At 71.5% G+C, this 56,274-nt stretch carries 52 protein-coding genes and 1 tRNA gene (3 of these 53 running past the window's edge); 33 read left to right on the forward strand and 20 right to left on the reverse strand.

Annotated elements, in window-relative coordinates; genetic code table 11:
• A tRNA-Gly gene (locus tag H5965_RS22990) sits at positions 1-8 on the forward strand; it begins 66 nt to the left of the window's first position.
• On the opposite strand, the gene H5965_RS22995 is transcribed toward H5965_RS22990, so the two are convergent.
• A protein-coding gene (locus tag H5965_RS22995; protein ID WP_310972668.1) for a HAMP domain-containing protein crosses the window boundary here: on the reverse strand, positions 1-4,645 show its 5' portion. 41 nt of this gene lie to the left of the window's left edge; 4,645 of the gene's 4,686 nt are visible here — the first part of the coding sequence; the start codon lies at positions 4,643-4,645; its stop codon lies off the left edge, out of view. The genes H5965_RS22990 and H5965_RS22995 overlap by 49 nt on opposite strands.
• Positions 4,646-4,784: 139 nt before the next feature.
• On the opposite strand from H5965_RS22995, the gene H5965_RS23000 reads away from it, so the two are divergent.
• Both H5965_RS23000 and H5965_RS23005 read left to right on the forward strand, forming a co-directional pair.
• Entirely contained in the window at positions 4,785-6,338 is a 1,554-nt protein-coding gene (locus tag H5965_RS23000; protein WP_310972195.1) for a SpoIIE family protein phosphatase, read from the forward strand.
• A gap of 86 nt (positions 6,339-6,424) precedes the next feature.
• Positions 6,425-6,967: a type 1 glutamine amidotransferase domain-containing protein gene (locus H5965_RS23005; protein WP_310972196.1), complete on the forward strand. Its 543-nt coding sequence runs from the start codon at positions 6,425-6,427 to the stop codon at positions 6,965-6,967.
• A 345-nt stretch (positions 6,968-7,312) separates the two neighbouring features.
• Here the strand turns inward: H5965_RS23005 and H5965_RS23010 are convergent, their stop codons facing one another.
• Positions 7,313-7,723, reverse strand: a complete 411-nt coding sequence (locus H5965_RS23010) for a hypothetical protein (protein WP_310972198.1) — start codon at positions 7,721-7,723, stop codon at positions 7,313-7,315.
• 153 nt (positions 7,724-7,876) lie between these two features.
• Here H5965_RS23010 and H5965_RS23015 point away from each other — a divergent pair, with 153 nt between their 5' ends.
• From H5965_RS23015 to H5965_RS23035, 5 genes are all read left to right on the forward strand, one after another.
• Positions 7,877-8,302, forward strand: a complete 426-nt coding sequence (locus H5965_RS23015; RefSeq protein ID WP_310972199.1) for a helix-turn-helix domain-containing protein — start codon at positions 7,877-7,879, stop codon at positions 8,300-8,302.
• A complete protein-coding gene (locus tag H5965_RS23020; RefSeq protein ID WP_310972201.1) occupies positions 8,299-9,153 on the forward strand; it encodes an alpha/beta fold hydrolase in 855 nt (284 codons plus the stop codon). The genes H5965_RS23015 and H5965_RS23020 overlap by 4 nt, the downstream gene beginning before the upstream one ends.
• A gap of 124 nt (positions 9,154-9,277) precedes the next feature.
• A complete protein-coding gene (locus tag H5965_RS23025) occupies positions 9,278-10,363 on the forward strand; it encodes a hypothetical protein (protein WP_310972669.1) in 1,086 nt (361 codons plus the stop codon).
• A gap of 176 nt (positions 10,364-10,539) precedes the next feature.
• Positions 10,540-11,379, forward strand: coding sequence for an SAM-dependent methyltransferase (locus H5965_RS23030; protein WP_310972204.1), 840 nt, complete (start codon positions 10,540-10,542; stop codon positions 11,377-11,379).
• Between the two features lie 87 nt (positions 11,380-11,466).
• Positions 11,467-11,703, forward strand: a complete 237-nt coding sequence (locus tag H5965_RS23035) for a hypothetical protein (protein WP_310972205.1) — start codon at positions 11,467-11,469, stop codon at positions 11,701-11,703.
• Positions 11,704-11,758: 55 nt separating this feature from the next.
• On the opposite strand, the gene H5965_RS23040 is transcribed toward H5965_RS23035, so the two are convergent.
• Both H5965_RS23040 and H5965_RS23045 read right to left on the reverse strand, forming a co-directional pair.
• A complete protein-coding gene (locus H5965_RS23040) occupies positions 11,759-12,592 on the reverse strand; it encodes an aldo/keto reductase (RefSeq protein WP_310972207.1) in 834 nt (277 codons plus the stop codon).
• Between the two features lie 23 nt (positions 12,593-12,615).
• Positions 12,616-13,800, reverse strand: a complete 1,185-nt coding sequence (locus H5965_RS23045; protein WP_310972209.1) for an MFS transporter — start codon at positions 13,798-13,800, stop codon at positions 12,616-12,618.
• Between the two features lie 131 nt (positions 13,801-13,931).
• Between H5965_RS23045 and H5965_RS23050 the strand changes: the two genes are divergently transcribed.
• From H5965_RS23050 to H5965_RS23090, 9 genes are all read left to right on the forward strand, one after another.
• Positions 13,932-14,396: a MarR family transcriptional regulator gene (locus tag H5965_RS23050; RefSeq protein WP_310972211.1), complete on the forward strand. Its 465-nt coding sequence runs from the start codon at positions 13,932-13,934 to the stop codon at positions 14,394-14,396.
• A gap of 460 nt (positions 14,397-14,856) precedes the next feature.
• Positions 14,857-15,966, forward strand: a complete 1,110-nt coding sequence (locus tag H5965_RS23055; RefSeq protein WP_310972212.1) for an inositol-3-phosphate synthase — start codon at positions 14,857-14,859, stop codon at positions 15,964-15,966.
• Positions 15,963-16,790, forward strand: a complete 828-nt coding sequence (locus H5965_RS23060; protein WP_310972213.1) for an SCO3242 family prenyltransferase — start codon at positions 15,963-15,965, stop codon at positions 16,788-16,790. The genes H5965_RS23055 and H5965_RS23060 overlap by 4 nt, the downstream gene beginning before the upstream one ends.
• Positions 16,787-17,608, forward strand: a complete 822-nt coding sequence (locus tag H5965_RS23065; protein WP_310972214.1) for a sugar phosphate isomerase/epimerase family protein — start codon at positions 16,787-16,789, stop codon at positions 17,606-17,608. The genes H5965_RS23060 and H5965_RS23065 overlap by 4 nt, the downstream gene beginning before the upstream one ends.
• The gene (locus H5965_RS23070; RefSeq protein WP_310972215.1) at positions 17,605-18,126 is read left to right on the forward strand and encodes an EboA domain-containing protein; all 522 of its coding nucleotides are present in this window, start codon (positions 17,605-17,607) and stop codon (positions 18,124-18,126) included. The genes H5965_RS23065 and H5965_RS23070 overlap by 4 nt, the downstream gene beginning before the upstream one ends.
• Entirely contained in the window at positions 18,126-18,977 is an 852-nt protein-coding gene (locus H5965_RS23075; RefSeq protein ID WP_310972216.1) for a TatD family hydrolase, read from the forward strand. The genes H5965_RS23070 and H5965_RS23075 overlap by 1 nt, the downstream gene beginning before the upstream one ends.
• A complete protein-coding gene (gene eboE, locus H5965_RS23080; protein ID WP_310972218.1) occupies positions 18,974-20,101 on the forward strand; it encodes a metabolite traffic protein EboE in 1,128 nt (375 codons plus the stop codon). The genes H5965_RS23075 and eboE overlap by 4 nt, the downstream gene beginning before the upstream one ends.
• Positions 20,098-21,468 (forward strand): alkaline phosphatase family protein, encoded by a 1,371-nt coding sequence (locus H5965_RS23085; RefSeq protein ID WP_310972220.1) that lies wholly within the window; start codon positions 20,098-20,100, stop codon positions 21,466-21,468. Before eboE ends, H5965_RS23085 begins: the two co-directional genes overlap by 4 nt.
• An 11-nt stretch (positions 21,469-21,479) precedes the next feature.
• Positions 21,480-22,142, forward strand: a complete 663-nt coding sequence (locus tag H5965_RS23090) for a ThuA domain-containing protein (protein ID WP_310972222.1) — start codon at positions 21,480-21,482, stop codon at positions 22,140-22,142.
• An 87-nt stretch (positions 22,143-22,229) separates the two neighbouring features.
• Here H5965_RS23090 and xylA read toward each other — a convergent pair whose 3' ends face one another.
• A complete protein-coding gene (xylA, locus tag H5965_RS23095) occupies positions 22,230-23,378 on the reverse strand; it encodes a xylose isomerase (RefSeq protein WP_310972223.1) in 1,149 nt (382 codons plus the stop codon).
• A gap of 99 nt (positions 23,379-23,477) precedes the next feature.
• Here xylA and H5965_RS23100 point away from each other — a divergent pair, with 99 nt between their 5' ends.
• Complete coding sequence (locus H5965_RS23100) at positions 23,478-24,641, forward strand: ROK family transcriptional regulator (protein WP_310972224.1); 1,164 nt, start codon at positions 23,478-23,480, stop codon at positions 24,639-24,641.
• Positions 24,642-24,690: 49 nt separating this feature from the next.
• Here the strand turns inward: H5965_RS23100 and H5965_RS23105 are convergent, their stop codons facing one another.
• Positions 24,691-27,924 carry a S8 family serine peptidase gene (locus H5965_RS23105; protein WP_310972225.1) on the reverse strand — a complete coding sequence of 1,078 codons (3,234 nt, stop codon included), beginning with the start codon at positions 27,922-27,924 and terminating at the stop codon, positions 24,691-24,693.
• A 236-nt stretch (positions 27,925-28,160) separates the two neighbouring features.
• Here H5965_RS23105 and H5965_RS23110 point away from each other — a divergent pair, with 236 nt between their 5' ends.
• The 4 genes from H5965_RS23110 to H5965_RS23125 all read left to right on the forward strand — a co-directional run bounded on the left by H5965_RS23110 (position 28,161) and on the right by H5965_RS23125 (position 32,874).
• Positions 28,161-28,769 carry a helix-turn-helix domain-containing protein gene (locus tag H5965_RS23110; RefSeq protein ID WP_310972227.1) on the forward strand — a complete coding sequence of 203 codons (609 nt, stop codon included), beginning with the start codon at positions 28,161-28,163 and terminating at the stop codon, positions 28,767-28,769.
• Positions 28,770-28,771: 2 nt separating this feature from the next.
• The gene (locus H5965_RS23115; protein ID WP_310972229.1) at positions 28,772-29,680 is read left to right on the forward strand and encodes an ABC transporter ATP-binding protein; all 909 of its coding nucleotides are present in this window, start codon (positions 28,772-28,774) and stop codon (positions 29,678-29,680) included.
• A complete protein-coding gene (locus H5965_RS23120; protein ID WP_310972230.1) occupies positions 29,677-31,239 on the forward strand; it encodes an ABC transporter permease in 1,563 nt (520 codons plus the stop codon). The genes H5965_RS23115 and H5965_RS23120 overlap by 4 nt, the downstream gene beginning before the upstream one ends.
• Positions 31,240-31,425: 186 nt before the next feature.
• On the forward strand, positions 31,426-32,874 hold the full coding sequence (locus tag H5965_RS23125; protein WP_310972231.1) for an amidohydrolase family protein: 1,449 nt from the start codon (positions 31,426-31,428) through the stop codon (positions 32,872-32,874).
• A gap of 26 nt (positions 32,875-32,900) precedes the next feature.
• Here the strand turns inward: H5965_RS23125 and H5965_RS23130 are convergent, their stop codons facing one another.
• Both H5965_RS23130 and H5965_RS23135 read right to left on the reverse strand, forming a co-directional pair.
• Positions 32,901-34,226 (reverse strand): erythromycin esterase family protein, encoded by a 1,326-nt coding sequence (locus H5965_RS23130; RefSeq protein ID WP_310972232.1) that lies wholly within the window; start codon positions 34,224-34,226, stop codon positions 32,901-32,903.
• Positions 34,227-35,012, reverse strand: coding sequence for a MerR family transcriptional regulator (locus H5965_RS23135; protein ID WP_310972233.1), 786 nt, complete (start codon positions 35,010-35,012; stop codon positions 34,227-34,229).
• Between the two features lie 117 nt (positions 35,013-35,129).
• On the opposite strand from H5965_RS23135, the gene H5965_RS23140 reads away from it, so the two are divergent.
• The 4 genes from H5965_RS23140 (at position 35,130) to H5965_RS23155 (ending at position 38,790) form a co-directional block, all read left to right on the forward strand.
• Entirely contained in the window at positions 35,130-37,460 is a 2,331-nt protein-coding gene (locus tag H5965_RS23140; protein ID WP_310972235.1) for a GH92 family glycosyl hydrolase, read from the forward strand.
• A gap of 57 nt (positions 37,461-37,517) precedes the next feature.
• The gene (locus H5965_RS23145) at positions 37,518-37,712 is read left to right on the forward strand and encodes a zinc finger protein (protein WP_310972237.1); all 195 of its coding nucleotides are present in this window, start codon (positions 37,518-37,520) and stop codon (positions 37,710-37,712) included.
• Positions 37,694-38,119 carry a hypothetical protein gene (locus tag H5965_RS23150; protein WP_310972239.1) on the forward strand — a complete coding sequence of 142 codons (426 nt, stop codon included), beginning with the start codon at positions 37,694-37,696 and terminating at the stop codon, positions 38,117-38,119. Before H5965_RS23145 ends, H5965_RS23150 begins: the two co-directional genes overlap by 19 nt.
• Before the next feature lie 191 nt (positions 38,120-38,310).
• Complete coding sequence (locus H5965_RS23155) at positions 38,311-38,790, forward strand: DUF2127 domain-containing protein (RefSeq protein WP_310972240.1); 480 nt, start codon at positions 38,311-38,313, stop codon at positions 38,788-38,790.
• Between the two features lie 3 nt (positions 38,791-38,793).
• Here the strand turns inward: H5965_RS23155 and H5965_RS23160 are convergent, their stop codons facing one another.
• Positions 38,794-39,504, reverse strand: a complete 711-nt coding sequence (locus tag H5965_RS23160; protein ID WP_310972241.1) for a serine/threonine protein phosphatase — start codon at positions 39,502-39,504, stop codon at positions 38,794-38,796.
• A gap of 91 nt (positions 39,505-39,595) precedes the next feature.
• On the opposite strand from H5965_RS23160, the gene H5965_RS23165 reads away from it, so the two are divergent.
• On the forward strand, positions 39,596-40,330 hold the full coding sequence (locus H5965_RS23165) for an AfsR/SARP family transcriptional regulator (protein ID WP_310972242.1): 735 nt from the start codon (positions 39,596-39,598) through the stop codon (positions 40,328-40,330).
• Here H5965_RS23165 and H5965_RS23170 read toward each other — a convergent pair.
• Complete coding sequence (locus H5965_RS23170; RefSeq protein WP_310972243.1) at positions 40,318-41,061, reverse strand: hypothetical protein; 744 nt, start codon at positions 41,059-41,061, stop codon at positions 40,318-40,320. The genes H5965_RS23165 and H5965_RS23170 overlap by 13 nt on opposite strands.
• 87 nt (positions 41,062-41,148) lie before the next feature.
• Between H5965_RS23170 and H5965_RS23175 the strand changes: the two genes are divergently transcribed.
• Positions 41,149-41,577, forward strand: coding sequence for a nuclear transport factor 2 family protein (locus tag H5965_RS23175; protein ID WP_310972245.1), 429 nt, complete (start codon positions 41,149-41,151; stop codon positions 41,575-41,577).
• 20 nt (positions 41,578-41,597) lie between these two features.
• On the opposite strand, the gene H5965_RS23180 is transcribed toward H5965_RS23175, so the two are convergent.
• The 3 genes from H5965_RS23180 to H5965_RS23190 all read right to left on the reverse strand — a co-directional run bounded on the left by H5965_RS23180 (position 41,598) and on the right by H5965_RS23190 (position 45,798).
• Positions 41,598-43,436, reverse strand: coding sequence for a glycosyltransferase family 39 protein (locus H5965_RS23180; RefSeq protein WP_310972247.1), 1,839 nt, complete (start codon positions 43,434-43,436; stop codon positions 41,598-41,600).
• Positions 43,436-44,692, reverse strand: a complete 1,257-nt coding sequence (locus tag H5965_RS23185; protein WP_310972248.1) for a bifunctional glycosyltransferase family 2/GtrA family protein — start codon at positions 44,690-44,692, stop codon at positions 43,436-43,438. The genes H5965_RS23180 and H5965_RS23185 overlap by 1 nt, the downstream gene beginning before the upstream one ends.
• A 74-nt stretch (positions 44,693-44,766) precedes the next feature.
• The gene (locus H5965_RS23190; RefSeq protein ID WP_310972249.1) at positions 44,767-45,798 is read right to left on the reverse strand and encodes a hypothetical protein; all 1,032 of its coding nucleotides are present in this window, start codon (positions 45,796-45,798) and stop codon (positions 44,767-44,769) included.
• 214 nt (positions 45,799-46,012) lie between these two features.
• Here H5965_RS23190 and H5965_RS23195 point away from each other — a divergent pair, with 214 nt between their 5' ends.
• From H5965_RS23195 to H5965_RS23205, 3 genes are read left to right on the forward strand one after another with little or no spacing between them, the layout of a single operon-like run.
• Positions 46,013-46,822, forward strand: a complete 810-nt coding sequence (locus H5965_RS23195) for a hypothetical protein (protein WP_310972250.1) — start codon at positions 46,013-46,015, stop codon at positions 46,820-46,822.
• On the forward strand, positions 46,804-47,415 hold the full coding sequence (gene dcd / locus H5965_RS23200) for a dCTP deaminase (protein WP_310972252.1): 612 nt from the start codon (positions 46,804-46,806) through the stop codon (positions 47,413-47,415). Before H5965_RS23195 ends, dcd begins: the two co-directional genes overlap by 19 nt.
• Positions 47,399-48,457 carry a thiamine-phosphate kinase gene (locus tag H5965_RS23205; RefSeq protein ID WP_310972253.1) on the forward strand — a complete coding sequence of 353 codons (1,059 nt, stop codon included), beginning with the start codon at positions 47,399-47,401 and terminating at the stop codon, positions 48,455-48,457. Before dcd ends, H5965_RS23205 begins: the two co-directional genes overlap by 17 nt.
• A gap of 8 nt (positions 48,458-48,465) precedes the next feature.
• Here H5965_RS23205 and H5965_RS23210 read toward each other — a convergent pair whose 3' ends face one another.
• From H5965_RS23210 to H5965_RS23225, 4 genes are all read right to left on the reverse strand, one after another.
• Positions 48,466-49,089, reverse strand: a complete 624-nt coding sequence (locus H5965_RS23210) for a hypothetical protein (protein WP_310972254.1) — start codon at positions 49,087-49,089, stop codon at positions 48,466-48,468.
• The gene (locus H5965_RS23215) at positions 49,086-49,358 is read right to left on the reverse strand and encodes a hypothetical protein (RefSeq protein ID WP_310972255.1); all 273 of its coding nucleotides are present in this window, start codon (positions 49,356-49,358) and stop codon (positions 49,086-49,088) included. The genes H5965_RS23210 and H5965_RS23215 overlap by 4 nt, the downstream gene beginning before the upstream one ends.
• Positions 49,359-49,438: 80 nt before the next feature.
• Complete coding sequence (locus H5965_RS23220) at positions 49,439-50,101, reverse strand: Crp/Fnr family transcriptional regulator (RefSeq protein ID WP_310972257.1); 663 nt, start codon at positions 50,099-50,101, stop codon at positions 49,439-49,441.
• Positions 50,102-50,121: 20 nt separating this feature from the next.
• On the reverse strand, positions 50,122-50,742 hold the full coding sequence (locus H5965_RS23225) for a hypothetical protein (protein WP_310972258.1): 621 nt from the start codon (positions 50,740-50,742) through the stop codon (positions 50,122-50,124).
• A gap of 286 nt (positions 50,743-51,028) precedes the next feature.
• On the opposite strand from H5965_RS23225, the gene H5965_RS23230 reads away from it, so the two are divergent.
• Both H5965_RS23230 and H5965_RS23235 read left to right on the forward strand, forming a co-directional pair.
• Positions 51,029-52,045 carry an XRE family transcriptional regulator gene (locus tag H5965_RS23230; RefSeq protein ID WP_396136928.1) on the forward strand — a complete coding sequence of 339 codons (1,017 nt, stop codon included), beginning with the start codon at positions 51,029-51,031 and terminating at the stop codon, positions 52,043-52,045.
• Entirely contained in the window at positions 52,042-53,220 is a 1,179-nt protein-coding gene (locus H5965_RS23235; protein ID WP_310972261.1) for a hypothetical protein, read from the forward strand. The genes H5965_RS23230 and H5965_RS23235 overlap by 4 nt, the downstream gene beginning before the upstream one ends.
• Here the strand turns inward: H5965_RS23235 and H5965_RS23240 are convergent.
• From H5965_RS23240 to H5965_RS23250, 3 genes are all read right to left on the reverse strand, one after another.
• On the reverse strand, positions 53,168-53,722 hold the full coding sequence (locus H5965_RS23240) for a GNAT family N-acetyltransferase (protein ID WP_310972263.1): 555 nt from the start codon (positions 53,720-53,722) through the stop codon (positions 53,168-53,170). The two genes, H5965_RS23235 and H5965_RS23240, sit on opposite strands and share 53 nt — an antisense overlap.
• Before the next feature lie 108 nt (positions 53,723-53,830).
• On the reverse strand, positions 53,831-55,699 hold the full coding sequence (locus H5965_RS23245) for a glycosyltransferase family 39 protein (RefSeq protein WP_310972265.1): 1,869 nt from the start codon (positions 55,697-55,699) through the stop codon (positions 53,831-53,833).
• Between the two features lie 4 nt (positions 55,700-55,703).
• On the reverse strand, positions 55,704-56,274 hold the 3' end of the coding sequence (locus H5965_RS23250; protein ID WP_310972266.1) for an ATP-binding protein. The gene runs 965 nt beyond the window's last position; the window shows 571 of its 1,536 coding nt (coding positions 966-1,536); the start codon falls outside the window, past its right edge; the stop codon is at positions 55,704-55,706.

Genomic DNA, 56,274 nt, shown 5'->3' on the forward strand with positions numbered 1-56,274 from the left:
CCGCTCCATCGTCGTAAGAGGCGGCGTCGCGGGTCGACGCGGCGTCCGCTTCCAGGGACGCCGCGATCACGTCCAGCAGTTTGTCCGTGTCCACCGGCTTCGTGATGTAGTCGTCCGCGCCGCTGGCCAGTGTCCGGGCGCGGTCCTCCGCGGTGGCCTTGGCTGTGACCGCGATCACCGGCAGGTCGGCGTTGGCCGCCTCGGCGCGGATGGCCGCGATCGTGGCGTTGCCGTCCAGTTCCGGCATCATCACGTCCATCAGGACCAGCGCCGTGTCCTCGTTGCGCTCCAGGGCGCGGATGCCGTCGACGCCCGTCTCCGCGTAGATCACGTCCAGGCCCGCCTGCTCCAGGACCGCCGCGAGGGCGAACACGTTGCGCAGGTCGTCGTCGACGATCAGGACCTTCTCGCCGTGGAAGCGCTTGGGGGTCACGTCCGGGGCGGCCACCAGCACCGTGCTCGGCACGGACGGCAGCCGCGGGGAGGACAGCGCCGTCAGGGCCGGGTCCACCAGGTTGGCCGCCGCCACCGGGAGGTACAGGGTGAACGTCGATCCCACGCCCGGCTCGCTCACCACGCGCAGCTCGCCGCCCAGGAGCTCGGTGAGCTGCTGGCTGATGTTCAGGCCCAGGCCCGTGCCGCCGTACTTGCGGCTGGTCGTGCCGTCCGCCTGGCGGAACGCCTCGAAGATGACCGCCAGCTTCTCCTCCGGGATGCCGATGCCGGTGTCCTCGACCGCGAACGCGATGATGCCCGGCGCGTTCTTCAGGGACTCCTGCTCCACCTCCGCCGGGTCCGCCGCGCGGATGTGCAACCGCACGCCGCCCTCGTTGGTGAACTTCGCGGCGTTCGACAGGAGGTTCCGCAGGATCTGCTGGAGGCGGTGCTCGTCCGTGTGGACGCTGCCGGGCACCGGCGGGTCGATGTGGACGGCGAACTCCAGGCCCTTGTCCGCGGTCAGCGGGCGGCACAGGGACTCGACGTAGTCCACCAGCTCCGGCAGCGTGATGTCGGACATCTGCATGTCCAGCCGGCCGGCCTCGACCTTGGCCAGGTCCAGGATGTCGTTGATCAGCTGCTGCAGGTCCGACCCGGCCGCGTAGATCGTCTTCGCGAACTGGATCTGCTTCTCCGTCAGGTTCCCTTCCGGGTTCTCCGACAGCAGCTTCGCCAGGATCAACGCGCTGTTGAGCGGCGTCCGCAGCTCGTGCGACATGTTCGCCATGAACTCGGTCTTGTACTGCGACGCCACCGTCAGCTGCCCGGCCCGCTCCTCGAGCTCCTGCCGGGCCTGCTCGATCTCGCTGTTCTTGACCTCGATGTCGCGGTTCTGCTGGGCCAGCAGCGCCGCCTTCTCGGCCAGCTCGGTGTTGGACCGCCGCAGCTCGCCCTGCTGGGCCTGCAGCTGCTCCGACCGGGCCCGCAGCTCCTGGGCCAGCCGCTGCGACTCGGTCAGCAGCGCTTCGGTCCGCGAGTTCGACAGGATCGTGTTCACGTTGACGCCGATCGTGTGCCGCAGCTGCTCCAGCAGGTCCTGGTGGACCGTGCTGAACTCGTTCACCGAGGCCAGCTCCAGCACCCCGAGCACCTCGCCCTGGAACAGCACCGGCAGCACGATCAGGTTCACCGGCGCGGCCGAGCCGAGCCCGGAGGAGATCAGCGCGTACTCCGGCGGCGCGTTGTGCACCAGGACCGTGCGCTGGTCGACCGCGGCCTGCCCGATCAGCGACTCGCCCATCGCGAACCGCAGCCCCGCGCGGGACTCCGCGAGCCCGTACGCCGCGATGCACTCGAGCACCGTGCCGTCCCGGTCGTCTTCGCGGGCCAGGAAGAACGCGCCCTGCTGCGCCCGGACCAGCGGGGCCAGCTCGGACAGGATCAGCGCCGCGACCGAGACCAGGTCGCGGTGTCCCTGCATCCGGCCCGACAGCTGCGCGAGGTTCGTCTTCAGCCAGTCCTGCTCGCGGTTGGTCCTCGTCGTCTCCTTGAGGTTCGCGATCATCTGGTTGATGTTGTCCTTGAGGTCGGCCAGCTCGCCGTTCGCCTCGACGGTGATGTGCCGGGTCAGGTCGCCCGCGGTCACCGCCGTCGCCACCTGGCCGATCGCGCGGACCTGGGTGGTCAGGTTCCCGGCCAGCCGGTTCACGCTCTCGGTGAGCCGCTGCCAGGTGCCGGACACGCCGTCGACCTCGGCCTGGCCGCCCAGCTTGCCTTCGGTGCCGACCTCGCGCGCCACGCGCGTGACCTCGGAGGCGAACGCCGAGAGCTGGTCGACCATCGTGTTCATCGTGGTCTTGAGCTCGAGGATCTCGCCCCGGGCGTCGACGTCGATCTTCTTCGTCAGGTCGCCCTTCGCGACCGCCGTCGTGACCTGCGAGATGTTGCGCACCTGGCTGGTCAGGTTGTGCGCCATGAAGTTGACGTTCTCGGTGAGGTCCTTCCACGTGCCGGCGACGCCGGGGACGCGGGCCTGGCCGCCGAGGATGCCTTCGGTGCCGACCTCTCGGGCGACCCGGGTGACCTCGTCGGCGAACGCGCGCAGCGTCTCGACCATCCCGTTCAGCGTCTCGGCCAGCGCCGCGACCTCGCCCTGGGCCTCGATCCGGATCTTCTTCGACAGGTCGCCGTTGGCCACCGCGCTCGCCACGGTGGCGATGTTGCGCACCTGGTCGGTCAGGTTGTCGGCCATGACGTTGACGTTGTCGGTGAGGTCCTTCCAGGTGCCCGCGACGCCGCGGACGCGCGCCTGGCCGCCGAGGATGCCTTCCGTGCCGACTTCGCGCGCCACGCGGGTGACTTCGTCGGCGAAGGCGGACAGCTGGTCGACCATCGTGTTCAGCGTCGTCTTCAGCTCGAGGATTTCGCCGCGGGCGTCGACGGTGATCTTCTGCGTCAGGTCGCCCTTCGCGACCGCCGCCGTCACCGTGGCGATGTTCCGGACCTGGTCGGTCAGGTTGTTCGCCATCGAGTTGACGTTGTCGGTGAGGTCCTTCCAGGTCCCGGCGACGCCGGGCACGGCGGCCTGGCCGCCGAGCTTCCCCTCGGTGCCGACCTCGCGCGCCACCCGGGTGACTTCGTCCGCGAAGGCGGACAGCTGGTCCACCATCGTGTTCAGCGTGGTCTTGAGTTCCAGGATCTCGCCGCGAGCGTCCACCGCGATCTTCTGGGTCAGGTCGCCGCGCGCGACGGCCGTCGCGACCTGGGCGATGTTGCGGACCTGGGTGGTCAGGTTGTTCGCCATGAAGTTCACGGACCCGGTCAGGTCGCGCCACGTGCCCGCGACGCCCGGGACCTGCGCCTGGCCGCCCAGCTGGCCCTCGGTACCGACCTCGCGCGCCACTCGGGTGACTTCGTCGGCGAACGCCGAGAGCTGGTCCACCATGGTGTTCATGGTCGTCTTGAGCTCGAAGAACTCGCCGCGCGCGTCGACGGTGATCTTCTGCGTCAGGTCGCCCTTCGCCACCGCCGTGGTCACGTGCGAGATGTTGCGGACCTGGTCGGTGAGGTTGTCGGCCATCTGGTTGACCGAGTCGGTGAGGCTGCGCCACGTCCCGGCCGCGCCGGGCACCTCCGCCTGCCCGCCCAGCTTGCCCTCGCTGCCGACCTCGCGCGCCACGCGGGTGACTTCGCCGGCGAAGGCCGAGAGCTGGTCGACCATCGTGTTCAGCGTGTTCTTCAGCTGCAGGATCTCGCCGCGGGCGTCGACGTCGATCTTCTTCGTCAGGTCGCCGCTGGCCACCGCGGTCGCCACCTGGGAGATCCCGCGGACCTGGTCGGTCAGGTTGTCGGCCATCAAATTGACCGAGTCGGTGAGGTCGCGCCACGTCCCGGCGACGCCCGGCACCTGCGCCTGGCCGCCGAGCTTGCCGTCCGAGCCGACCTCGCGGGAGACGCGGGTGACCTCGTCGGCGAACGCCGAGAGCTGGTCGACCATCGTGTTGATGGTGTTCTTGAGCTCGAGGATCTCGCCGCGGGCGTCGACGTTGATCTTCTGGGTCAGGTCGCCGCGCGCGACGGCCGTGGTGACCTGGGCGATGTTGCGGACCTGCTCGGTGAGGTTGTCGGCCATGAAGTTGACCGAGTCGGTGAGGTCGCGCCAGGTGCCCGACACGCCCGGGACGACCGCCTGGCCGCCGAGACGTCCCTCACCCGCGATCTCGCGGGAGAGCCTCGTCACTTCGGCGGCGAAGCGCGACAGCTGCGCGATGAGGCCGTTGACCGTCTTCGCCAGCGTGGCGTACGCGCCCTGCAGCGGGCGCCCGTCGAGGGTCAGCGTCATCGGCTGGGACAGGTCGCCGTCGGCGACCCCGCCGAGCACCCGCTCCAGCTCGATCGCCGGCCGGGTGAGGTCCTCGACCAGGCCGTTCACCGCGTCGACGGCGGTGGTCCAGCCGCCGGTGCCGACCTGGCCTTCGAGCCGCTCGCTGAGCCGACCCTCCTGCCCGACGGCCGCGCGGACCCGCAGCAGCTCGCTGACCAGCCGCTGGTTGCGCTCGGCGATGTCGTTGAACGCGACGGCGAGCTGCGCCGAGATGCCGTCGCCGTGCGGGACGAGCCGCCGGCGGAAGTTGCCGTCCCCGAGATCCCGCACCGCGACCAGCACCCGCTCCAGCGCGGCCGCTTCGCTCTGGGATTCCGTTGTCATGTGTGCCGACCCTCTCCACCACGCATGCGCCAGCCATGGTCGTCGACCCAGCGTGCCATGCTTCGCCCTACACTTCGAGCCAGCCCGCCCGCTCACGCGGTAGCCGTGCGACAGCAGTCCGGAGGCAGGAGGTCCGTGCATGGTGTCACGTCCGGCCCCGGCCTCGGCGGCCCTGCCGCCGATGACCGGTGACGGCGGGCCGCCGGGCATCGACGCCTTCACCCGAGCGGCCCTCGAAGACGTCCGGGACGCGGTGTTCCTGCAGGACGACGCCGGGGTGGTGCGCTGGGCGAACCCGGCGGCGCGGGCCCTGGCCGGCGACGCCGAGCCCCAGCTCAACGCTGCCTCCGAGACGTCCGGCCACGTCGAAGCGGCCGGTCACCGGCGTCCGGCGCGGATCCGGGCCCTGCCCGGCGGCTGGCACTCCTGGACCGTGCGCGCGGACGACGTCCCGCGGCGGCACGTCGGTGACTTCCTGGCCGAGGCCGGCCCGCGGCTGGCCGCCGCCCGCGGGCGGCACGGCACCGCCCGGGTGATCGCCGAACTGGCCGCGTCCGCGCTGGCCGAGACCGTCTTCGTGCTGCTGCCGACCACCCGCGGCCGCTGGGAGTGGTGGAGCTGCGAGCGGCCGGCCGCGCAGGGCCACGGCCGGATCCGGCGGGTTCCGGCCCAGACCGCGCCGGTGCTGGCGGCGACGTTCGGGGCCGTCGGGCCGCCCCAGCAGGCGCCGGTGCCCGAGCCCGAGGTCGCCACGCTGCCATCGGTGGTCGCCGACCGGTTCGGAGGGCACGCCGACGTCTCGGTCGTTTCGCTCGGGCCCAACGCGAGCGCCGGGGTCACCGGTGCCCTGCTGCTGGGCCGCCGCGGCGACGCCGAGTTCGGCGCCGAGCAGTCCCGTGCGGTCGCGGAGTTCGCCGTGGCGGCCGGGACGGCGCTGGCCAACGCCCAGCGCTACGCCCGGCAGGAAGAGGCGACCCGCGGCCTGGAGACGACGCTGCGCCCGGCCGACCCGCCGGAGCTCGACGGCGCCCGGTTCGAGACCTGGTACGAGCCGGCGGGCGGGGTCCTCACCGTCGGCGGCGACTTCTTCGACGTCCTGCCCCGCGACGACGGCAGCGCGTTCCTGGTGCTCGGCGACGTCTGCGGCAAGGGCCCCGAGGCCGCCGCGCTGACGGGCCGGGTCCGGCACGCCCTGACCGCGCTCGCGATGGTCGAGCGCGACGGCCGCACGCTGCTGCGGCTGCTCAACGAGCTGCTCATCGCCGGCGGCAGCAGCCGGTTCGCCACCCTGGTGCTCGGTTCGGCCCGGCCCTCCGACGGCGGGATCGGCCTCACCCTGGCCTCCGGCGGCCACCCGGCACCGCTGGTCGTCCGGCGCTCGGGCGTGGTCGAGGAGGTCACGGTGCCGGGCACGCTGGTCGGCATCTCGCCGCAGGCCCGCTTCGCCGAGGCGGAGGTGCGTTTGGAGCGCGGCGACGTCTGTCTCCTGTACACCGACGGCATCACCGAAGCCCGCAACCGGCACGACCAGACGGAACTCTTCGGAGACGACCGGTTGCGCGCCGTGCTCACGGCGGCGGCCGGGGAGCCCGCCCGGGAGGTCGTGCGGCAGCTGCGCCAGTCGGTCCGGGACTGGCTCGGGAGCTCGGCGCATGACGATATCGCCGTGCTCGCCATTGAATGTGCGGACTGATTGCACTGTCCTCAATGGACTTGGTTTGACGCCGGAACGAGGGGGTAATTACCCCGGTGCACTCAGTTTTCCGACGGAGGAGCCCCATGGCGAACGCATTGCAAGGACGCCGGGTCGCGATCCTGGCCGCGGACGGCGTCGAACAGGTCGAGCTGGAAAAGCCGCGCCAGGCCGTCCTCGACGAGGGCGCGACGGTCGAGCTGGTGTCCCTGGACACCGGCGAGATCCAGGCGATGAACGGCGACATCGACAAGGGTGACCGGTTCGCGGTGGACCGGAAGGTCGCCGACGTCGAAATCGGCGACTTCGACGCGCTGCTGCTGCCCGGCGGCACGATGAACCCGGACAACCTCCGCACGGACGCCGCGGCGGTGAAGTTCGTGGGCGACTTCGTGCGGGCCGGCAAGCCGGTCGGGGTGATCTGCCACGGTCCGTGGACGCTCGTCGAAGCGGATGTCGTGCGTGGCCGCACGCTGACGTCGTACCCGAGCATCCGGACGGACCTGCGTAACGCCGGTGCCACCGTGGTCGACGAAGAGGTGGTAGTGGACAACGGACTGGTCTCCAGCCGTAACCCGGACGACCTGCCGGCCTTCTGCCGGACGGTCGTGCAGGAGTTCGCGGGCTGAGGCCCGCGTCCTCTGTGGACGTTCACCCGTCCGTGTCTTAAGTCCCGCTTAAATCTGTTGGCTTTCGGCACCGCGGCGGAGGACGCTGTTGGTGTGACGAGGATCGCCCGACGAGAGGAGGTGGACGCGATGACTGTGCACGCAAGGCGCTACGGCCGCTGGTGCCGTGAACACTTCGACGCGATCGCCGCCGAGGGCGTTCCCGCACCCCGCGGTGGCGAGCCCGCCGACCAGGCCCTGCCGGCACCCGAGCCGGAGCCGGTCCAACCCGGTGCCGAACAGCCTCAGCCTCGATAGCCCACGAAGAAGGCCTCCCCGGCGTACCGGGGAGGCCTTCTTCGTGGCTCAGCGGTAGCTGCGCCGGTACCAGACGCGCCGCGGGCCGGGCACGCCGATCCGCGCGATGACGTCGGTCAGGATGGCGCCGATGATCAGCCAGAGGACGGCGGCGAGGCCGTCGTTCAGGAACGTCCGCAACCCCTCCGAGTCCGGCGTGAAGAGGTTCCGCAGGCCGAGCGACACGCCCGCCGACCACTCCGAGATCAGGTGCGCGAAGCCGTTGGCCGAGTTCGCCCCGCCCAGCACCAGCACGATGTGCACGGCCAGGACCAGCGCGAACACCGCGCAGACCAGGTGGATCAGGGCGTTGATCGTGCGCACGACCCGGATGCGCGGGTGGGTGCGCTCCACGATCTCTTCGGTGGGGGCGGGCTCGTACGGCGTTCCGTACGGCTCCGGAGGCGGGGGATACGGCATCGTCGGCGTCCCTTCGACTGTCCGATGTGGACGTATCTGCGTGGGCAGGAACAACACTTCGGAGTACCCGTCACCCGGGTGAGCGAACCGCATGCTCCTCAAACTTCCCTATCGAGGGAGTGATAGGGTAGTTTGAGGAACACAAGGAGGGTCATGGCGCAGGGCGTCTTCTCCGTCGAACAGGTCGCCGCGAAGCTCGGCCTGCACGTCCGGACGGTCCGGAACTACGTGCGGGACGGGCGGCTGAAGGCGGTCCGGATCGGCAAGCAGTACCGGATCACGGCCGAGGACCTGGCGGCCTTCACCGGGCTGCCGGTGGCCGAGCGGGCCGCGGGCCCGGTCGCGGAGCTGTCGGGGGTCGTCGAGCTCGCCGGCGTCGACCGGGCGGGCGCGGACCGGATCGCGACCATGGTCGTGGCCTCGGTGAACGGGCCGCGTGACGGGGATGAGCGGCCGTTGCGCGTCGAGACCATCTACGACGGGGAGCGCGCCACCATGAAGATCATCGTGCTCGGCGACCTGGCGGCCGGGGCCGACCTGCTGCGGTGGGTCGCCTCGATCGCGGAGAACCTGACGTGACCGCGGTCTACCGGTCGGCGGCCGGGGCGGCCGCGGTCCGCGAGCGCTACGACACGCTGCTGGACCGGTGGCCGGTGCCGTCCGAGCGCCGCACGCCGGCCACTCGGCTGGGGGACACCTTCGCCGTGGTGTCCGGTCCGGTGGCCGCGCCGCCGGTCGTCGCGCTGCAGGGGTCCGGCGGCACGGCCGCGCACTGGCTGCCGGACATCGCCACGTTGGCCGGGCGGCTGCGGGTGTACGCGGTCGACGCGCCCGGCGAACCGGGCCGCACCGTCGAGGCGCGGCCCGCGCTCGGGTCGCCCGCGTACGCCGAGTGGCTGGACGACGTCCTCGACGAGCTCGCACTGCCGCGCGCGGCGTTCCTCGGCACCTCGCTGGGTGGCTGGTGGGCGGTGGACTACGCGCTTCGCCGTCCGGAACGGGTCGCCGCGCTGGCTCTGGTCAACCCGTCCGGCCTCGGCCGGCGCCGGACCGCGCCGCTGCTGAAGTTCGCCGCCTACAGCCTCTTCGGCGACTGGGGCCGCCGCCGGTCGCTGGCCATGGTCGCCCACGGCAGCCCGCCCGACCCGGGGCGGCGCGCGGTCGGCGAGTTCACCCTGGCGACGTTCGAGCACTTCAAGCCGCGGCTGGGGGCGATCCCGGTGTTCCCGGTGGAGCGCCTGCGGGAACTGGCGATGCCGGTGCAGGCGCAGTTCGGGGCGCGCGACGTCCTGCTCGACCAGCGAGACGCGGCGGCGAACCTGCGGCAGGCCCTCCCGGACGCCGACGTCCGGCTGGCCGAGGACGCCGGGCACTTCCTGCCGGGCTGGGCCGCGCTCGCGACGACGTTCTTGGAAGGGAAGCGATCGTGATCGCCGGCCGCGGTGCCGACGGCCCCGCCGAGCTCGGCGCCCGGCCGGCCGCACCGCGCTGAGCCGGGCGGCGCAACCGTCCCGCGCTGGGCAACCATCGCCGGGCGCGGGGCGTCAGGTGATCATGAGATGTGCGCTGCTGGTGTCCGTCATCGCCCTCCTGACCGCGTTCGCCTCGCCCGCGACCGCGGACCCGGTGATCCCGTCCGGATTCCAACCGGCCTCGACGAGCTGGACCGGCCCGGACACCGGGTACGTCCTGGGGTACTCGCCGTGCGCGCAGACGTGGTGCCCGGCGCTGCTGGGCACGACCGACGCCGGACGGCACTGGCGGCGGCTGGGCGCGCCGCCGATGTCGCTGCCGGACAACCACAACCACGTGGCGCTGCGGTTCTTCGGTGACCGCGTCGCCTACGTCGAAGACGGCGTCCACGTGCTCGCGACCCGCGACGGCGGGGCCAGCTGGCGGCCGGTCACCCTGGCCGGGGCGCGGGAGCCGTACTACCTCTCGAAGATCGCCGAGACCGGCGGCCGCGTCTTCGCGCTGCTGACCAGCTACGGCGAGGGCCACGGCGCGACCCGGTTGTACTCGGGGGCCGCCGGTTCGCCGGTGCTGGTCCCGGTGCCCGGGTTCGAGGTCACCGGCGGCCTCACGTACGGCGACCTGGCGATCGGCGGCGGCCTGCAGGTCGCGCTCGGCGCGGACTACGGCACCGAGCGGTACTGGACCTCCCGCGACGGCGCCCGGTTCACCCCGGCGGAGCCGCCGTGCCCGGAAGGGCAGGTGGCCTCGCTCGCGGGCGTCCGCGAGCGCCAGGTGGTGGCGTTGTGCAGCGGCAGCCCGGGCTCGCCGCAGCCGGGTTCGATGGAACGGCACCTGCGCCACGCCCCGCAGCTCGGTGCGCGGTTCAGCGGGGAAGACGCGGTGCCGTTCGCGGGCATCAACCAGGGCTTCGCGGCGGCCTCACCGACGTCGGCGACGGTCGCGGCCATCGGCGGCGGGGTGGGGTTCCTGCACCACACGGCGGACGGCGGCCGGACGTGGACGACGCTGGAGCTGCCGGAGCGGGGCTTCGCGTTGACCGATCTCGACTTCCCCGGCGGCGGCACGGGAGTCGTCGTCGACGGGCAGGCGGACGCCTTCGGCGGGTCCGCGGTGTACCGGACCACGGATGGGGGACGGACGTGGCGGGAATTGCGTTTCCCGTAACGATCTCCGGGCCGGGTGGCGCCCCGATCGGGTCGTTGTCCCTGGCAGGCAAGGCCCTTGTGCCCGGTTCACTTGGTGCACCCCATGTCGTAATCTGAGCACTGTCCGTCGCCGGACACGGTGAGCGAAGCCCGGGCAGGGGTGCCGCCACCACGCGCAGAGTGGGAGAGCAGCCGATGACGCCTGGCGACCTGCGGTCCGGAACCGAGGGCGGTGCGGCCGCCCTCGATTTCAGCAAGGCCAGCCTGGCCCGGTTGTCCGACGCGCTCCTCGGCGGGCACGACCACTACGAAGTGGACCGCGAGGCCATGCGGCGTCTCCTGGCCATCGCGCCCGGCGCGCGGGCGATGGCGAAGGAGCACCGGGACTGGCTGGTGCGCGCGGTGCGGTTCCTGGCCGGCAAACGCGGCATCGACCAGTTCCTCGACCTGGGTTCCGGCATGCCGACGGCGGAAAACACCCACGAGGTGGCGCAGCGGTACAACCCGGACGCGCAGGTGGTGTACGTCGACAACGACCCGGTCGTGCAGGTGCACGGCCGGGCGCTGCTCGAAGAGAACTACCTGACCCACGTGACCGGCGCCGACCTGACGCGGCCGGCCGAGACCCTCGCCGACGAGGTCGTCAAGGAGTACCTGGACTTCACCCGGCCGGTGGCGCTGATCCTCACCTCGATCGTGCACCACATCGACGACTACGACCGCGCGAAGTCGATCGTCGCGGAATACGTGGCCGCGCTCGCGCCCGGGTCGTTCCTGCTGCTCACGCACAACTTCGACCCGGAAGAAGACTCCCCGCGCCAGGAGCTCGCGCGGCTGCTGGAGACCAGCTTCCAGGGCACCGGCCTGGGCAGCGTGTACCGCAACCGGGACCAGATCGCGGGCTTCTTCGAAGGCACCGAGCTGCTCCGGCCCGGGCTGGTCTACCTGCACGAATGGTGGCCGGACGGCCCGCGGCTGCACCCGCTGGGCGAACTCAACTTCCTGACGCTGGGCGGGGTCGCCCGCAAGCAGTGACCAATTCCCCCGTTCGGCGGACAAGCGTGCCCGGTTCATGATTGTTTGTCCCTTGTACGTGTTCAGAGAGAACCGGGGGACAGACAAGTGAAGAAGAAGCTCGCAGCCGCCGCCGTCATGGGCGCGCTGGCGTCGACGGTCGTGTTCGCGCCGCCGGCCAGCGCGGGGGACAGCCAGATCATGAAGTACCAGTGGAGCTACGGCGCGGCCTACGAGTACGAGTGCTACGCCGACGGCCAGTGGTACGTGGAGACCGGCGGGTTCGTCCGGTTCGAGTGCCGGCCCACGACCTGGTCGTGGGAACTGTGGGCCGTCGTGCGGTAACCGCCGTTGCCGGCCGCCTCGGGGGACTCGGCGTCCCCCGAGGCGGCCGCACGGGTCAGGCGGCGTTGAAGGTGTCGGGGTCCGGACCGGTGCGCTCGCCGCGGTCCAGCGGGGTCAGCGACTCCATCTCCTCCTCCGAGAGGGTGAACCCGAACAGGTCGAAGTTTTCCTCGATCCGGGACGGCGTCACCGACTTCGGGATCACCACGTTGCCCAGCTGCAGGTGCCAGCGCAGCACGATCTGCGCCGGCGTGCGGCTGTGCTTCACCGCGAGTTCCGCGATCACCGGGTCGCCGAGCAGGCTGCCGCCCTTGGCGAGCGGGCTCCACGCCTCGGTCGCGATGCCGTGCTTCGCGTCGAACTCGCGGAGCTCGCGCTGCTGCAGGTACGGGTGCAGTTCGACCTGGTTGACCGCGGGAGCGACGTCGGCGGCGTCGAGCAGGCGCTGCAGGTGCGACGGCTGGAAGTTGGAGACGCCGATCGCGCGGACCCGGCCGTCGGCGTGCAGCTTCTCGAACGCCTTCCAGGTGTCGAGGTACTTGTCGCGCGCCGGGGTCGGCCAGTGGATCAGGTAGAGGTCCAGCTGCTCCAGGCCGAGCTTGGTCATGCTCTCGTCGAACGCCTTGAGCGTCGAGTCGTAGCCCTGGGCCGAGTTCCACAGCTTGGTGGTGACGAACAGTTCGTCGCGGGCGATGCCGGACTCGGCGATCGCCTGGCCGACACCCTTTTCGTTGCCGTAGACGGCCGCGGTGTCGATGCTGCGGTAGCCCGCGTCGAGGGCGGCCTTGACGGCGGTGGCGGTCTCGTCGTCCGGGACCTGGAACACGCCGTAGCCGAGCTGCGGCATCCGCACGCCGTTGGAGAGTTCGATGACGGGCACGCTGGTCACGAGGGGTCCTTTCGGTGGGTGGTTCATCGGGCGAGTACCCGTTCCCCGGCTGCGAAACTAGCCGGATTCCGGCGGTCGAGCAGTCCGGAGACGAGTGCCACGGCGAGGCCGGCCGCGGCGAGCACGGCGCCGATCCAGTTGGGGGCGGTGTAGCCGAGGCCGGCGTCGATGGCCTGGCCGCCGAGCCACGCGCCACCGGCGTTGCCGAGGTTGAACGCGGCGATGTTCGCCGCCGACGCCAGTGCCGGGGCGCCCTCGGCCTTGGCCAGCACGCGGGCCTGCAGCGGCGGGACGGTGGCGAAGCCGGCCGCGCCGAACAGCGCGATCGTGATCGCCGCGGGCACCTTCGCGTGCGCGGTGAACACGAACGCGACGAGCACGAGCGCCAGGGCGGCGAGGATGACGTAGAGGCTGGGCATCAGCTTGCGGTCCGCGGCCTTGCCGCCGAGCAGGTTGCCGGCGAACAGGCCGGCGCCGAAGAGCACGAGCAGCCAGGTGACGGCGCCGCTGGAGAAGCCCGCGACCTCGGTCATCATCGGGGCGATGTAGGTGAAGGACGCGAACACCCCGGCGAAGCCGAGCGCGGTCATCACCAGCGCGAGCCACACCTGCGGGCGGCGGAACACGGCCAGCTCGCCGCGCAGGCCGGTCCCCGGTTCGGGTTCCTGGTGCGGCACCAGCGTCAGGATGCCGATCGCGCCGGCGACGCCGAGCGCGCTGACCACCCAGAACGTCGAGCGCCAGCCGAAGGCGTGGCCGAGCGCGGTGCCGGCGGGCACGCCGAGGACGTTCGCCACGGTCAGCCCGGTGAACATCAGGGCGATGGCGCCGGCCTGCTTGGCCGGGGCGACCAGCGACGCGGCGACGACCGAGCCGACGCCGAAGAACGCCCCGTGGCTCAGCGCGGCGACGACCCGGCCGGTCATCAGCAGGCCGTAACCGGGGGCGAGCGCGGAGAGCACGTTGCCGGCGATGAACAGGCCCATCAGGGCGACCAGCACGGTCTTGCGCGGCACGCGCGAGGCCAGCGCGGTGAGCAGGGGAGCACCGACGACGACGCCGAGCGCGTAGCCGGAGATGAGCAGGCCTGCGGACGGGATCGAGACGCCGAAATCGGCCGCGACCTCGGGCAGCAGGCCCATGATCACGAACTCGGTGGTGCCGATCCCGAAAGCGCTGATCGCCAGTGCGAGCAGAGCGGCGGGCATGGAACTTCCTTCTTCCCGGAGTAGACTGGGGGCGTTGGCAACTACAAGCGTCCGAGATAGTTGCACACGCGGGTTATTGCACAAGCTTGCGACTTGCCGGGCAGTCTGCGCAAGCCGGGAAGGGGTGAACCGTGTCACTGGACGACGACGCCGTCGAAGCACGCGCGCAGGGCTGGCGAACGCTGGCCGCGCTCCACGCGCGGATCGAGGACCGGCTGCAGCGCGCGCTCGAGCGCGACCACGAGCTGTCGGTGAGCGAGTACACGGTCCTGGACGTCCTGGCCCGCCAGGACGGCTTCCACCTGAGGATGAACCAGCTGGCGAACGCGGTGGTCCTCAGCCAGTCGGCAACAACGCGGCTGGTGGCCCGCCTGGAGGGGCGGGGGCTGCTGGCCCGGTACCTGTGCGCGGACGACCGCCGGGGGATCTACACGGAGGTGACACCGGCGGGCCAGGCGCTGCTGACGGCAGCGCGTCCGACGCACGATGCGGCGTTGGCGGAGGCGCTCGGGGAGGCGGAGGCGCGGCCGGAGCTGGCTCCGCTGGTCGGGGCGCTCGGTGCGTTGAGTTTCGGCGGGGCTGCTTCTTCTGCCTGAGGGTGCTCGCCCGCGATGGGGCGTTGCGGCGGTGGCGCGCGCCCGGCGCACGACACCGCGCTGGAAGGCGCTCGGTTTCTGCGGGACCCGCTTCTGGGCGACGGTGATCTCGAATGGCTTACTGCTGTGGGGGTACCGATCTGGCGCGCCGTGGTCAGCCCGAGCGGCTTCCGCCTGACGGTGATCTCGAATGGCGTAACCGCTGCAGCGGAACCGATCCGGCGCGCCCGCAATTAGCCCGGTCGGTGGCGCTCTGTCCGCCATGTTGTCCGCGCAGCGCGGCCGGTATGGGCGTTTCTGCCGGTATCGTGCCAATGGGGGCTGACGGCGTCGAGCCGTGGAGTTCTTGCCGCTCAAGGAAACCCAGTACCGCCGCGCCGGCCGGGGACATGGCCGGCGCGTGATCTCGCTGTGTGGACCCGCTGACCAGGGCGGGCTGGACCGGGGAACTGGAGGAACCATGGGGAAGCTCGGTGTCTGGCTGATCGGGGCACGCGGCTCGGTGGCCACCACCGCCGTCGCCGGGGCGGCCGCGCTGCGGGCGGGGCTCGCCGCGCGCACCGGCTGCGTGACCGACCTGCCGGACTTCGCCGGGGCCGCGCTACCGAGCCTGGGGAACCTGGTCTTCGGGGGACACGACGTCGTCGGCACGCCGCTGGTCAAGCGGGCCGAACACCTGGCCGCCGCCGGGGTGCTGCCGGCCGCTCTGCCCGGTGCGGTCGCCGCCGAGCTCGACGCCGCCGAGGCTCGGCTGCGGCCCGCGCCGTCCGGGGGCGGGCGCGGCGCGGTCGAGCAGGTGATCGGCGACCTGACCGAGTTCCGCCGGGGACTGGACCACGTCGTCGTCCTCAACGTCGCCTCCACCGAACCGCCGTGTCCACCGCACCCCGCACACGCTTCCCTGGCCGCCCTCGAGACCGAGCTCGACACGCTGCCGCCGAGCGCGCTCTACGCCTACGCCGCCTTCCGTGCGGGTTGTGGCTTTGTCGACTTCACCCCGTCCACCGGTGCACGGCTGCCTGCCCTCGACGAACTCGCCCGAGCCACCGGGCAGCCGTACGCGGGCCGCGACGGCAAGACCGGCGAGACGCTGCTGCGGTCCGTCCTCGCGCCGATGTTCGCGCAGCGCGGGCTGAACGTCCTGGCCTGGTCGGGCACGAACCTGCTCGGCGGCGGGGACGGCGCCACGCTGGCCGACCCCGCGGCCGCGGCGAGCAAGAACGCGTCCAAGCAGCAGGTGCTGGCGCGGAACCTCGGCCACCCGGTCGACGGCGAGGTGCACATCGACTACGTCCCGGCCCTCGGCGACTGGAAGACCGCCTGGGACCACGTGCTGTTCGAAGGCTTCCTCGGCACGCGCATGACGCTGCAGCTCACCTGGCAGGGTTGCGACTCGGCGCTCGCCGCGCCGCTGGTGCTCGACCTCGCCCGGCTGGCCGGCAAGGCGTGCCGCAACGGCGTGGCCGGGCCGGTCGCCGAGTTCGGCTTCTTCTTCAAGGATCCCGTCGGCGACGGCCCGCACGACCTGGCGTCGCAGTACGCCGCCCTGCGCGACTGGGCGCACCGGTGAAGGCGCTGGTCGAGCTCGTCCGCGCCCCCGCCGCGCTGACCGTCCCGGGGGACGCCGTCGCCGGGGCCGCCGCGGCGGGGTGGCCGTTCGGCCGCCGCACGCTCGCCCTGACCGGTGCTTCGGTCTGCCTCTACTGGGCGGGCATGGCGCTCAACGACTACGCCGACCGTGACCTCGACGCCGTCGAACGACCCGAACGGCCGATCCCGTCGGGCCGGGTCGCGCCGAAGACCGCGTTGGGCGTCGCCACCGGGCTGACCGCGGGCGGGCTGGCCATCGCCGCGGCCGCCGGCGGCCAGCGGGCCCTGCGGGTCGCCCTGCCGCTGGCCGCGACCGTGTGGGCCTACGACTTCGCGCTCAAGAACACCGTGCTGGGCCCGGCCGCGATGGCTGCCGCCCGCACCCTCGACGTCCTGCTCGGCGCGGGCGGGAGCAGACCGGCGCTGCCCGCCGCGCTGACCGTCGGCGCGCACACCTACGCCGTGACAACGCTGTCAAGGTCCGAAGTGGATGGTGCCGGACCCGCGCTGCCCGCGGCCACCCTGGTCGCGACGGCCGGCGTGGGGGTCGCCGCCGGCCGGGGCGGCCTCCTGTCCTCAGCGCTGCTCGGGACGTACGCCGTGACGACCGGCGGCGCGCAGTACGACGCCGTCCGCGACCCGGCCGCGCGCAAGATCCGGCGGGCGGTCGGGGCCGGGATCCACGGCATGATCCCGCTGCAGGCCGGGCTGATCGCCCGCGCCGGCGCGTGGCGGTCGGCGCTCGCCGTGGCGGCCGCGTTCCCGGTCGCGCGGGCGCTGGGCCGGAAGGTGTCGCCGACATGAGGTTCGGGTACGGCACCAACGGCTTCGCCAACCACCGGCTCTCCGACGCCCTGCGCGTGCTGGCCGACCTCGGGTACGACGGCGTCGCGCTCACCCTCGACCACCAGCACCTGGACCCGTTCGGGCCGGACCTCGCCCGCCGCGTCGCCGGCGTCGCCGCCGACCTGGACCGGCTGGGCCTCGCCGTCGTGGTCGAGACCGGCGCGCGGTTCCTGCTGGACCCCTGGCGCAAGCACTCGCCGACGTTCCTCGACCCCGACTGCGTGCGCCGCGTCGAGTTCCTGACGCGGGCGGTGAAGATCGCCGCGGACCTCGGTGCCGAAGCGGTCTCCTTCTGGAGCGGCAACAAACCCGCGGACCTCGAACCCGAGAAGGCGTGGGCGTACCTGGTCGACGGGTGCGCCGAGGTGCTCAAGGCCGCCGACGAGCACGACGTCCGGCTCGGCTTCGAACCCGAGCCCGGGATGCTCGTCGAGGACCTCGACGGGTACTTCGAGCTGTCGGGAAGGCTCGGCGACCCGGACCGGTTCGGGCTGACGCTGGACATCGGGCACTGCCGGTGCACCGAGTCCGCGTCCGTGCCCGACTGCGTCCGCCGGGCGCTGCCGCGGCTGGTGAACGTCCAGATCGACGACATGCGCCGCGGCACGCACGAGCACCTGGAGTTCGGGCGGGGCGAGATCGACTTCCCGCCGGTCCTGGCCGCCCTCGCACCGTACTCCGGGCTCGTCGCCGTCGAACTGCCGCGGGACAGCCACGCGGCCCCGCGGATCGCCCGCGAGTCCCTGGAGTTCCTGCGGAAGGCGGTGACCGCGTGAACGCCTGGCTGGAAAAGGCGCTGTCCGACGTCGCCGCCGACGCGAAGGCGTTGCGCACGGTGTTCCCCGCCGTCGGCCGCCGGGTCGGCCGGACGGCGGCGGACACGGCGCGGGTGGAGCTGCTCGCGGCGGCCCCCGGCGCCGCCGCGGAGATGCCTGAGCTCTACCGCTACGGCGACGCGGCCGAAAAGCGCGCGATCCTGTATGGACTGTCCGTTGTGGACATCGGGGACGCCGGGATCGAACTGGTCGCGGACGCGCTGCGCACCAACGACACCCGCCTGGTGGCCGCGGCGATGGGCGAGTACGCCGCCACGCACCTCGACCCGCCCGCATACCGCCACGGCGTGCTCAAGTGCGTCTTCATGGGCATCCCGCTGGCCGCCGTGGCCGGCCTCGACCGCCGGACCGACGACGAATTGCTCCGCATGCTGCGGGACTTCGCCGCCGAACGCACCGCGGCCGGCCGCGAAGTCCCCGCCGATCTCCGCACCCTGCTGAACGAACAGGACGGCTGATGCGCATCTTCGACCCCCACATCCACATGAGCTCGCGGACCACCGACGACTACGCGGCCATGCACGCCGCCGGCGTCCGCGCGCTCGTCGAACCGGCGTTCTGGCTCGGCCAGCCGCGCACCGGCGTCGGGAGCTTCACCGACTACTTCGACGCCCTGGTCGGCTGGGAACCGTTCCGCGCGAGCCAGTTCGGCATCGCCCACCACTGCACGATCGCGCTCAACCCCAAGGAGGCCAACGACCCGCGCTGCGTGCCGGTGCTCGAACTCCTGCCGCGGTACCTGGAGAAGGACGGCGTGGTCGCGGTCGGCGAGATCGGCTACGACTCGATGACCGCGGAGGAGGACAAGGCGTTCGCCGCGCAGCTCGCCCTGGCGATCGCCCACGACCTGCCGGCCCTGGTGCACACCCCGCACCGCGACAAGGCGGCCGGGACCGAGCGGAGCATCGCCGTCGTCCGCGAATCGGGGATCGCGCCGGAGCGCGTGGTGCTCGACCACCTCAACGAGCCGACCGTCGCGATGGCCAAGGACTCCGGCTGCTGGCTGGGCTTCTCCATCTACCCGGACACGAAGATGGACGAGGACCGGATGGTCGCGATCCTGAAGGAGTACGGCACCGAGCGCGTATTGGTGAACTCGGCCGCCGACTGGGGCAAGAGCGACCCGCTCAAGACCCGCAAGACCGGCGACGCGATGCTGACCGCCGGCTTCACCGATGACGACGTCGACCGGGTGCTGTGGCGCAACCCCGTCGAGTTCTACGGCCAGAGCGGGCGGCTGTCGCTGGACGAAGGGCCTCCGGCAGCCGAGTTCGCGGGCAACTCGATCCTCCGAGGGGCGCGCAAGTGAGGTTCCGGCACCGGGACGGCACGCTGGTCCACCTCGCCTACTGCACCAACGTCCACCAGGCCGAAGACCTCGACGGCGTGCTCGCCCAGCTGGCCCGCTTCGGCGAGCCGGTCCGCGAGCGCCTCGGCGTGGCCCGGCTCGGGCTCGGCCTCTGGCTGGCCCGGCCGGTCGCCGCCGAGCTGGCCGCCGACCCGGGCGCGGTGGCCCGGCTGCGACGCGAGCTGGCGGCGCGCGGCCTGGAGGTCGTCACCTTCAACGGGTTCCCCTACCAGGGCTTTCACGACCCGGTCGTCAAGCACAAGGTGTACCGCCCGGACTGGGCGGCGCCGGAGCGCACGCGGTACACCCTGGACCTCGCGCGGCTGCTCGCCGAGCTGATGCCGGACGACGCCGTGCGCGGCAGCGTGTCGACCCTGCCGCTCGGCTGGCGCACCGAGTGGCGGGGCGACGACGGGCAGCTCGACGTGCTCGCCAAGGGGCTCGCGGCGCAGGACCGGCCGGTGCGGGTCGCGTTCGAGCCGGAACCCGGCTGCATCATCGAGACGACCGCGCAGGCCGCGTCGCTGCTGTCCGAAGTGGACAAGGACCGGCTCGGCGTCTGCCTCGACACCTGTCACCTCGCGGTCGGTTTCGAAGACCCGGCCGCCGCTCTGGGGCGGCTGGAGGCGGCCGGGCTGGACGTCGTCAAGCTGCAGGCCTCGGCCGCGCTGGAGGCTCCGGATCCGGCCGATCCCGTCACACGGACGGCGTTGGCCTCGTTCGTGGAGCCCCGGTTCCTGCACCAGAGCACCGAAGGAGCACCACCCGGAGCCGACGACCTCGACCTCGCGCTGGCCGGCGCGCTACCCGGAAAGCAACCCTGGCGGGTGCACTTCCACGTGCCGCTGCACGCCGACCCGGCGCCGCCGCTGAGGTCCACCCGGCCGGTGCTGGCGGCCACCCTGGCCGAGCTGTTCGCCGGCGCGGCCGCGCGCACCGACCACGTCGAAGTCGAGACCTACACCTGGCAGGTGCTCCCGGACGCCCCCGCCGACGACGCCGGGCTGGTCGCGGGCATCGCGGCCGAGCTGGACTGGACCCGGCGGGAACTGACCACCCTGGGCCTGGAAGAGGTGTCCGCATGAGTTTGCTCGTCCTCGACGTCGTCGGGCTGACCCCGCGGCTGCTCCCGCACATGCCGAACCTGCGCAAGACGGCCGAGCCGGGCTTCACCGCGCAGCTGGACACGGTGTTCCCGGCGGTCACCTGCCCGGTGCAGTCGACGTTCCTCACCGGGCGCACCCCGGCCGGGCACGGGATCGTCGGCAACGGCTGGTACTTCCGCGAACTCGGCGAGGTGTTCCTGTGGCGCCAGCACAACAAGCTGGTGCACGGGGACAAGTTCTGGGACGCGGCCCGCCGCGCGCAGCCCGGCCACCGGGTCGCGAACGTCTGCTGGTGGTACGCGATGGGCGCGGCCACCGACCTCACGGTGACCCCGCGGCCGATCTACCACGCCGACGGCAAGAAGTCCCCGGACTGCTACACGCACCCGCCGCAGCTGCACGACCGCCTGGTCGGGACCCTCGGCGAGTTCCCGCTGTTCACCTACTGGGGTCCGACGGCGTCGATCACGTCGTCGCAGTGGATCATCGCCGCGGCACAGAAGATCGTGGCCGAGGACAAGCCGGACACCACGCTCGTCTACCTCCCGCACCTCGACTACGACCTGCAGCGCTTCGGCCCCGACGCACCCGAGGCCGCGGCGGCGGCCCGGGAGCTCGACACGGCTCTGCGGCCGCTGCTCGACCAAGCGGCCGCGGGCGGGCACACCGTCGTCGCGCTGTCGGAGTACGGCATCACGAACGCGAGCCGGCCGGTCGACGTCAACCGGGCGCTGCGCCGCGAAGGCCTGCTCTCCGTGTACGTCCAGGCGGGCATGGAGTACCTGGACCCGTGGACGTCCCGGGCGTTCGCGGTCGCCGACCACCAGGTCGCGCACGTCTACGTCGCCGATCCGGCGGACCTCCCGCGGGTGCGGGCCATCGTCGCCGGGCTGTCCGGAGTGGACGTCGTACTGGACCGGGAAGGCCAGGCCGGGTTCGGCATCGACCACGAACGCGCGGGTGAGCTGGTCGCGATCGCCGAGCCGGACGCGTGGTTCACCTACTACTACTGGCTCGGCGACGACCGCGCGCCGGACTTCGCGAAGACCGTCGAGATCCACCGCAAGCCCGGCTACGATCCGGCCGAGCTGTTCTTCGACCCGCGCGACCCGAAGGTCAAGCTGAAGGCGGCGGCCGCGCTGGCCCGCAAGAAGCTCGGCCTGCGGTATTCGATGCAGGTCGTGCCGCTCGATCCGGCTCCGGTCCGCGGCAGCCACGGGCGGCTGCCCGACTCGCCCGAGGACGGGCCCGTGCTGCTGTGCTCGGACCCGGCGTTCGCGCGCGAGAAGATCCACGCCACCGAGGTCAAGGACCTGCTCCTGGCCGCAGCCGTCCCGACCGAATGACGAGGTCTTCCGTGCAGGTGCTGGTGTTCACCAAGACGACCGCGTACCGCCACGACTCGATCCCGGCCGGGATCCGGGCGATCCGGGAACTGGGCTCGGCGCACGGCTTCGCCGTCACGGCGACCGAGGACGCGTTCACCCCGGCCGCGCACGACGTGGTGGTGTTCCTCTCGACCAGCGGGGAAGTCCTGGACGAGGCGCAGCGGACGGCGTTCGAGTCCTATGTAGAGGGTGGGGGCGGGTACGTCGGCGTCCACGCGGCGGCCGACACGGGGTACGACTGGCCGTGGTACGGAGAGCTGGTGGGCGCCTGGTTCGAGACGCACCCGGAGATCCAGCAGGCCCGGTTCGTCACCGAGGACGGCACCCATCCGGCGACCGCCCACCTGCCGCCGGTGTGGACCCGGACCGACGAGCTGTACGACTTCCGCACCAATCCGCGTGGCCGGGTGCACGTCCTGCAGACGCTGGACGAGTCCAGTTACACCGGTGGCGGGATGGGGGCGGACCACCCGATCACCTGGTGTCACCCGCAGGGGCGGGGCCGGGCGTTCTACACCGGACTCGGCCACACGAGCGAGTCCTACGGCGACCCGGCGTTCCGCGCGCTCCTGCTGGGCGCGATCCGCTACGCCGCGGGAGTGCTCCCCGCGGCCCGGCAACGTCGCGAATGACTCATTCGGGACGTCGGAGGTCCCCAATGAGTCATTCGCGACACCGCAGCCGCCCCTCCCGCGAGCCGGGCCGCCGTCGGCTGTGGGTCAGCGCACGCCGAGCAGGTGTTCCAGGGCGAGCTGGTTGAGCCGGGTGAAGTGGTAGCCGCGCGCGGCCGCCGCGTCGAGGTCGAACTCGTCGTTCAGGACGTCGTCGAACGTCTCGCCCGGGGCGAGCGTCGGCGTCGAGAGGTTTGGGACCCGCGACGCGGCGAGGGCCTCGACGACCTCCGGGTCGGCCCGGAACGCCGCCGACTTCTCCTTGAGGATCAGGTACGTCCGCATGTTCGCGGCCGCGGACACCCAGACGTCGGCAGCGTCCTCGGTGCGCAGCGGCTTGTAGTCGAAGTGCCGCGGGCCCTCGTAGCCGCCGTTCTCCAGCAGGTCGACCAGGAAGAACGCGCTCTTCAGGTCGCCGTGGCCGAAGATCAGGTCCTGGTCGTACTTCGGGCCGTGCTGGCCGTTGAGGTCGATGTGGAACAGCTTGCCCTGCCACAGCGCCTGCGAGATGCCGTGCACGAAGTTCAGCCCGGCCATCTGCTCGTGGCCGACCTCCGGGTTGAGCCCGAACAGCTCCGGCCGCGCGAGCTGCGAGATGAAGCCGAGCGCGTGCCCGATCGTCGGCAGCAGGATGTCACCGCGCGGCTCGTTCGGCTTGGGCTCCAGGGCGAACCGCAGGTTGTAGCCCTTCTCGACGACGTAGTCGGCGAGCAGGTCGAGGCCTTCCTTGTAGCGGTCCAGCGCCGCGCGGACGTCCTTCGCCGCGTCGGACTCGGCGCCTTCACGGCCGCCCCAGACGACGTAGGTCTCGACGCCCAGCTCGGCCGCCAGGTCGAGGTTGCGGCGCACCTTCCGCAGCGCGTACCGGCGGACGTCCCGGTCGTTGCTGGTCAGGCCGCCGTCCTTGAACACCGGGTGGGTGAACAGGTTCGTCGTGGCCATCGGGACCTTGAGGCCGGTCTCGGCGAGCGCCTTGCGGAAGCGCTCGATCGCCTTGTCGCGGTCCGGCTCGGTGGCCAGCAGGTCGTCGTCGTGGAAGGTCACGCCGTAGGCGCCCAGCTCGGCGAGCCGGTGCACGCTCTCGACCGGGTCCAGCGGCGCCCGCGTCGCGACGCCGAACGGGTCGTTGGCGGGCCAGCCCACGGTCCAGAGGCCGAAGGTGAACTTGTCGGCCGGCTGGGGAGCGTAGTCGCTCATGACTGTCCCTTCATTTAGTTCACGTTGTAGACTAAATATGCGCCGCGGGGGTCCCCGGCGTCAAGAGGCCGGGGTTACAGTGCTTCGCGGGAGGACACGATGACGCAGGCCGTGCGGCACGAGGAGATGCGCGCCCGCAACCTCGAGGTCGTGCTCGGCGCGGTCGGCCGCGGGGGCCCGCTGACCCGGGCCGCGCTCGCCGAGGTCACCGGCCTGACCAAGTCGACCGTCTCGAAGCTGGTCGGCGACCTGGTGGAGGCCGGCCTGCTCGCCGAGACGGGCCCCGCGCGGGCGGGCGAACGCGGGCGGCCCGGGGTCGAGGTCGTGCTGAGCGGGGCGCGGGTGGCGTCGCTGGGGCTGGAGATCAACGTCGACTACCTCGCGGTGCGCGTGCTCGACCTGACCGGCGCGGTCCGGGTCGCCGTGCGCCGCGACCGCGACAACCGCGGCGCCCGGCCCAAGAAGGTGCTGGGGGAGCTGCAGGAGCTGGCGTCGGAGGCTCTCGCCGAGGCCCACCGGCTGGGGCTGGAAGCGGCGGGCGCGGTGCTGGCGGTGTCCGGTCCGGTCGGCGACGGCGTGCTGTTCAGCGCCCCCAACCTCGGCTGGCAGGACGTCCGCCCGGCCGACCTGCTGCGCCTGCCGATCCCGGTCGAGCTGGACAACGAGGCGAACCTGGCGGCGCTGGGCGAGCTCTGGTACGGCGACGGCGAACGCGACTTCCTCTACGTGTCGGGGGAAATCGGCATCGGCGCGGGCTTGGTGGTCGGCGGCGTGCTGTATTCGGGCGCGACGGGCCTGGCCGGCGAGCTGGGGCACGTGGTGGTCGCCCCGGAGGGAGCGCCGTGCCGGTGTGGCGGCAGCGGCTGCCTGGAGACCTACGCCGGGCAGGAAGCCTTGCTGGCGGCGGGGAAGGCGGCCTCGGTCCCGGCGTTGCTGGCCGCTCTCGAGCGCGGCGACGAGACGGCGCTGGCGGCGTGCGCGGCGGCCGGGCGAGCGCTCGGCATCGCCTTGACGTCGGCGGTGAACCTGCTGGACCTCGACCGCATCGTGCTGGGCGGGGTGTTCACGCAGCTGTACCCGTGGCTGTCCGGGCCGGTGTCGGAGGTCTTGGCGAAGCGCCTGGGCGGCCTGCGCGGCACGCCCCCGTACCTGACCGCCTCCCGCCTGGGCGGCGACGCGGCCACGCTCGGGGCCGCGGGCCGGGTCATCCACCGCGTCCTCGCCGACCCGGCGCCCTTCGTCACCCGGGCGCAAGAGGCCTAGAAAGCCGTGAAGGCCGCCCCGAGCGAGGCGGCCTCCACGGACTTGAGAACTAGCTCACGGCGTTGATCTGCACCAGCGAGGTGCCGACCGTGACGCCCGTGTCGGTCTGCACGGTCAGCTGACCGCGCAGGGTCCGGCCCGCGGCCGGGGCACTCGCGGCCGTCACCGTCGCCGGCACGGTCCACGAGCTGCCCGACGCGCGCAGGGCGTTGGCGTCGTTCACCGCGACCGACCCGAAGGCCGGGTTGGTGAACACGTCGAGGTAGTCGTACTCCGTGGTGCCGGCCGGCACCGCGTAGCCGTCCACCAGCGCGACCCAGACACCAGCCGCCGGGTTGGGCACGGTCACCGACTCCTCCGAGTCACCGTCCGCGCTCACCGCCGCCTGCACGCAGGAGCCGGTCGTGCAGTTGTACAGCACCAGGTCGAGGTCGGCGCCGACGTCGGACGTCTTGCCGATCGTGACGGTCAGCGACTGCGAGCCGGCCGTCACCGGGATCTGGTACTGCTGCTGCGCGCCCTCGGCGATCGACGGCCGCTGCGTCTTCGCGCTGCCCAGCGTCGCCCCGGTCAGCTTGCCGGTGAACGCGCCGAGCGTGTTCTGCACGGTGTAGGACCGCGCGATCGGCGTGCCCACCGTGGCCGAGGCGATGGTGTCCGGGTTCGGCGAGATCGCCGTGCCCAGCACCGAAGCCGACAGCTTGTACGGCGCTTCGGCCACATCGGACGTCCGCCGTGCCTCGACGACGATCTCCCACACGCCCGGGAGCGGGTTGGCGATCGTCCGGCTGGTCGGCGTGCCGCCGGCGCAGCCCGCACCCGCGTCGGGCAGGTAGCACGCGGTCGTCGCGGTGCTGGCCTCGGCCGGGACACCGGTCGGGTCGTACCGCAGGAACCGCACCTGGCCCTTGCCCGGAGCGCCGGCGCCGGCGTCCAGGTCCACCTTCAGCGCGCTGGCGCCCTGCGGCACCCGCACGAAGTAGCTGGTCGCCTGGTTGCGGGCGGCCTTGCCCGTGTTCTCGACCTGGAAACCCTTGCCGGCGGCGAACTCCTGCGGCGCGAAGACCGTGTTCAGGGTCTGCACGTCGATGCCGATCGTGAGCGGGTTGTCCAGGTAGAGCAGCGCCGAGTGGACCCCGGTGCCCTTCGGGTTCACGTCCACCTTGAACGAAACCGGCGCGTTCAGCGGCAGGACCACCGTCGAACCGGAGGAGAACGTGCCGTCGTTGCCGACCCACCGCACGAAGTACGGCACCGGGTGCGCCGAGCCCGTGGTGCGGGTGATCGTGTACGTCCGGGTGTAGGCCTTGCCCGCGGTCACGCCCTCGCGGTCGTGGATGCCCACGCCCGTGTTCGGCTTGGCCAGCAGGCCCGACAGCGCGGTGTGCACCTCGACCGACGTCGAGACCGCGTCCGGCTTCGGGTTGAGCGACAGCGCGACGAACGCGGCCGGGACGTTGAACAGGCCCGCGCCCTGGGCGTACGCGCCGATGCCCGGCACGAACCGCGCGGTCGACTTGATCGCCGCGCGCAGCTGCGCCACCGGCGGGCGCTGGCCGTTGTGCGTCGCCTTGTACGCGCTCACCAGCAGAGCCGCCGCGCCGGTCGCCTGCGGCGCCGCCATCGACGTGCCCTGCAGCATCGCGTAGCCGGCGGGCAGGGTGTACGTACCGGCAACCGGGGTCGGCTGCTCCCATCGCGGGACGGTGGCGATGGCCGCGCCGGGCGCGATGATGTCCGGCTTGAACCCGCCGTCCTCACGCGGGCCGCGCGAGGAGAACGGGTGCATCGACTCGGGGTTCTTGGTGACCGAGCCGTAGTTCGACAGCCAGGTCTCCTTGGTGATGTACGAGCCGACCGAAATCGCGTCCGTGGCCACCGACGGGTCGCCGACCGTGTTCGCCCCGGCGCCGCTGTTGCCGGCCGAGATGAAGATCTGGACGTTGTACTCGGCGATCGTGCGGTTGTAGAGCTCCGCGCGGGCGTTGTTGCCGTCGTTGAGGGCCGGCAGGCCGCCGATCGAGATGTTGATGACGTCGGCGCCGTGGCTGGCCGCGTAGACGACGCCGTCGATCAGGCCGGACGACGTGCACCCGGCGCTGGTGAGGCACACCTTGACGGCCAGCACCTTCGCGCCCGGGGCGGCGCCGTCCATCTTGCCGCCGAACAGGTCGTTGCCGGCGGCGATGCCGGCGACGTGCGAACCGTGCTCCGCACCGGCGATGCCGATGCCGACGAAGCCCGGCTTGTCGGTCTGGACCACGAAGGCCATCCGCTCGGCGATGTCGGTCGCCGGGTTGTCGGTGCCGAAGAAGCCGACGTCGTACTTCTTGTTGTAGTCGGTCATCGGCTTCTCGTCGGTGAAGTCGCCGTTGCCGTTGAGGTCGACCCGGACCTCCTTGGTGGCGGGGTCGAGCAGCACGCCCCAGGAGTCGGCGCGGTCGCCGTCGCGGTTGAGGTCACCGCCGGTCTCGCTGTCCGCGGCGCCCAGGTCGCCGGCGGTCTCGCCGAAGAGGCCGAAGGTGTACGGGCCACCGGTCGCCGGGGCCGTCCAGGTGCGGCCGTTCGAGGTGAACGTGCCGGTGTAGGTCGCGCTGGACTGCTTGACCCAGGTGCCGTCGCCGGAGTTGGTGGCGTTGGCGTTGTACCAGTCGACGATCTTGCGTTCGCCGTGGCTGGTGGTGGCCAGCGCGGGGGAGTCGAGGTCGACGCCGGAGTCGAGCACCGCGACCGTGGTGTCCTTGCCGTCCCAGTTGGGCAGGACCTGGCCGAACTGCGCCGCGTAGGTGTCCCCGGTCGGCAGGTACGGGTTGACGCGCGGGGTGTTCTTGCCCGGCGCCGGCTGCGGCAGCGGGGTGGTCGCGCCGTCGGGCTTCGGGTCGTCGCGCACGATGAGCCCGTCGACGTCGACGGCGTTGACCGACTTGAGCTTCGCGGCCTTCTCCGCCTTGGCCGGCGGGATGCTGACCTTGACGTAGTCGAGCTTCGTGTCGGTGGACTGGACGACGCCGCCGAGGGCCTTGAGCTCGTTCACCGCGGTGCCGGTCTGGCCCTTTTCCGCCGCGATCAGCAGCGTGACGTCGGGCTTGCCGGCCTTCTCGGCTTCGGCGACGAGCGCGCGGTCGTGCTCGTCGAGGGTCTTGCCGTCGGCCGCGCCGCTGGTGGGCGGGGCCTGCTGGGCGGAGGCCACCGGGACGGCGACGCCGAGGACGGAGGCGCCGAGTGCGGTGGCGAGGACGGTGATCCCGGCCCGCCGTCTCCAGCGCGATCTGTGCTGTGTCACTGAAACGACCCTTCGTGAAGAGATGCGTACCGAGCAGTACACAGGGTGGGATCTTCGTCAGCAATCAGACAGTTAGCCCATAGACCGCAATTGGTTGCGAGCCAAATGGAGTAATCGACTGCCCGGTTAGGCGGTCACGGGAACGCCTGTCGAACGGCCAGCTTTCCCCATTGCTACATGCACGTATAGCGAGCTATATTCTCGTGTAGTCGACTACACGCACGTATAGGACTTCGATGAACGACCTCACCGCCCGGGCCCGGATCCGCGACGCCGCCATCAAGCTCTTCACCGAGCGCGGCATGGAGAAGACGTCGATCCTGGACATCGCCGAGGAAGCCGGCGTCTCCGGTGGCCTGATCCGCCACCACTTCGGCTCCAAGGACGGCCTGCGCGAAGCGTGTGACACGTACGTCTTCGACGAGCTGATGAAGTTCAAGGAGGAGGCGCTCGCCAAGGGGGAGGCGGATCCGGGCTTCGTCCCGACGTTCGACCCGCGCCAGCTGCTCTTCCGCCGGTACCTGGGCCGGGCGATGATCGACGGCTCCGCGGCCGCCGCCGCCCAGTTCACCGAGATCGTCGACGGCACCGAGCGCTGGTTCCGCGAGCAGGGCCTCGGCATGCCGGACCCGCGTGCCTGCGCGGCCGCCTTGGCCGCCATGACCGGCGGGATGATGATCCTGCAGGACCACGTCGCCCGCGCGCTCGGCGAGGAACCCGGTACCCACGAAGCGATGCTGCGCATGTCGCTGGCCGCCGGGTACCTGTTCACCCACCCGCTCGCCGCTCCCGAAGCACTGAAGAAGGCCAGTGAATCGCTGGCCGCGTACCGACGGAAGGGATGACGATGGCCGACGCGATCACCGCCGACGGCCTCACCAAGGCGTTCGGCCGGACGAAAGCCCTCGACGGGCTCAACCTGACCGTCCACACCGGCGAGGTGCACGGCTTCCTCGGGCCCAACGGTGCCGGGAAGACCACCACGATCCGCGTCCTGCTGGGGCTGATGCGCGCCGACGGCGGCCGCGCCACCCTGCTCGGCGGCGACCCCTGGACCGACGCCACCGAGCTGCACCGGCGGCTCGCGTACGTCCCGGGCGACGTCACGCTCTGGCCCAACCTCACCGGCGGCGAGGTGATCGACCTGCTCGGCCGGCTGCGCGGCGGTCTCGACACCGCTCGCCGCGCGGAACTGATCGAGCGGTTCGACCTCGACCCGCGCAAGAAGGGCCGGACCTACTCGAAGGGCAACCGGCAGAAGGTCGCGCTCGTCGCCGCGCTCGCGTCCGATGTGGAGCTGCTGGTCCTCGACGAACCGACGTCCGGGCTCGACCCGCTGATGGAGGAGGTGTTCCGGGAAGTCGTCGCGGAAGAACGCGAACGCGGCGACCGGACGGTGCTGCTGTCCTCGCACATCCTTTCCGAGGTCGAGGCGCTGTGCGACCGCGTCACGATCGTCCGGGCCGGCCGCACGGTCGAGTCGGGCACCCTGGACGAGCTGCGGCACCTGGGCCGGATCACCATCGACGCCTCCCTCGCGCGGGTCCCCGCGGACCTGGGCTCGCTGCCGGGCGTGCACGACTTGAGCTCGTACGGCTCCCACGTCCACCTGTCGGTGGACCAGACGGCGCTGGACGACGTGATGCGGCACCTCGCCGGGGCCGGGCTGCGGAGCCTGGTGAGCCGCCCGCCGACGCTCGAAGAGCTGTTCCTGCGCCACTACCGCCACGACGAACCGGTCGGAGTGGCGCGATGAGGGGCACCTGGGCGCTGCTGCGGCTGCTGCTGCGCCGCGACCGGCTGCTCATGCCGTTGTGGATCGCCGGTCTCGCGCTCGCGCCGGTCGGCTACCTGTCGTCGATCAAGGCGGCGTACCCGGATGCCGTGGCGCGGCAGCACTTCTACGACCTCAACGCCTCGAGCGCGACCTTCGTCGTGCGCAACGGCCCGTTGTACGGCTCGTCGCCGGGGAACCTGCTGGCCTGGCAGTGCGGGTTCGTGCCGGTGGTGGTGGGCCTGATCGCGGTGCTCACCGTGGTCCGGCACACCCGGACCGAGGAGGAGGCGGGACGTCGTGAGCTCACCGGCGCCACCGTCGTCGGCCGGCACGCGGGGCTGGCCGCCGCGGTGCTCGCCGCCTGCGGTGCGTGCCTGGTGTTCGGCCTGCTGACCGCGTTCGGCGTCGCCGCGCAGGGCGTGCCGTTCGCCGGCGCGCTCGCGCTGGGGCTCGGGTTTTCCTTGGCGGGCTGGGTGTTCGCCGGTGTCGGCGCCGTCGCGGCTCAGCTCACCTGGGGCGCGAGCGAGGCGCGGGGCATCGGGATCGGGGCGCTCGTGCTGGCGTTCCTGCTGCGCGCGGCCGGGGACAGCAGCGGCTCGGCGGGCTGGCTCGCGTGGCTGTCGCCGATCGGCTGGGCGCACCGGCTGCGGCCGTTCGCGGGGGAACAGTGGTGGGTGCTCGCGCTGGGCATCGCCGCGACGGCGTTGTTCGTGGTGGCGGCAGTGGCGTTGTCCGCCCGGCGTGACCTCGGCGCGGCGCTGCTGCCCGCACGGCTCGGGCGTTCCGAGGCGACGGCGTCCCTGCGCTCGCCGCTGGCCCTGGCCTGGCGGCTGCAGCGCGGGTCGCTGCTGGTCTGGACCGTCTGCCTGGGGCTCGTCGGGTTGCTGATGGGCGGGGTCGCGCAGAACGTGGCGGACCTGATGCGGGACAACCGGGCGGTCGCCGACGTGTTCTCGCGCATGGGCGGCGGTGGCGCGGTGATGGACGCGTACCTGGCCGGGACGATGACGCTGTTCGGCCTGGCGGCGGCGGGTCACGCGGTGCAGGCCACGCTGAAGCTGCGTGCGGAAGAAGCGGCGGGCCGGGCGGAACCGATCCTGGCGACGGCGGTCGGGCGCGTCGGCTGGGCCCTGGCCCACCTGGCGTTCGCCTTCTTCGGGCCGGCGTTCGTGCTGGTGGTCACCGGCTGGACGACGGGACTGGCGTACGGGAGCGGTTTCGGGCTGGTCCCGGCGGCACTGGCCCAGCTGCCCGCGGTCTGGGTGCTGACCGGGCTGGCGGCGTTGCTGATCGGCTTCCTGCCCCGGTTCGCGGCGGCGGCCTGGGGGCTGCTGGCGGCGTTCCTGTTGCTGTCGCTGGTGGGGACCGCGTTGCAGTGGAGTTCGCTGGTGCTCGGGATTTCGCCGTTCCAGCACCTGGCGAGGTTGCCGGGCGGGGCGTTCTCGCTCGCACCGGCGCTCTGGCTGGCCGCGATCGCCGCGGTGGCGGGCGCGGCCGGGCTGTTCGCGTTGCGGCGGCGGGACATGCCGGTCGGCTGAACCGGGCTTTGGCGGCAACCGAGGGAGTCGAACCCTGCGCGGCTTGTGAAGGCGGCGCTCCTGAACCGGCCCTGACCCTTCGGCGGGCGACGGCTGCCATCTGTTCCAACGCTAGGGGAATACCCGGTTGTTCCGCATCTCAAGCCGTGCTTCACCCGGACGGGTCCGGCTGGCAAGGTGGTCCGCATGGACGATCTCCTGCTGCGCCGCGTCCGGCCCGGCCTCGGCGGCGACCTCGCCGACGTCCGGGTGACCGACGGCCGGATCACGTCGATCACCGAGCCGGGTTCCACCGGGTTCGCCGCGCGGGTGGTCGACGGGCACGGCGGGACGCTGCTGCCGGGGCTGGTCGACGCGCACGTCCACGTGGTGCAGTGGGCGACGTTCCGGCGTCGCATCCCCCTCGACGCGGCGCGCTCGGCGGGGGAGGCGATCGAGCTGCTGCTCGCGCACCTGCTGGCGACCCCGGCGCCGCAGACGGAACTCGTCGTGGGCGCCGGTTTCCGCGACGGGCTCTGGCCGGACAAGCCGCACAAGGACCTGCTGCAGCGCGCGCTGCCCGGGCGCGCGGTCGCGTTGTTCAGCGCGGACCTGCACACGCTGTGGCTGAGCCCGGCGGCGCTGAAGCTGATCGGCCGCGACCACCCGACGGGCGTCCTGCTGGAGGGCGACTGCATGAGCGCCACGGCCCAGCTCCCCACGGCGGCGATCGACGTCCAGGACCGGTGGGTGGCGGAAGCGGTGGCCGCGGCGGCCGCGCGGGGGGTGACGCAGATCGTCGACTACGAATACGCGGACACCGTGGCGGACTGGACCCGCCGCGGTACCCCGGCGGCCCGGATCTCGTGCGTCATCGCGAAACACCTCCTGGACCAGACCATCGAGCGCGGCCACCGCACCGGCGACGTCCTCCCGGACTCCGGCGGGCGGCTGACGGTCGGGCCGTTCAAGCTGTTCGTGGACGGTTCCCTCAACACGCGCACGGCCTACTGCCACGACCCGTACCCCGGCGTGGATACACCCGGCTCGCTGGAACTGCCGCCGGACGAACTGATCCCGTTGATGCAGCGGGCGTTCGACCACGGGCTGCTCCCGGCGGTGCACGCCATCGGGGACCGGGCGAACACGATCGCGCTGGACGCCTTCGAGGCGGTCGGCTGCCCGGGCCGCATCGAACACGCCCAGCTGCTCTCCCCGTCCGACGTTCCCCGCTTCGCTGCCCTGGGCGTGATCGCGGCGGTCCAGCCGGCGCACCAGCCGGACGACCGCGACGTCGCCGACCGCCACTGGCACGGGCGGACCGAGCGGGCGTTCCCGTACCGGTCGCTGCTGGAGTCGGGCGCCCGCCTGGAGTTCGGTTCGGACGCCCCGGTGGCGCCCCTGGACCCCTGGGACGGCATCGCCTCGGCGATCTCCCGCACGGACGACGACCGCCCGCCGTGGCACCCGGAGCAGGCGATCCCGTTCGCCGACGCCCTGGCGGCGTCCTCCGGCGGCCGTCGCGGAGTGGCGGTGGGCGACCTCGCGGACCTGATGGTGACGGCCACCGACCCGGCGACGCTGTCCCCGGCGGACCTGCGTGCCCTCCCGGTGACGGCGACGATCGTCGACGGGCACGTCACGTACCAGGTCTGACCTCCGCGTGAGCGTGCAGCATCCGGCTACCCTCCGACGCGGTGCCCCGCGGAGCCGATGAACGTCCGCCAGGGGGTGACCTGGTCGATGTGCACGACGGCGTCGAACGCGGCGAGCGGGTTCACCAGCTGCTTGTACGGGCCCTGCCGGGTGCCGTCGATCTCGGCGAAGCGGCGGGCCACCTCACCCTCGCCGGGGACTTCGCGCAGGTCGAGCAGGGCGAGCGGCGCACCGGCACTGGAGAGCACGACGTCCAGATCGGTCGGGTCGGTGCCGGGGGCGACGTCCTCGTAGAACACCTCGGTGTGGCCGGGCGGCCCGTCCGGCAGCGGCCGGTGGCTGAACACGCGGCCGCCGTTGCAGGTGGTGGCGATGACCACCATCCGGTCGCCGAGCGAGCGGGCCAGGTGCTGGCCGAGCATCACCTGTTCCTCGTTGATGATCGGCGGCACGCGGTACGGCCAGCGCTGCAGGTGCCCGTTCGCCGCCCCGACGACGACGCGGTCCTCCCGGGCGAGGATCCACTCGACGTTGTCGGCCATCGCCGCGTCCCGGACGTTGGCGCCCCGGTAGGTGCGCCCCGGCGCGGCGGCCATGTTCGCCAGGAAGGCGTCCGCGTACCGGGCGGTGACCGCGCACTGCAACGCGATGTCGGCCCGTGCTGCGTCCACAGTGGAGTAGGGGACGCGCAGGGCGCGGAGGCGTTCGGTCAGCTCGCCGATCCGGACGGTCAGCTCGTGGCGGTGGGCGGTGCCCAGCGCCAGGTAGGCCTGGATCGCCGGCGCGGCCCAGGCCAGTCCGGTCCGGTCGGCCGGCAGGTAGCCGAACAGCGGCAGCAGGTTCTTGCGAGCCGCCGCGGCGTAGTCCGGGTCGGCTTCGTCCAGGAACGCCAAGGCGGCGGTGACCCCGGGCCGGGCGGACGCGCTGGAGTCCGGGATGTCCATGCCGTAGAAGCGGATCTTGCGGTCGTGGGTGCGGTTGTGCTCGCGCATCCACCGCAGCTGGTCACGCATCTCCGCGCACTGGCCCATGTGGTAGGTGATCCCGGTGCGCAGGAGCCGGTCCAGGTCACCGTCGCCGCCGAGCACCCAGTCGTGCACCGCCCAGCCTTCCGGGAAACCGGACTCCATCGCGAACCCGGTGAACCCCAGTTCCTCGGCCAGGAACCGGGTCACCAGGTGGCGGAGCTGGTAGAACTCGTGCACCCGGTGCGTGCTCTCGCCGATGGCGACGACCCGGGCGTCGCCGACGATGTCGCGCAACGGCTCGAGCCCGGCGTAGCCCGCTTCCGGCTCGAGCGTCCGCAGGCGCACGATGTTCTCCCGGAGCCAGCCGGTGATGTCGACGTCCATTCACCCGTCCTTCTCGTCTTCGCCCGCGGCGCGGGCTTTGCGCAGGTAATCCACGACTTCGGCGGCGCCGCCCGGCCCGGACCAGCCGAGCCGCTCGTCGAGCTCCCGGCCCAGCCCGGCGCGGTTGTCCTCCCACAGCGCCGTGGTCGCCGCCTCGAACGAGCGGTCGCCGGGGTGGAACGCGGCCGCCGTCGCCCGCCAGCGCGCGACCAGTTCCTGCACGGCCGGGTCGTCGACCGGAGTCCCGTCGAGCAGGTGCTGCCGAAGCCGGCCGAACAGCGCGAGCCATTCGGTCTTCAGCGTCTCGATCGCGCCGCTGCCCAGCTGCGCGGCCCGTCCGGTGATCGTCGCGAGCTGGGTGGCGGACAGGTAGCGGCCGGCGTCGACGGACATCGGTTCCAGGGCGGCGAGGAACTGCTCCGGGCCCGGCATGGCGTCCTCGGCCAGCCGGGCGAGCAGGCCCCGGAGCCGCCGGGCCGACTCCTCGATGCGCGCGGCCCTGGCCTCCAGGTCGGCGAGCTGCGCGGTCAGCAGGCCACGCAGCCCACCGGGGTCGTCCGTCGCGTTCCGCAGGACGGCGGCCACCTCGTCCAGGGAAAGCCCCAGCCCGCACAGGGTCCGGACCCGGTAGAGCCGGCGCACGTCCGCCTCGAGGTACCGCCGGTGCCCGGCCGGCGTCCGTTCGCCGGGGGAGACCAGGCCGATCCGGTCGTAGTGGTGCAACGTGCGGACCGTGACGCCGCCGGCCTTCGCCAGCTGGCCGATGCTCCACCTGCGTTCGCTCACGCCTCGACCGTAGAACCTGACGCAACGTCAGCTTCAAGCTTTCCGGGGGTTGATTTGTCCACCGGACAACGGAAAAGATCCCACCGTGCATGTGACAACGTTGTCAGGAGGACACGGATGAGAGCGCGGACACGCGTCCTGGCCACTTTGCTCGCCGGGGCCACCACCATGGCCCTCGCGACCCCCGCCGAGGCGGGCGTGCGGTTCGCCGACGACCCCACCACGCTCGTCGACACCTCGATCGGCAACAACGGGGACGGCACCACCTTCCCGGGCGCCACCACCCCCTTCGGGATGGTGCAGCTGTCCCCGGACACGCAGCTCAAGAAGTACGCGTCCTACGACTACGCGCAGGACACCACGCTCGGCTTCAGCCACACCCACCTCTCCGGCGTCGGCTGCCAGACGATGGGCAACTTCCGGTTCATGCCCACCACTGGCGCCGTCACCAGCAGCGATCCCGCGAAGTACGGCGCGAAGTTCAGTCACGCCGACGAGACCCGGCAGCCGGGGTACTACGGCGTCAAGCTCGCCAACGGCATCGACGCCGAGCTGACCGCCACCCAGCGCACGGGCCAGCACCGCTACACCTTCCCCGACGGGGCGGCCAGCGAAAACGTCCTCATCGAGGTCGGCGAGAGCAACGGCTACACCTATGCCGGCGACGTCCACGTCGTCGGGGACGACACCGTCGAGGGCTGGCTGCAGGGCGGCAACTTCTGCTGGGAAACGCAGAAGGAGCGGTACAAGGTCTTCTTCAGCGCCAAGTTCGACCGGAAGTTCACCGGCTTCGGCACCTGGACCGACGGCAAGCTGACGCCGAACCAGCGGGACGCGAAGCTCGGCAGCCAGCGCACCGGCGCCTGGCTCACCTTCGGCACCGAGAAGAACCAGGTCGGTGCCTCGGTCGGGCTGTCCTACACCTCGATCGACGGCGCCCGGCTCAACCGCGGCGCCGAGCAGCCCAAGTCGTTCGACAAGGCGCGGAAAGCCGCCCACGACACGTGGGAAGCCGAGCTGGACCGGATGCGCGTCGCCGGCGGGACGACCGCCGACCAGCGCACGTACTACAGCGCGCTGTACCGGTCGCTGCTGCACCCGTCCGTCGGGTCCGATGTGGACGGTTCGTACCGCGGCTTCGACGACCGGGTCCACCGCAGCCCCGACACGTATTACCAGATGTTCTCGCTGTGGGACACCTACCGCTCGCAGAACCAGCTGGTGGCGCTATTGCACCCGGACAAGGCGGCGGACATGACCAAGTCCGTCCTCAAGATCTACCAGGACGGCGGCTGGGTGCCGCGCTGGGCGCTGGCCGGCGGCGAGACGAACGTGATGAGCGGCGACCCCGTCACGCCGTGGGTGGTCGACAACTACCGCCGCGGGCTCCTCGACGACAAGACCGCGCGCCGGCTCTTCGACGCGTTGTGGCGCAACGCCAACGAAGTCCCGGCGGACCAGTCGATCTTCCGCGGCCGCGACGGCAACCCGACGTACGTGCGGAACGGCTGGATCGGCTACCAGGACCTGCCGGGCTACACCTACGGCGACACGCGCCAGGCCGGCTCGGCGACCCTCGAGTACGCCCTCGCCGACTGCGCGCTGTCGACCATGGCTTCCGGCCTGGGCTACCGCGACAAGGCAGCGACCCTTTCCGCGCGCTGCGGCAACTTCGCGAAGCTGTGGGACACCGGCGTCGAATCCCACGGGTTCACGGGCTTCCCCCGCACGCGCGCGGCGGACGGCACCGGCGTCGGCGACCCGGATCCCGCCCAGTCGACCGGCTTCCACGAGGGAACGCCGTGGCAGTACCAGTGGCTCGCCCAGCAGGACACGGCGCAGCTGTTCGCCTTGATGGGTGGCCCGGCCCAGGCGGAGAAGCGGCTCGACACGTTCTTCGACCTGCCGCTGCTGCTGACCGACCCGGCGAAGGCGGCCAAGGACTCCTGGGTCCACGGCGCGTACGACTACCACAACAACTTCGCGTTCAACCCGAACAACGAACCGGACCTGCACGCACCGTGGATGTACAGCTGGACCGGTGCGCCGTGGAAGACCTCGGCGGTGCTGCGCGCGGCGCGGACGTTGTTCACGGACACGCCGTACGGCATGCCGGGCAACGACGACCTCGGCACGATCTCGTCGTGGCTCGTCTTCGGCATGGCGGGCGTGTTCGAAGCCCAGCCGGGTTCCGGGACGTACCTGTTGAGCACGCCGATGTTCGAGAAGGTGGAGATCCGGCCGGCCGGCGGCCGCAAGATCGAGATCTCGGCGCCCGGTGCCGCCGCGGGGAAGCTGCAGTACACAAAGGACGTCCGGATCGGGCACCGCGGGTACGAGCGGAGCTGGATCTCGCACGCGGACTTGCTGCGGGCGGGCAGGATCGAGTTCCGGCTGAGTGACACGCCGACGGCTTGGGGGACCGCCTCGGCGCCGCCCGCGATGTAGGGCGAACCACCCTTCGGTGCGTTGGTGTCCGCCGGAGCGGACAGTTTTACTGGACACATGTTGAGGTGGCAGCAAGCGGAGGGGAAGCGCCACGCGCTCAACGGGCCGTTCCCTCCGCGTCCGGATGAACAGTTCGTGGCTCTGTGCGGGCAAGAAGTGACCGTCGCGGTGAAGGACGTGCCGCAGCTCGGTGGTCATTGGTTCGACCCGACCTGCGCCGAATGCGAGGCGGCGTGGCTGGCGCGGTGCTGAACGACGCCGACCGGGACCGGCGGTTGCTGGAGCGCATCCGCGACCTGCACGCGTCGCTCGTCCCGGATGTGGCGTGGCTGGCCAGGACCGTCGGAGAGGAGGCACCGCGCCCCGACATCCTCCGCGATCTCGGGGAGCGGCTCGCCGACCTCGGCGCGGACCTGATCGCCCGCGCCGACGAGATCGACGCCGACGTGCGGGCCGGCCTCCCGCACGACGGCTGGCTCCCCGAAGCGGGCGCACGGCGGCGCGAAGTGGCCGTCGCCCACCAGGTCGGCCCGCACCCCCTCCGGTGCGGGCCGATCTACCTGGCCATCTGCGGCGCGGCCTGCTACCCGTTCTACGGGACGGACCCGGCCGGCCGGACAGCCCGGCACGAACGGTGCGAAAAGTGCCTCAGCTCGTGAGCAACGCCGTTAGCCGAGCCCGGTAGCGCGGGGGCCGGGAACCGCTCGAGCAGCCAGGTTTCGCGCAGCTCGCGTTCGCCATGTTCCCGATCGAGAGTTCCCAGATATCGGGGCAGCCCTCTGCTCTGGCGTCCGGTGTCCCCGGGTGCGGACCCCCAGTGGTTGCGGCAGAGTGTGGGGGAGGAGGCACGATGTCCGAGACGAACACGACGGCGACCGAGAAGTTCTTCCGCATCGCGATCGCGATCAAGGGCCTCGACGGCGCGCTGCAGGTCGTCGGAGCCCTGATCCTGGCGTTCATCCCGGCCTCGACGGTCAGCGGGTTCACCCACGCGGTCATCACCCGCGACCTGCTGGGCGACCCCTCGGGCACCCTGGCCCGCCACCTCGAGTCGGCGACGGAGAACTTCCTCCACGGCGACACGAAGACGTTCGCCGTCGCGTACCTGCTGGCTCACGGCCTGATCAAGCTTGGCCTGGTGTGGGCTCTGGCCCGCAAGATCGTCCGCGCGTACCCCGTGGCGGCGGTCATCCTTGCCGCATTCGTCGTCTATGAGATCTTTCGCGCCGTGCACACGCATTCGATCGCGCTGCCGTTCTTCGCCGCACTCGATGTGGTGATCATCGTGCTGGTGCTGCGGGAATACCGGCAGCTCAGGCGCGCCACCTAGGGCTCACGCGGCGACGGGAAATCGCACCGTCGTGCTGTCGACCTCCGACGGCTCGACGTAGAGGGCGGTCGCGTTGTCCGAGCCGCCCCGGGCCAGCGCGGCTTCCACCAGTTCCGCCGCGCCCGTGCCCGGCTGGGCCAGCACCGCCCGGATGCCGCTGCCGGTCAGCGGCTTGTGGACGCCGTCGCTCGTCAGCAGCAGGCCCGCTCCCGGCGTCTCCGCCGTGCCGATCTCGTGGGCTTCCGCGGTGCGGACGCTCGTCGTCACGACGTGCTCCATCCTCGGCGTCACCGGCTGGTGGCGGGCGCGGAAGAACTCGGCGAGCGTGTGGTCGGTCGTCAAGCGGCTCAGCGTGGTGCCGTCCCAGGCGTACGCGCGGGCGTCGCCGACCCAGGCGATGCGGTAGCCACCGCGCTCGGCTGGCATGGCGACCACCAGCACGGCGTCCCCGAGCGTCTGCTCGCGCACCGCGCGCTGAGCAGCCAGCACCGCCTCGACCGGTCCTTTGTGGACTGGCGTGCGCGCGGCGGCCGCGGCGGCGATGCGGGCGGCCCGCGCGGCGGCGGGATCATCCCCGACGCCGTCGGCGAGGGCGAACGCGATGCCGGGCCCGCCGGCCGCGGCGTACGCCCCGACGGCGTCGGCGTTGAGTGAGCGCGGCCCCTGCGCGCTCGCGGTGTGCCAGCGTGGGTAACCCGGACGGGTGGTGATCATCGCGGCCTCCTCATCCCCTCTGACCTCCATGATCCGCGCTCAACCTAAGGACCGGCTGAGACTTTCCGCGTACCTTGGGAAGGGGGTGGGGATGGAGTTCCGGATTCTCGGGCCGCTGGCGGTGTCGCGCGCCGACGGCCGCCCGGCCGCGCTCGGCGGGCGCAAGCCGCGCACGCTGCTGGCCGCGTTGCTGCTGGCCCGCGGCCGCGTGGTACCCGACGAGCGGCTGGTTTCGCTGCTGTGGGACGGCGATCGGCCGTCGACGGTCGACGCGCAGGTCTGCACGTACGTCTCCCGCTTGCGCAAAGCCCTCGGACGCCCGGCGCGGCTCGTCCGCACCGGCGGCGGCTACCTGCTGACGCCGGGCGGGACCGTCGACGCCGAGGAGTTCTCGCGGCTGGCGTACCTGGGGCACGACGAGCTGCGCGCGGCCCGCCCGGCCCGCGCGGCGGGCGTGTTCCGCGCCGCACTGGAGCTCTGGCGCGGTCCGGTGCTCGCCGACATCGCCGAACCGCTCCGCGCAGGCGAGGCGGCGCGGTTCGACGAGCTGCGGCTGGCGGCGCTGGAGGGCCGTATCGAAGCCGAAATCGCGTCGGGCGACCACCTGCGCGCGGTGCCCGACGCGACCGCGCTCGTCCTCGAACACCCGCTGCGGGAACGCGCCCGCGCCCTGCTGATGACGGCGCTCTGCGCGAGCGGCCGGCCGGCGGACGCGGTGACGGTGTACCACCAGGGCCGCCGCCTCCTCGACGAGCGGCTCGGCGTCGGCCCGGGCCCCGCGCTGCGGGCGGCGTACCAGCGGGTGCTGGACGCTCAGGCGGGGTAGGGCGACGACTGGAAGTCGTGGTCGAGCTGGGCGGGCGAGCGCGGCAGCCAGTGCCGGGCCAGCGCGCGGACCTGTTCGCGCGGCAGGCCCGGGTTGACGTGGCGGTGGTCGGGTTTCGCGATGGACTGCAGTGCCCAGGCGAAGCCGATCATCGGGTCGATCCGCACCCACCGGTGCCGTTCGATGCCGAGGACCGTCTGGGCGCGCAGGACCGCGTGCCAGAAGTGGTAGCTGCCCGGCGGGTTCCCGTTCATCGTGTGCACTTCCGACTCTTCCGGCGCCCGCCGCGGGTCGTAGAGGACGCCTTGGCCGAAGTCGGCGAACGCCTTGACGAGACCGGCTTCGTCGCCGCGGTAGAAGCGGTCGAAGTTGTCGAGCTGCAGGGTGGAGAGCGTCCTGAGCGCCGGTTCGACGGGCTTGGCGAATTCGGCGTAGTTCTTCGGGTAGGCCGGTTCTCGGCTCAGGTCGCGCCACTTCTCGTACAGCCCCTCCGGCGCGTGCGCCAGCAGGTGGTCGGAGAGCGCGGTGTAGGCGTCGGTGACGGCCTGGGACGGGTGGTAGAGCGCGATTTCGTCGAGCTGGTACCAGAGTTCGTTGGCCCGGCGGTCCCCGAGCATCCCGGGAACGGGCGGCAACCCGGTATCGGCCAGCGCGGTACCGGTGGTGGCCGAGGCGAGAGCAACACCGGCCACGGTGGCGGCCCCGGCTTTGAGCAGACTACGGCGATCCATGCGTACCCCCTTGCCGCGACGGCCCCCTGCCGCCGGTTGCTGCCAAGGTACGGAAGATTTCTATACTTTCTCTGTACGATCGCTTCCGTGGACGATCACCGCGCGCTGGAGAACCTGGTCTTTGGGTACGCGACGCTGGTCGACGCGGGCGACTTCGCGGGAGTCGGCGAGTTGTTCGCATCGGGCACGTTCGCGGGCAGCAGCGGCGAGCTGCGGGGCGCCGCGGAGGTCGAGCGGATGCTGCGCGAGACGGTGATCGTGTACGAGGACGGGACGCCACGCACGAAGCACGTGACGACGAACCTGTCGCTCGAGGTGTCGGGCGACACGGCGACGGGGCGCGCATACTTCACGGTGCTGCAGGCGGTCCCCGGGTTCCCGCTGCAGACGATCGCGGCGGGCCGCTATGAGGACCGCTTCACCCGAGACGAGAGCGGCTGGCGCTTCACGGAACGCCGGGCAACGGTCGACCTCATCGGCGACGTCAGCCACCACCTGCGTGCGAAGGGGCCGTGAGCGGCCCCTTCGCACGATGCTCAGCTCTGCAGGTCGTACACCGTCTGGCCGTCGACTGTGGTGGCGGTGAAGTTCGCCGTCACCCACTCCGTGATCTCCGATGATCCGCCGCCCGGGCCACCTCCGCGGCCGCCCTCGATGAAGTACTTGACTTCGCCCGCCGCGACGTACGCCTTGAACTCCTCCAGCGTCGGGGCCGGGTCCGAGCCGCTCCAGCCGCCGATGCCGATCACCGCCTTGCCGCTCGCCAGCTCCAGGGATGCCGCGCTCTGCGAACCCGTGGTCGCCGCCGCCCACTTCGTCGTCGACTGCGCCAGCAACGTCCCGATCGCGCTCGACGACTCGTCGAAACCGCCCCCGAAGCTGCCCATCGAACTCGACGTCGGGCCCGAAGTCGGGATGGACCCGCTGTGCGCCACCGAGGCCGTCTCGACGCCGTACGCCGCCGACGACACGCCGATCGTCAGGACCACCGCCGCCGCGATCACCGCGGCCGTGCGGCGAGCGCCCGGCACGCCCATCACCAGCACCGTGCCCACCAGCACGCCCAGCACCGCGACGATCCAGCGCAGCGCCGGGAACCACTCCGGCGTCCGGTCCAGCAGGATGAACGACCACACCGCCGTCGCCACGACCATCCCGGCCAGCACCGCCCGCGGGGCCACGTGCGCCCGGCCCCGCCACAGCGCGCTGCCGGAGATCGCGACCAGCGCGGCGATCGCCGGGGCCAGCGCCACCGCGTAGTACGGGTGCACGGTGCCGCTCATGAAGCTGAACACCGCCGCCGTGACGACCAGCCAGCCGCCCCACAGCAGCAGCGCCGCCCGGGTCCGATCCGTCCGCGGCGCGCGCCGGGTGAACCACAACCCGGCCACCAGGCCGATCAGCGCGGCCGGCAGCAGCCAGGAAATCTCCGTGCCGAAACTGGCGCCGAACATCCGGAACAGGCCCGTCGACCCGCCGAACCCGGTGTTGCCGCCCATGCCGCCGCCACCCATGCCGCCGCCGTTGCCTTCGCCGCCGAAGATGCGGCCCAAACCGTTGTAGCCCAACGCCAGTTCGAGCAGACTGTCCCCTTCGGACCCGCCGATGTACGGCCGCGACGCCGTCGGCCACAGGTCCACCAGCGCGATGTACCAGCCCGCCGACACGACCAGCGCGACGACCGCGCCGCCGAGGTGCAGCAGCCTCTTGCCCAGCGACGTCGGCGCCGCGAGCAGGTACGCCAGCCCGAACGCCGGCAGCACCAGGAACGCCTGCATCATCTTCGTCAGGAAGCCGAACCCGAGCGCGACACCGGCCAGCGCCAGCCACCGGGGGCTCGCCTTTTCCGTGGCGCGCACGACGAAGTAGGCGCCCGCCACCATCAGCAGCACCAGCAGCGCGTCCGGGTTGTTGAAGCGGAACATCAGCGCCGCGACCGGTGTCACCGCCAGCATCGCCCCGGCCATGAGCCCGGCGACCGGGCCGGACGTCCGCTTCACCGTCAGGTACAGGATCCCGACGGACGCGACACCCATCAGCGCCTGCGGGGCCAGCACGGTGAAACTCGAGAACCCGAAGATCCGCGCGAACGCCGTGCCGGCCCAGAGCGCCGCGGGCGGCTTGTCGACGGTCAGCACGTTCCCCGAGTCGAGTGAGCCGAACAGCCAGGCCTTCCAGCTCTGCGTGCCGGACTGGACGGCGGCGGCGTAGAACGAGTTGCCGTAGCCGGACGCGGTGAGGTTCCAGAAGTACAGCACCGCGGTCGCGGCCAGGAGCCCGAACACCGCCGGGCGGACCCAGCGCGGTGGTGCGTGCGCAGCGGATTCCTTGCGGTGCCGGGGTTCGGAAACCGGGGCGGGCAGGACGGCGGTCATCAGTACTCCTTCTGGGTGGTGGCCTGGCGGCGCGGGTTGAACACCCAGCCGCGCAGGAGCAGGAACCGGAGCAGCGTGGCGGCGAGGTTCGCCAGCACCAGCACGGTGATCTCCAGGACCAGGCCGGGGGTGGTGGATCCGTTGAGCAGGGCCAGGGCGCCGCTGGTGAGCGCGAGCCCGAGGCCGAAGACGAGCAGCCCTTCGAACTGGTGGCGCCCGGCACCGGCGCGGCCGCGGATGCCGAACGTGAGCCGCCGGTTCAGCGCGGTGTTCCCGATCGCCGTCACCAGCAGCGAGGTGAAGTTCGCCGCCTGCGCGCCGACGACCGTCCGCAGCAGCAGGAACAGCACGAGGTAGGCGAGCGTGCTGCTGACGCCGATGGCGGCGAACCGCACCAGCTGCGTCACCAGCCGCGGCGGCACGCCCGGCGCGTCGACGCCGATCGGCTGCCGCCCGAGCTGCTCGCGCAGCCTGCTGACCGGGATTTCCCCGGTGAAGGTGGCCTTGGTGACGCGGGCGATGCCCTTGAGGTCTTCGGTGGCGGTGCGCACGATGTTGACCGACGAATCCGGGTCGTCGACCCAGTCGACCGGCACTTCGTGGATCCGCAGCCCGGCGCGCTGGGCCAGGACGAGCAGCTCGGTGTCGAAGAACCAGCCGGTGTCCACGACGTGCGGCAGCAGCTCGCGGGCGACATCGGCGCGGATGGCCTTGAAGCCGCATTGGGCGTCGCTGAACTTCGCGGCGAGCGTCGAGCGGAGGATCAGGTTGTAGCAACGGGAGATGAACTCGCGCTTCGGCCCGCGCACCACTCGCGCCCCCCGGGCGAGCCTGCTGCCGATGGCGAGATCGGAGTGCCCGGACAGCAACGGCGCAACGAGCGGCCCGAGCGCGGCGAGATCGGTGGAGAGGTCGACGTCCATGTAGGCGAGCACGGCGGCGTCGGAGGCCCGCCACACGGCGTTGAGCGCGCGGCCGCGGCCCTTCTCGTCGAGGTGGTGGACGGCCACCTCCGGGAACTCCCGGGCCAGTCTTTCGGCCACCTGCAGCGTCGCGTCGGTGCTCGCGTTGTCGGCGACGGTGATCCGGTACGGGTAGGAGACGTGCTCGGCCAGGTGCGCGTGCAGCCGCCGGATGCACGGTTCGAGGTCGGTCTCTTCGTTGTAGACCGGGATGACGACGTCGAGAACGGGCTGCGGGCCGGCCAGGTCGACCGGGCCGGTCCCGGGCCGCGATGCGGGGGCGGTGGCTGTCATGCCCTCACGATCGCGGCCGCCGCTTTGGTGATCGTGTGTTCTCTCTGTGCGGTTCCTGTGTGGTTCCCGCCGGCTCAGTGGTAGGGACTGCTCGAGCGCAAGGCGAGCTCGCGGACGGAAGTCAGGGACAGTCCGTGGAAGGTCTGCTCGGCGATCCCCACGTCCCGGAGTACACGGAAGACGTCGTCGTCGGTGACCTGGTCCTTGTCGGCCGGGACCCGGATGTCGCTCCTGGCTTTCAGCCCCGGTTCCAGGGAGGCGAAGCTGAGGTCGAAGTCCGCGCGGTACGCGTGGTACAGCGCCGAGGCGTCGTCCAGCCGTCGGATGTGCAGCGCCGGGAAGTGACTGTCTTCGTTCGTGATGATAATCGACTCCGGGGAGATGTCGTGCCGGAGGGTCGAAAATTCGGACCTGAGCCGGATTTCGACGACCAGGAACTCGTGTTGCTGGTGCCAGTGGGCTGCGAAGATCGTCGCGAGGCAGCTGGTCTGCACGTGTTCCGTGGTCCACGTCGGCTCACCCGTCGTGCCGGGACGACGTGAGAGCTTGGCTCGGTATTCGGCGTACTCCCGGCAGCGCGTCAGGTTCTGCGGGTCCAATATCTGCAGTTGCACCCGCCAGTGGGTACCGGTGCTGCTTTCGCGGGCCCGAGCGGCCAGTGCGGGTAAGGTCCAAGCCCGGGTGAACGAGCCGGTGCCGCCCCTGAACTGCCACATGTCTGCCGTGATCATCGCTGTTTCGAACGCTTTTTGCTTCGCCGCGCGGGTAGTCAGTTCGCCCATGGTCGAGTTCGTTGTCAGGGTGGTTTCGACTTCGTCGATACCGTTCTTGACCGCATCCATCGACCGGGCCAGTTCCACGACGCGCTGGTCATTCACTTCCTGGCGCATGGCCTGCTTGAAGAGCGAGAAGCCCAGGATGGCGAGCGTGGCCAGAGTCGCGGCGAGCAGTGTCTTGGCGTCGTTGACGCTGTCGGTCGCGCCGAGCACGGCCACCGTCGCGGCTGCAAAGAGGATGATCAATTGCTCGGGGTCACGGCGCAGTCCGCGCAGCAGGCGGGCGGTCCTACTGAGGGCCGGTGTCTGCGCCTTCTCACGTGTTGTCATTTTTCCTCCTTTTGGCGATGGTGATCACCCGTTTTGAGTACCGGGTAACTACTCTGATGGCTGCTTGACGAAGGAGTGGATGTCGTGGTTGGCGGGCGAGATTCCGGTTGTGAGCGTGGCGGAGGGGTTATCATGGGCGAGCTTCTGGAACTCGTCGCGCTGAGAGAGTGATCATGGCCATGAGGTACGACGCTCGCGCCGACAGATCGTCCAGGTGACGGTGTCCATGGCGCATTCCCATGCTGTGTCCACGCGGGTCACCGGTCGATCGGTTGCCGCCGGCGAGACGCCGGATCCCCACGCCGGAGGGTCCCGGTTCCTCTCCGGCCTTGCCTTGGCGCTGGGCAAAGGCGACCTCGGTGTCTCACAGCTCCTGGCAGCGGTCGAACTGGTGCGCGACGACCCGTGCGCGCTCGGGTGCTGGCTGGCCGGAGTGGCTCGTGACGCCACGACGGCCGCCGCTGTCGCGGCTCGGTCGTACTGGCACCCCAACGGCTTCGCCAAGCTCGTCCTGCACACCTCGGCCAAGCCCGAATTCAAGCTGCGAATGCACATCTGGCTCGATTCGGCCGGGTCGAGGCGGGGCGAAACGAACCCGCACAGCCATCGGTGGGACTTCGCGTCGACGGTGATTGCCGGTCAGGGGATTCTCGTGCCGGAATATCGAGAGGATGCCGAATCGGGAGCCCCGTTCACCCGCTATCGCTATGGGGCGGACCCCGCTTATCCGGCGCGGTTGATCGCCGAAGGTGGTGTGCACCTCGTCGAAACCAGATCGCCGCAAATCCTCAGGGGCGAGGTTTACGCTTGCGACACCGAAGTGATTCACACCCTTGAGCCGCTGGGACAGGATTTGACCGCCACCGTCGTCGTTCAGGGTCCGCACCGCACCTCGGTCACCGCTGTGTTCTGCGCACCATGCGAGAGTGAAGACCAGCCAAACCGATCACTCTCGGTGATGGAGCTTCAGGAGCTGCTGTCGGCTGTCGTGGCTGAGGTCCCCGGATGCTCTTCTCGTCAGTGAGGCGGCGCTCTGGAGACAGACCGCAGGGCGTGCTGACCGACCGCGCGATCCGGCGCGCTCGCGCCGACGGTGAGCTGTACGTCGAGCCCTTCGACCCTGCTCTCCTCCGTCCGGCGGCGATCAGTCTCCGCCTCGGCGACGAAGCGTTCGGACTGCACACCGACGGCCCGGTCGACGTCGCTGATCGGAGCACGCACCCGGAACTGGTCACCAAGAGATTCGATGACGAGGGACGGTTGGTGGTGGAGCCCGGCGAGGTGGTGCTTGCCCCGACCCTCGAAAAGATCGGCCTTTCCGCCAACCTCGTCGGCTTGGTCGACGGGATCAGCGACTACGCGCGGCTGGGCATCGGTGTCGTGCTCTGCGGGCAGGTCAGCCCGGGCTTCGGCCGGGAGACCGGCGCAGTGCTCACACTGGAGATCGTCAATCACCTCCGCCACCCGGTGCTGTTGTATCCCGGAGCCCGGATCTGCAACCTGTTGTTGTTCGCGTCGACCGGAAGTGAGCTGTCCTACGGCGAAATGCCGTCCAACTACTCGACCGATCACACGGTAGTCGCTTCCCGGCTGGCGGACCATGTCAGACGCGGCTGAACGCCGACTGGGCGACTTGGGCGAGCGGAACATCCAGGAACACCTGCTGTGGCCTCGCTACCGCGGCACCGAGGGTTTCGGGGACGACAGTGCTCTTCTCGGGTTGGTCGACGGACCGAGCGAGTTGGTCGCCACCACTGACAGCTGCCCGATGCCCGTGGCCGACCTGCTGGGTGAACCGGACTTCCACCACGCGGGCTGGCTCCTGGCCACGATCAACCTTTCGGATCTGGCGGCGGCCGGCGCCGAACCGTTGGGACTCGTCGTCAACTACACGCTGCCGAGAACGACGACGGTGCGAGAGTTCGAGAGGTTGCTCGACGGGGTGGACGATTGTTGCGCCGTGCACGGCACGAAGGTGGTGGGTGGCGACCTCCGGGACGGTGAGGTTGTCCAGCTGACGGCGACTGCCGTCGGACGGTGTGAGCCGGGACGCCGGCTGCGGCGAACCGGAGCTCGAGCGGGAGACAACCTGCTGCTGGTGGGCTCGCCGGGGTATCTCTGGGCCGCGGCCCTCGTGAAGACGGGGCGCGTGACCTTGCCCAGGCCGGTGCAGCAGGAGATTTGGCGACGCGCTTCTCGGCCGATGGCACAGCTGAGGGCCGGACAGCTGCTGGGCAAGATCGGCCTCGCGCGGGCGGCAATGGACGTCTCCGATGGCTTGTTCGCCACTGTCCGGACACTGTGTGAAGCCAACGACCTCGGCGCAGCGGTCACCGGGGAGTTCGAGCTTGCAGAACACTTGGCGGAAGTGGTCGAGCAGAGCGGACTTCGGCCCTTCGACCTCGCGCAGACCTGGGGTGACTGGGGGCTGGTCGTCGTGACCCGCGCCGAGGACATCGATCCGGCCAGAAGAACGCTGCGCGAAAAGGGGATCTCGGCTCAGCCGATCGGGGTGTTCACCGCGGACCGGCGGATCACCGTCGGCGCCGAGCGGCTGCCTTGGCGAGGGATCGCGCAGGAGCGATTCTCGGACAGCTCCTGGCACGGCGGTGACCTGGGCGACCTGATCGCCGCTGTGCTTGGAGCTCTCCGGAGTTGAGCTGGAGCTCAGCTGTGAGCGCGCAGCGGCACCACGTTGCTCGGCAGGGAAGCACGGCTCGGCTCACGCTTCGGGGCCGTCGGGCTGATCGTCAGCGTCACCAGGCTCGCGTACCTCGGGTGGCGGTCGACGTACACCTCGGGCACCGCGCACGCCGCGGCGAGGACCGTGCGGTGGCGGTGCAGGTGCTCGAACGCCTCGCGCCCGTACAGGGACACCACGATGTCGCCGCCGCGGGGACGGCTCCACAGGATGGCCGGGAGGCGGCCGCCGGGGAGGCGCAGGTGGGGGAACACCGCCCGCAGCCGGTGCTGCAGGCGGATCGCGTGGATCCGGGCCTGCACCTGGCGGCGGCGCAGCACCGCCAAGCCGAGTGCGGTGGCGAGGACCGCCGACGCCCAGAGCGGGCCGGCCCACAGCGCGAAGGTCACCACGGCGTAGGGGAGCAGCGTCACCGCCAGAATTTCCCAGCGCCAGTGGTAGATCCGCAGCGGGAAGGTCGGAGTCGAGCGGGTCATTTCCGTGCTCCTTTCGGTGGGACGGCGGCCGAGGGAGCCGCCGAGGTGGCGCAGGAGACGTCCGGCACCGGCGGCCAGCACGAGGGCGGCGACGATGACCGGCCCGGACGTCATGTCGGGATCCGGGTCTTGGGGGCGGGCTCGGGTTTGACGTCACGGTCGCGGCCCAGCTGCCAGGTCCACCGCCAGCCGGCCCAGATCGCGGCGGCGGAACCGAGCAGGACGAGGACGAAGGCCTGCCCCACCAGCCCGTCGAGCGGGGCGAGCCGCAGCAGCACCAGCAGCGCCCACACCTGGGACGCGGTGAAGGGGATGACGAGACCGGCCGCGTAGACACCACGGCGCCAGCGGCTGCGGCGCGGTGGGTTGGTGTAGGGGTCCATGAAAGCCCTCCTCTGCCCGTGGATCCAGGAAACCTCCGGCCCGCCGAGTCCTCTGTGTCAGCTGACACAGAGCGCGGGATTCAGCTCGCCAGTCGCCGAAGTTCGGCCATGCGGTGGATCGTCACCTGTCTTCTGCCGGTGCTGATCACCCCTTGGCGGCGCAGGTCGCGCGTCGCGCGCGCCCAGGACTCGCGGGACATCGCCGCGGTCATCGCCAGCTCCGCCTGGGTGGCGGGGACGACGATCCGGATGTCGTCCCCGAGCGGCACGCCGTGCTGGACGGCCAGTTGCATGAGCTGCGCCGCCACCCGCCGCGCCGCGGCCCCGCCGCCGACGTCCAGCCACTGCCGGGCGACGGACCGGAGGCGGGCCGAGAGCACGAGCAGCAGCGCCCAGGAGATCAGCGGCCGGGTGCGGCACAGCGCGGCGAACCGGTCGCCGGGGATCTCGAGCACCTCCAGGTCGTCCAGCGCCTCGACGGTCGCCGAGCGCGGCAGGTCGTCGATCGCGGCGAGTTCGCCGATGACGTCCCCCGCCCCGCGCACCCCGACGACGACGTCCCGCCCGTCGGGCGTCCCGTGGACGATCCGCACGTGCCCGGACAGCAGCACCAGCACGACACTGGAGAGGTCGCCTTCCCGGCACACGGCTTGCCCGCGCCGGTGGGAGCGCCGCGTGGCGGATTCCGCCACCTTGCGGCGATCGGCCGGGGCCAGCTCGGCCCAGAAGCCCGTCGGTTCCACGGTCCCCACCTCGTTTCGCGCTATGCGGTCATGTCCTCCGGGCGCCGGGCGGCTTCCGGGATGTGGAGCCACCCGCGGAGCCGCTGGGTGCCGACTTTGATCGGCACCGTCTGGAAGTACGTGGTGTGGTCGATCCCCGGGTAGCCGTGCCGGACGACTGAGCGGTGCATCTCCGGTGAAATGACGAGCACGAGCGGGGCGGCCGTGATACCCAGCTGCCGCCGGAGTTCCTTCGCGTCGACGAAGCGGCAGGCGATGTCGACGTCCTCGCCGTACGGACCGCGGCTGTCGTAGTGCACCTCGCCGGCGTGCACGGCGACCCGGAGCCGGAAGGCGAGCTCGGGGTGGCTTTCGGCGTGCTTGTCCAGCAGCTCGGCCAGGGTCGGGACGACGGTGGTCAGCAGCACCGGCTTCGGTGCCTGGTCGACCGGCCGGACCAGGCACAGCGCGCCGTCGCCCCGGTCGACGAAGCCGTCGCGGAACTTCTTGGTGATCCCCCCGGCCAGGAAGGCCTCGTCCAGCAGCTCGAACAGGACGGTGCGGAGCCGGGCCCTGGCGGGGTTGGTCCGCGTCGTCGAGCCTTCGATGTCGACCGCCACCATGGCCCGGTGGAGGGGGACGTGTTGCGCTGGAGTACTCATGGCCTGCTCCTGCCTTCAGGTCGAAACTGAAGTTCAGTCAAGGAGACTGTAAGGCGTGAAGTACCCGGGATCAACTGAGATGAATCGGTGTTATCTGTTCGGTGCGGGGAAGTTCCGCTGAGCGTAACGTTTCAGTCCCAGGTTCGGCGGGGCGCCGACCAAGCCTCTAGTGACGGGGAGTAGTATTGGCGCCCTCATCGGGAGTACTGAAATTTCCTGAAGGGCGGCCCGAGTCGTGTCCCCAGCCCAGCAACCGCGGCCTGCGCTTGCCCGCCGCTTGCGCGCGTTGCGCGAGACGCTGTGGCCGGACGTCGGGATCACCCAGGCCCAGCTTGCTCAGGCGCTAGGTGGGAACAAGCCCCTCAGCATCTCGTTGATCTCCTCGTGGGAGAACGTCGACAAGCCGGTCGCGCCACCGACCAAGCGGCTCGAGGCGTACGCAACGTTGTTCGCCACCCGTCGGTCACTGGGGGGCGAGACGCTTCGCGTCCTCCCTGTTCACGAACTGACGGACGGGGAGCGGACGCGACGCAAGGAGCTCCTGGAGGAGCTGCTTTGGCTTCGCGAAGGAAGGGAGTCCGTCGCGGCCTGGCCGAGTGCCGACATCTGGACTTTCGAAGAGGAACAGAACATCACCATCGTGTGCGCTCCGCTACCGGAGAAGTATCGGCGGCATCTGAGCTACGCCGACCCGGAGAGCGCCGATTTCATGTCTCTGTACACTTACGCCGATCCGGACGCGCTGATCGAGCTGTTCGGGCATCTCCGGGCGCGTAACCCGCGCAATCTGGTCTCGTTCCGCACCAGTGAGCAACTGGTGACGGACGATTACACGAGTCATCTCGTGTTGTTGGGCGGCGTCGACTGGAATTCCGTGACCCGGGACGTGATCGAGCGGGTGGATCTTCCCGTGGAGCAGGTCGGCCGCAGGGTGGACGCCGAACACGGCGGGTTTCGGGTGCAGCAGGACGGCCGGTCGAAGCTGTTCGAACCGCGGCTCGACGGCGAAGGGCATCTGCTGGAAGATGTCGCCCACTTCTACCGCGCGAAAAGTCCATTCAACCGAAAGCGCACTGTGACCGTATGCAATGGTATGTACGGCCGTGGCACGCTTGGAGCGGTTCGCGCGCTGACGGACGCGCGCTTCCGCGACCGGAACACCGCTTACGTACGCGAACGCTTCGGTGACGCGGAATCGTTCAGCATCATCAGCCGGGTGCCCGTGCTCAACGGCAAGGGGCTGACCCCCGACTGGACCCTCGAGGAGAACCGGTTGCACGAGTGGCCCGAGGCTGCCGAGTGAACGCGCGGCAGCACGAGTCGCACCAGGACCTCCTGGCGCACTTCGACACCCTGGACGTCTCCGGCGCGGCGATGGACGCGATCATCGTGCCCACCGGCCGCCCGGCCGCCTATCTGCGGCAGGCCATCGCCGTGGCCAAGGAACGCGGAGTTTTCCTCCTCCTGCTGTGCAGCCTGCGGTCCACGGCGTCGGCTGCCGCCCTGGAGGCCAAGAGCGCCGGCGTCCGCGCGCTCGCGATCGACACCGACCTGCTCAACCCCGGCCTCGTGCCCACGTTCGCCACGGACGAGATCCTGCGCTTCACGCGGTTTCGCCGGCAGACCGACACGAGCTACAAGCGCAACCTGGGGCTGCTCATCGCGGTGCTCGCCGGCTGGAAGCGGATCCTCTTCCTCGACGACGACATCGAGCTGCCGAACCCCGCGGACCTCGGCGTCGCGGCCGGACTGCTCGACGAGTACCCGGTGGTCGGACTGGCCAACGAGGGCATGCCGGACAACTCCGTGGTCTGCCACGCGATCCGGGACGCGGGACAGAAGCAGGACACTTTCATCGGCGGCGGCGCGCTCGCGGTCGGCGAAGCGGCGTTCAGCTCGTTCTTCCCGAACATCTACAACGAAGACTGGTTCTTCCTGATGGACGGCATGAAGCTGCGGCCGTCCGCGACCACCGGCACGGCGATCCAGAAACCGTACGACCCCTACCGGGACGCCCGCCGCGCCCGTGGCGAAGAACTGGGCGACACCCTGGCCGAAGGCGTGTTCGGCCTGTTCGACAGCCACCTCGGACTGGCGCAGGCGACCAAAGCGTACTGGCGGGACTTCCTCGCCGACCGCCGCCGGATCATCCGGGACACGATCAAGCTGGTGCAGGCGTCACCGATCGCGGCGGCCCAGCAGGCCCGGATGGTCGACGCGCTCAAGGCCGCGGTCGGCCGCAGCGAACTGATCACCCCGGACCTGTGCGTGCGCTACCTCCGCGCGTGGCAGCAGGACTGCGTGAGCTGGCGGCAGCGGATCACCGAGCTGCGGCGCGACCACCACGGCGGGTCGGGCGTCGAGCACGCCGTCGAGGCGCTGGGCATCCCGTTGCTGGCCCGGACCGGAGGCGATCTGCGGTCGCCTAGGGCCGCGAAGCGCCGATCGGCCGTGCTTCCGTCCGTGGCGCCGGTGTGATCGGCACCAGGTCCTTGACCAGTACGTGGCACTCTTCCGCTTCGAGCACGAGGGTGCCGTCCGGCGAGGTCGTCCGCGCGTAGCAAGTGACCTCGCCGTGGCCCCAGTCGCGATAACCGAGGCTGTCGTACAGGCGGGCGGCGTCGTGGTTGTCCGTCCGCACCGCGAGCGCGACCCGGTAGCGGCCCGTCTTGAAGAGGTGGCGTTCGACCGCGCCGACCAGCGCCGTGCCGACGCCGAGGTTCCGCAGGTCGGGGTGCACCTCGAGGTGCGTGATCAGCGGGATGCCGGGCAGGTGCTGGAGGATGGGCAGTTCCTCGGCCTCCTCGAGCCACAGGTAGACGGCTCCGGCGGCCCGGCCGCCCAGCCAGGCGAGGAACAGCTCGCCCAGCCCGTTCCGCTGCCGTTCGAAGCGATCGACGAAGAATGCGCGGTCACCGAGGGCGGTGGCGAACGAATCCAGGTCTGCGGATCGGGCCGGCCGTACGGAGGGCTCGGTCATCAGCAGGAACTCCTGTTCGCCTGGGCACCACCAGTGTGCCGGAGTGAGCCGGTCCTTGACCAGGTTGCCCGGGCCGGGACCGGCGTCACACCCTGCTTTGGTCGTGTCTCAGACGGTCGTCGTCAGGTCGTAGACCGTTACGCCGTCCACAGTGGAGGCTTCGTGGTGCGCGGCCACCCACTCGGCGATCTGCTGGGCCGCGTCCGAGCCGCTCGAACCCTGCATCGTCATGCCTTCGCCCAGGAAGTAGTGGATCTGCCCGTTCGCCACGTACTGCTGGAACTGGGCCAGCGTCGGATAGGGGTCCGTTCCGTTGAATCCGCCCACCGCCAGTACCGGGGCTCCGCTCGCCAGCTGGTAGCCCGCGGCCGCGTTCGACAGCACCGTGGCCGCCGTCCAGGTGTACTGCGAAGCGTCCTTCTGGAGCAATGCCGTCAAGGAAGCGCCCGGCAGGGTTGTCGACAGCAGGGCACCCGGGCCGCCACCGAACCCGCCGCGGCCTCCGAAGCCGCCGGGGCCGCGGCCTCCGAAGCCCGACGATGGCCCGGCCGACGGGATTGCGCCGCTGTGGGTCGTCGCCGCCGTCGCCAGGGTGTACGCGCCCGTGCCGGACAACGCCACCACCAGTGCGAACGCCGCCACGACCGTGGCCGCTCCGCGGGTCAGGTGGGTGGCGAAGAACAGGGCCACCGCCGCCAGGAGGCCGCCCACCAGGACCGTCGGGGCCAGCCATGGCTGCCACGACGAATCCAGCAGCAGGTACGCCGTCAGCGCCGTCACCGCGACGCCGCCGCTGAGCAGCCCCGAGGCCACCGGGTGGGCGCGCAGGCGCCACAGCTGGACCGCCGCCGTGCCGACCAGGGCCGCCACCGCCGGGGCCAGGGCCACCGTGTAGTACGGGTGGATGATTCCGCTCATGTAGCTGAACACCAGCGCCGTCACCAGCAGCCAGCCGCCCCACAGCAAGAGGGCCGCCCGGGACGCGTCCGTGCGCGGGGCCCGGCGGGTGAACCACAGCCCGGCGCCCAGTGCCAGCAGCGCCGCCGGCAGCAGCCAGGCGATGCCGCCCGCCATTTCGCTGCCGAACAGCCGGGTCAGGCCCGTCGAACCCCAGCCGCGGCCCGCGCCGCCGCCGACGCTGCCGACCTCGTCGCCGGTGATGCGGCCGAAGCCGTTGTAACCGAACACCAGCTCCCACAGCGAGTTCGTCTGCGAGCCGCCGATGTACGGCCGCGACGCCGTCGGCCAGAGGGCCACGACCACCAGGTACCAGCCCGCCGCCACCAGCACCGAGGCCAGCGCGCCGAGCAGGTGCAGCAGCCGCTTCCCGACCGGCACCGGGGCGGCGACGAGGTAGGCGACGGCGAACGCGGGCAGCACCAGGAACGCCTGCAGCATCTTCGCCAGGAAGCCGAAGCCGACCGCGACCCCGGCCAGCGCGAGCCAGCGCGGGCTCGCCTTCTCGCAGGCGCGCACCACGCAGTACGCACCCGCCACCAGCAGCAGGACGAGCAGGGCGTCCGGGTTGTTGAACCGGAACATCAGCGCCGCGGCCGGCGTCAGGGCCAGCACCAGGCCCGCGACCAGCCCGGCCGCCGGGCCGGACGTGCGGCGGACGGCCGCGTGCAGCAGCCAGACCGAGCCCACGCCCATCAGCGCCTGCGGCACCAGGACGCTCCACGCGTTGACGCCGAACAGCCGCGCCGACAGGCCCATCACCCACAGCGCGGCCGGGGTCTTGTCGACCGTGATCGCGTTGGCCGCGTCGCTGGAGCCGAAGAACAGCGCCTTCCAGCTCTGCGAGCCCGCCTGCGCCGCTGCTGAGTAGAAGGCGTTGGCCCAGCCGGACGCGCCGAGGCCCCAGAGGTAGAGCACGGCGGTGCCGAGCAGGAGGACGGCCAGGAGCGGCCGGTGCCAGGTGCGGCGGGAGGGGGCTGAAGGGGCCACGACGGGTTGGCGTGACTCGAGAACGGTCATGAGCTCAGCTTCCGGTCTCCAGCTGGGGCCGGGTTGTGCCGATGCTGTGCACTCGCTGTGCGGGAACGGCCACGGGGAGCCGCACCGCGAACTCCGTCCGGCCGGGCCGGCTGTGCACCTCGATCGAGCCGTGGTGGGCGACGACGACGGCGGACGCGATGGCCATCCCCAGGCCGGTGCTGCCGGCGTTCCGGGAGCGGGACGAGTCGCCGCGGGCGAACCGCTCGAAGACGTCCGGCAGCAGGTCCGGCGCGATGCCGGGGCCGTCGTCGGTCACCGTCAGCACCGCGCTGCCGTCGGCCGAGCGGGCCAGCGACGTCACGACCGTGGTGCCGGGCGGGGTGTGCGTGCGGGCGTTGGCCAGCAGGTTCGCCAGCACTTGGTGCAGCCGCTGGACGTCGCCGAACACGAGGACCGGGTCCGGCGGCAGCTCCAGCAGCCAGCGGTGCTGCCGCCCGGCGACCTGGGCGTCCCCGACGGCGTCGGCGACCAGCCGGGTGAGGTCGACGTCGCGGACGTCGAGCGGCCGGCCCGCGTCGAGCCGGGCGAGCAGCAGCAGGTCCTCGACCAGTGCC

It is taken from the genome of Amycolatopsis sp. 505 (assembly GCF_031625235.1).
Classification (GTDB): Bacteria; Actinomycetota; Actinomycetes; order Mycobacteriales; family Pseudonocardiaceae; genus Amycolatopsis.

What these genes read in the sequence shown, in the direction of transcription:
- H5965_RS23000 (WP_310972195.1), top strand. Translation starts at nt 4,785, where the DNA reads ATGGTGTCACGTCCGGCCCCGGCCTCGGCGGCCCTGCCGCCGATGACC.
- H5965_RS23005 (WP_310972196.1), top strand. Translation starts at nt 6,425, where the DNA reads ATGGCGAACGCATTGCAAGGACGCCGGGTCGCGATCCTGGCCGCGGAC.
- H5965_RS23010 (WP_310972198.1), bottom strand. Translation starts at nt 7,723, where the DNA reads ATGCCGTATCCCCCGCCTCCGGAGCCGTACGGAACGCCGTACGAGCCC.
- H5965_RS23015 (WP_310972199.1), top strand. Translation starts at nt 7,877, where the DNA reads ATGGCGCAGGGCGTCTTCTCCGTCGAACAGGTCGCCGCGAAGCTCGGC.
- H5965_RS23025 (WP_310972669.1), top strand. Translation starts at nt 9,278, where the DNA reads ATGAGATGTGCGCTGCTGGTGTCCGTCATCGCCCTCCTGACCGCGTTC.
- H5965_RS23030 (WP_310972204.1), top strand. Translation starts at nt 10,540, where the DNA reads ATGACGCCTGGCGACCTGCGGTCCGGAACCGAGGGCGGTGCGGCCGCC.
- H5965_RS23045 (WP_310972209.1), bottom strand. Translation starts at nt 13,800, where the DNA reads ATGCCCGCCGCTCTGCTCGCACTGGCGATCAGCGCTTTCGGGATCGGC.
- H5965_RS23055 (WP_310972212.1), top strand. Translation starts at nt 14,857, where the DNA reads ATGGGGAAGCTCGGTGTCTGGCTGATCGGGGCACGCGGCTCGGTGGCC.
- H5965_RS23065 (WP_310972214.1), top strand. Translation starts at nt 16,787, where the DNA reads ATGAGGTTCGGGTACGGCACCAACGGCTTCGCCAACCACCGGCTCTCC.
- H5965_RS23075 (WP_310972216.1), top strand. Translation starts at nt 18,126, where the DNA reads ATGCGCATCTTCGACCCCCACATCCACATGAGCTCGCGGACCACCGAC.
- H5965_RS23085 (WP_310972220.1), top strand. Translation starts at nt 20,098, where the DNA reads ATGAGTTTGCTCGTCCTCGACGTCGTCGGGCTGACCCCGCGGCTGCTC.
- xylA (WP_310972223.1), bottom strand. Translation starts at nt 23,378, where the DNA reads ATGAGCGACTACGCTCCCCAGCCGGCCGACAAGTTCACCTTCGGCCTC.
- H5965_RS23100 (WP_310972224.1), top strand. Translation starts at nt 23,478, where the DNA reads ATGACGCAGGCCGTGCGGCACGAGGAGATGCGCGCCCGCAACCTCGAG.
- H5965_RS23110 (WP_310972227.1), top strand. Translation starts at nt 28,161, where the DNA reads ATGAACGACCTCACCGCCCGGGCCCGGATCCGCGACGCCGCCATCAAG.
- H5965_RS23115 (WP_310972229.1), top strand. Translation starts at nt 28,772, where the DNA reads ATGGCCGACGCGATCACCGCCGACGGCCTCACCAAGGCGTTCGGCCGG.
- H5965_RS23120 (WP_310972230.1), top strand. Translation starts at nt 29,677, where the DNA reads ATGAGGGGCACCTGGGCGCTGCTGCGGCTGCTGCTGCGCCGCGACCGG.
- H5965_RS23125 (WP_310972231.1), top strand. Translation starts at nt 31,426, where the DNA reads ATGGACGATCTCCTGCTGCGCCGCGTCCGGCCCGGCCTCGGCGGCGAC.
- H5965_RS23130 (WP_310972232.1), bottom strand. Translation starts at nt 34,226, where the DNA reads ATGGACGTCGACATCACCGGCTGGCTCCGGGAGAACATCGTGCGCCTG.
- H5965_RS23140 (WP_310972235.1), top strand. Translation starts at nt 35,130, where the DNA reads ATGAGAGCGCGGACACGCGTCCTGGCCACTTTGCTCGCCGGGGCCACC.
- H5965_RS23145 (WP_310972237.1), top strand. Translation starts at nt 37,518, where the DNA reads ATGTTGAGGTGGCAGCAAGCGGAGGGGAAGCGCCACGCGCTCAACGGG.
- H5965_RS23155 (WP_310972240.1), top strand. Translation starts at nt 38,311, where the DNA reads ATGTCCGAGACGAACACGACGGCGACCGAGAAGTTCTTCCGCATCGCG.
- H5965_RS23160 (WP_310972241.1), bottom strand. Translation starts at nt 39,504, where the DNA reads ATGATCACCACCCGTCCGGGTTACCCACGCTGGCACACCGCGAGCGCG.
- H5965_RS23165 (WP_310972242.1), top strand. Translation starts at nt 39,596, where the DNA reads ATGGAGTTCCGGATTCTCGGGCCGCTGGCGGTGTCGCGCGCCGACGGC.
- H5965_RS23170 (WP_310972243.1), bottom strand. Translation starts at nt 41,061, where the DNA reads ATGGATCGCCGTAGTCTGCTCAAAGCCGGGGCCGCCACCGTGGCCGGT.
- H5965_RS23180 (WP_310972247.1), bottom strand. Translation starts at nt 43,436, where the DNA reads ATGACCGCCGTCCTGCCCGCCCCGGTTTCCGAACCCCGGCACCGCAAG.
- H5965_RS23185 (WP_310972248.1), bottom strand. Translation starts at nt 44,692, where the DNA reads ATGACAGCCACCGCCCCCGCATCGCGGCCCGGGACCGGCCCGGTCGAC.
- H5965_RS23190 (WP_310972249.1), bottom strand. Translation starts at nt 45,798, where the DNA reads ATGACAACACGTGAGAAGGCGCAGACACCGGCCCTCAGTAGGACCGCC.
- dcd (WP_310972252.1), top strand. Translation starts at nt 46,804, where the DNA reads ATGCTCTTCTCGTCAGTGAGGCGGCGCTCTGGAGACAGACCGCAGGGC.
- H5965_RS23205 (WP_310972253.1), top strand. Translation starts at nt 47,399, where the DNA reads ATGTCAGACGCGGCTGAACGCCGACTGGGCGACTTGGGCGAGCGGAAC.
- H5965_RS23210 (WP_310972254.1), bottom strand. Translation starts at nt 49,089, where the DNA reads ATGACGTCCGGGCCGGTCATCGTCGCCGCCCTCGTGCTGGCCGCCGGT.
- H5965_RS23215 (WP_310972255.1), bottom strand. Translation starts at nt 49,358, where the DNA reads ATGGACCCCTACACCAACCCACCGCGCCGCAGCCGCTGGCGCCGTGGT.
- H5965_RS23225 (WP_310972258.1), bottom strand. Translation starts at nt 50,742, where the DNA reads ATGAGTACTCCAGCGCAACACGTCCCCCTCCACCGGGCCATGGTGGCG.
- H5965_RS23240 (WP_310972263.1), bottom strand. Translation starts at nt 53,722, where the DNA reads ATGACCGAGCCCTCCGTACGGCCGGCCCGATCCGCAGACCTGGATTCG.
- H5965_RS23245 (WP_310972265.1), bottom strand. Translation starts at nt 55,699, where the DNA reads ATGACCGTTCTCGAGTCACGCCAACCCGTCGTGGCCCCTTCAGCCCCC.